The organism is Leadbetterella sp. DM7, from assembly GCF_040829825.2.
Taxonomy (GTDB): domain Bacteria; phylum Bacteroidota; class Bacteroidia; order Cytophagales; family Spirosomataceae; genus Leadbetterella.
Genome location: NZ_JBFOLH020000020.1, coordinates 1 through 57671, shown reverse-complemented (window position 1 = coordinate 57671; position 57671 = coordinate 1). Strand labels below are relative to the sequence as shown.

The window sequence follows — 57671 nt, the reverse complement described above, 5'->3', positions numbered from 1 at the left end:
GCAGCAAAACGCTGATAGGCCTCTTCTCCTACTTCTTCCGCTACAAACGCCTGGTCTTCCAGCTTTTCCTGGGATTGCTGACCGGGTCGCTCATCCAGCTGATCCTGCCCTTCCTTACCCAATCAGTGGTAGATACCGGTATCCAGACCCGTAACCTGAACTTCATTTACCTGGTGCTGGGCGGACAGCTTATGCTATTCGTGGGCCGGATGAGCGTAGATTTTATCCGGAGCTGGATCCTGCTGCACATCAGTACCCGTATCAACCTGTCTATTCTTTCTGATTTCCTGGGAAAACTGCTGCGCCTGCCCGTAGCCTACTTTGAGAGTAAGCAGACCGGCGATATCCTGCAGCGGGTAGGTGACCATAGCCGTATAGAGTCATTCCTGACCGGCACCTCATTAAACGTACTATTTTCACTCGTGAACCTGCTTATTTTTTCAGTGGTGCTGGCTTTTTACAATCTCACCATTTTCGGGGTATTCGTTGCGGCATCTGTACTCTATGCCGCCTGGATCACCGCTTTTCTGAAATACAGGAAAACCCTGGATCATAAACGCTTTGCATTGAATTCTAAAAACCAGAGTACATTGATCCAACTCGTACAGGCTGTTCCCGAGCTTAAGCTCAATAACGCTACCTTGCGCAAGCGCTGGGATTGGGAAAACCTCCAGGTAGCTGAATTTAAGCTGAATATACGCTCACTGGCCCTTCAGCAATACCAGCAGTCGGGCGCCCTGTTTATCAACGAAGGAAAGAATATTTTTATCACTTTCCTGGCAGCTACAGCCGTGGTAAACGGGCAGATGACCCTGGGGGCCATGCTGGCTGTGCAATACATCCTTGGCCAGCTGAACAGCCCCGTGGAGCAACTGGTAGGATTCATCCAGCGCCTCCAGGATGCCCGGCTGAGCCTGGAGCGTTTGAATGAAGTGCACGGCATAGACGACGAAGAGCCACCCGGCCGGCATTTCGTGCGCCGCCTGCCTGAAGACAAAGGTATCAAAATAGAAAACCTCAGCTTTACCTATCCCGGTGCGGGAAATGAACCGGTGCTAAGCAACGTAAGCCTCCATATCCCCCAAGGAAAAGTAACGGCCATAGTAGGCAGCAGCGGCAGTGGGAAAACCACCCTGATCAAATTATTGCTAAAGTTCATTGAGCCCGGAAAAGGGAATATAAGGGTAGGCAACCTGCAGTTTAGTAATATCGGTTACGACTATTGGCGCAGTCTCTGCGGTACAGTCATGCAGGAAGGTTTTATTTTTTCAGACACCATTGCCAATAATATCGGTATCAGTGATGAACGCCCGGATATTGATAAACTCCTCCATGCCGTGAGAGTAGCCAATATTCAGGACTTTATTGAGTCACTGCCTTTAAGCTACAACACCAAAATCGGTTCGGAAGGAAACGGCATTTCACAGGGCCAGAAGCAGCGGCTCCTGATTGCCCGGTCGGTATACAAAAACCCGGAATACCTCTTCTTTGATGAGGCCACCAATGCCCTGGATGCCGAGAACGAACGCATCATCATGGAAAACCTTTCGGAATTCTTTTCCGGGAAAACGGTGGTAGTAGTGGCTCACCGCCTCAGTACCGTGAAAAATGCCGACCAGATCATTGTATTGGAGAAAGGAAAAGTAGTGGAAACGGGCACCCACGAAGAGCTCAGCCGGACCAACGGCCGGTATTTTGAATTGGTAAAAAATCAGCTGGAACTTGGAAACTGACCGGAAAAATAATCGCAGGCCGGAGTTGGTGAACTCCACGGTAGATGAAGTACTGAATCGTCCGCCCGGATGGCTTCTGCAATGGGGCACCACCCTGTTTTTTGCGGTAATCTGCCTCGTATTGGCGGTATCCTGGTTTATTCAATACCCTGACCTTGTTTCGGCTCCACTGCGTGTGCTGCCCGCGCAGCTCCCCAAGAGTGTGGTAATCCGTTCGGAAGGAAGGCTGGAAAAACTATGGACAAAAGACGGTCAAAAAGTGAAAGCAGGAGATATCCTGGCTTACCTGGAGAGTACGGCTGATCACGAAGATGTGCTCAAACTGGAAAAAGCGATAAATGAATTAATGCAGAAAGACGAAGACATGGAAGCCATCTACCAGACATCCATACCTCTTTATTTTAACCTGGGCGATCTGCAGAAAAGTTACCAGGTCTTCCGCGAAGCTTATACCCGTTCAAAGTCAGTTCTCCGCTCCGGGACATTTTCCCGCAAAAAAGGAACCATAGCCGGTGAAATCAGCAGCCTGAAAAACCTGAGAAGCAATACCTACGAGCAACTCGACCTCCAGGAGAAAGACCTGAAAATGGCCCTGGAGGAGGCACAGAGCCAGCAGCGGCTGGCAGACAAGGGCTTCGTTCCGGCCCAGGAAGCCAAAAACGCCATGAGCCGGTACCTGAATAAAAAACAGGCTTATGAGCAGGCCCGCGCATCGCTGGAAAACAACACCATCAGCCAGAACCAAAAGCAGCAGGAACTGCTGGAAATGGATAAAACCATAGAAGAACATAATACCGCCCTTATCCAGGCCATCTACTCCCTCAAAAGTGATATACAGGCCTGGAAGCAACGGTACCTGGCCATAGCACCTATAGCCGGCACCGTACACTTCACTACTCTTCTGCAGGAAAACCAGCAGCTGAAGACAGGAGAAGAAATCATGGTGGTGGTTCCCGGAGCAGAAGGCTATTTCGGTGAAATGTGGGTGGGACAATACAATTTCGGGAAAATCAGGCCGGGACAGGAAGTGATCGTCAAGTTTGAAGGCTACCCCTTCCAGGAGTTCGGAACGGTAACCGGGCGGATACGGGAGATCAGTGAAATCCCGAAAGATACCTCTACGCTTATACAGGTAGACTTTCCTAACGGACTGCTGACCAATTCGGGTAAAAAACTTCCTTTCAAATACGGGATGAAAGCCACGGGCGATATCGTTACAGAAGACCTCCGCCTGATAGAGCGCTTCTTCTATGACCTGCGAAAAATATTAAAAAGATGAGGCTACTGATCATTTTCCTCCTGGCCTCTTTAGGGATTTACGGCCAGAAAAGCTATAGCCTGGAAGAATGCATCGCCCTGGCGCAGCAGCAACATCCCGATGTGCTGTTGCAGAACCTGAATATAGCCCGCGCAGAAAATACACTTCGCCAGTCGGTCAAAAGCCGTATTCCTGTCGTTTCAGGGTCGGTTTCCACCGGACTGAACGGTGGCAGAAGCATTGATCCTTTCTCCAACAGCTTCGTCCAGCGTACCATATCGTACAACTCATTCGGCATGTCTGCCGGCGGTTCCCTGTTCAATGGTTTTTCTCTCCATAACCAGGTTGAACGAAACCGCCGGAATAAAGAAGCCGAACAAATTCAGCTGGAAACCGTCAGGAAGGAAATCAAGATAGCTGTCATCGAGGCTTATGCAAACGTGGTGGTCAGCCGTAAGCTGATCCGTCTGCAGGAAGAAAGTGTGCAGGATCTCACAACTCAGGCAGAAGCAATCAAAGAACGGGTAAAAGAAGGGGTCATGGCCAGTTATAGTCTTACAGAAACCAGGGCTCAGCTGGCCACTGCCCGTTTCGAGCTGGTGAGCGCTGAAAATAATTACCGCCTGGCAAAATCTGCTCTTGCTCAGCTGATGATGATCAAAGAAGATTTTGAGGTGGATATTCCTGAAATACCCTCCTCTGTCCTGGTTCCGGAAACTCACGGGATACACCCGGCTTTGCAGGTATGGGACCTCAGGATCCGGGCTGCAGAATACGGGGTAGCCCTTGCCCGGGCTGAAAAATATCCCAGGTTATCCCTGAACCTGGGTTTAGGCACCTCTTATTCCAGCGCTGCTATCGGTGAATTCAGTTATGCAAAGCAGCTGAGCCATAATTTTAACCAGTTTGCAAGCCTGGGCTTATCTATACCCCTCTTCTCTAACGGTCTTATTAATGCCCGGATGGATGCAGCCCGGATGGAAGAAAAAATAAGCCGGAAACAAAGAGAAAAAACAGAGATCCAGCTCACCCAGCAGGCCGAAACCCTGAAGCTGGAAGTGGCCTCCCTGGAAGAAAAGCTGAAAAGCGCAACAGTAAACACACAGGCCCAGGCTCTTCTCTACGAAAGTGCCAAAGAGAAATTCAAAGAAGGGCTGGTCAACCAGCTTGAACTGAATACTTACCGGCTAAACCGGGAAAAATCACAGGTACAATTTATCCAGACCCAATACGAACTGTATTTCAGGAATGAAGTTTTGAAAGAATTCCTGGATTAGGTTTTAAGAGGCCGGCTGCCAATATTACAAACGGAATACTGAATTTAAAATCACTGATCATTGCCTTAATTTCGCTATTAGTTTGTAAGTTCAGGGCTGTTCCCGGTTTGTAAAAATGGTTCAAAAACTATGTCATGAAGGCCTCTCTACCCTGCTAAATTCAAAAAAAATTAAATACTAATTATCAATGGGTTGCATCTGTCATATTTCAACTACCCAAAGCACAAGTAACCAAAGGAAGTCAAAATCACTTAAAATCAACTATTTTTAAGATAGTCTCTCAAAACGTATTGCAGGATACCATTATTTTTGTAATACTCGATTTCGATGGCTGAGTCCATACGGGCTTTGACCTTAAATTCAGTAATTTTTCCGTCCGGATGTGTAGCTTTTACATTCAAGATCTTATGCGGCACCAAATGGTCTGCCAATCCGGTGATGTCAAAAGTTTCCGTTCCGTCCAGGCCGAGACTCTCTGCATTTTGTCCGTTCGTAAAGACCAGCGGAGCCACTCCCATTCCCACGAGATTGCTGCGGTGAATTCGCTCAAAGCTTTCTGCAATGACAGCTTTGATACCTAAAAGATACGCTCCTTTTGCTGCCCAGTCACGAGACGAACCCGAACCGTATTCTTTTCCTGCTATTACCAATAATGAAGTATTGTCTTTTTGGTATTCCATGGCGGTTTCATAAACCGTTTTAACCGCCCCGGTCGGAAAGTATTTACTAAAGCCCCCTTCTTTATCTACGATTTTGTTTTTAATGCGTACGTTGGCAAAAGTACCCCGCATCATTACCTCGTGATTACCCCGGCGCGACCCATACGAGTTAAAATCGGCTTTTTCAACTCCGTTCGATACCAGATATCGACCGGCGGCACTATCTTCTTTAAATGAGCCGGCAGGTGAAATATGATCTGTGGTTACAGAATCACCCAAATACAAAAGCACGCGGGCATTGGTTATATCCGAAACCGGATCCGGCGTAACGCTCAGATTTTCAAAAAACGGAGCTTCTTTGATATAAGTTGATTTGGTATTCCATTCAAAGTTCTCGTCTAAAGTAACCTCTAAATTTTGCCAATCTGTAGAACCGTCAAAAATAACATCATACACTTCCTGAAAATCACTTTGCTTCACACAATCGTTGATGGTTTGAGCAATTTCCTCTCTACTTGGCCAAATGTCTCTCAGGTATACCGGATTGCCGTTCGGATCATAGGACAGCGGATCATTTATCAAATCCACATCCACTCTTCCTACTAAGGCATACGCCACTACGAGCATCGGAGACATCAAAAAGTTCATTTTAACCTGCGGATGTACACGGGCTTCAAAATTTCGGTTTCCCGAAAGTACAGAGGCCACTACCAATTCGCCTTTATCAACGGCTTCAGCTATGTGCGGAGGCAGCGGACCGGAATTTCCGATACAGGACGTACATCCATAACCTACGGTATGAAAGCGCAGAGCCTCCAGGTCACTGCTTAAACCGGAACGGTTTAAATATTGGGTAACGACTTTAGAACCCGGAGCCAACGAGGTTTTGACCCACGATTTGGTTCTCAGGCCCTTTTCAATAGCGTTGCGGGCCAAAAGTCCGGCCCCCACCATTACAGCAGGGTTGGATGTATTCGTACAACTGGTAATGGCTGCAATAACGATGCTTCCGTCACTTAGCAAAAACTCCTGATTTTTATATTTGATACGCACCGACTGCATCGTGTCCTGTACCACTTCGAGTGAGGATGCTTTTTCCATCGGAACTTTCCCGAAGGTAAATTCCGTGCCCGAACCTCCCTCAGCCAGCCAGGCAGATTCCTTTCTCTGGGCAGGAAGGTAGTAGCTACGTTGGAATTCTTTGTCCAACAAATCGGTAAACTGACTTCCTAAATTTTTAACTAAAATTTTATCCTGAGGGCGCTTCGGACCCGATACAGTAGGTTCTAACGACGATAAATCAAACTCGACCACCGATGAATACACGATTTCTTCTTTTCCGGTCCGCCACAGCAGGTTTTCTTTACAATATTCCTCTACAATTTTGATTTCCTCAGCTGTACGGTTGGTGGCATGCATGTACTCCAGGGTACGGTTATCAACCGGGAAGTAAGTAACCGTACAACCGAACTCAGGCGACATATTGGCTATGGTTGCTCTGTCGGTTACGCTCAAAAGGTCTAATCCGTCACCAAAAACTTCAACAAATTTCCCCACTACACCTTTATCCCGTAGTACTTTCGTAATGGAAAGCACCATATCCGTGGCTGTACAGGTATCCGGAATTTTTCCGGATAATTTCAGTCCGATAACTTCCGGACAGGTAAAGAAAATCGGTTGCCCTAACATGGCAGCTTCGGCCTCGATACCCCCGGCTCCCCAACCTACCACTCCAATTCCATTGACCATGGGTGTATGTGAGTCGGTTCCGACCAAAGTATCCGGAAACAACCACCCGTCACGAGCAATAATCCCTTTAGCGAGATATTCCAGGTTTACCTGGTGGCAAATTCCCATTCCGGGAGGAACAACTGTAAAGTTTTTCAGTCCTTTTTGAGCCCATTTGAGCAATTCATAACGTTCTTTATTTCTTTCGTATTCCAATTCGACATTTTTCCCGTAGGAATAATCCGTTCCGTAATAATCTACCTGAACCGAGTGATCTATGACCAGATCCACAGGAATTGCAGGATTAATTTTTTGTCCGTCTTTTCCATGACGTACATATTCAGCCCGAAGTGATGCCATATCGACCACAGCCGGAACGCCGGTAAAATCCTGCATCAAAATCCGGGCAGGTTTAAACGGAATGTCTTTATCAACCGGTTCCGGAGACCAGTTGCTAAGGGTTTCTATGTGTTCGTCTGTAATGCTGAAACCGTTATAATTTCGCAATACGTTTTCCAGGAGGATTCGGATACTGAAAGGCAGGCGATCAATTGTTCCGTTTGGCATACCTTTCAATGAACAGTAGCTGTAGGTCTGCCCGTTGACACTTATCTTTTTTAAATATTTTGGGACTATCATACTCATAACTATTTGTTTCTGTATAGATTACAAGAACTTAAGAAACAAATTTAAACAGTTTCTGTGTACTTCCCAATATGTATTTGACTGTTTAGAATCAATGAAAATTAGGTCAGAACAACAATTTGCGGGAAAATAAAAAAGGACATGCCCTAAAATCGGGCTTTTCCTGTCAAGTGTGACCTTCTCTGTCCAAATTACGAGCTTATTCCTGATGGATTTAAGGCAGCTTGCAAGCCGGCTGTGTGATGCATCTGTACGGTTATCGTCTCACCTGCCTGGGCAGCACCCCGAATTTCTTTTTAAAGGCAGATGAAAAATGCCGGGAATTCTGGTATCCGACAGCATCGGATACTTCACCTACATTCATGTTATCATCAACAAGCAGTTTCCTGGCCTGCTCCATCTTGACATCGTGCCAGAAACCGAAAACCGTGGTGCCGAAAAGCTCCTTAAATCCTTTCTTTAATGCAAATTCATTGGTTCCGACACGATGAGCGAGATCAATCAGGGAATAAGATTTATTCATATTGCTTACAATGAATTCACGCACCGCATATATTTTGTCCACATCCGCTTTCTTCAGACTGGTGATGCTATTTTCTCCTGTGTTCATTTGCTCGAGCTGCAGTAACAGAAGCTCGATTACTTTTGCTTCAAGAAACATTCTTTTAAATATTCCTTTCCGGTTACACTGTAAGATCTCCCGGATAACCTGATACATCTGAAGACTGATCAGGTGATTGGTTTTAGATAAAACGCCGGAATCTCCATTCCTGATTATCTCTCTGAACCGGTTAAAAAAATGAGAATTATCCGGTAAGTATTTGGTAAAAAAACGGGGAGAAAGATTAATTTCAAGCAATTGGAAATCCTCAGAACTCCAGAGCATCTCGCCTTTCAGGCAGTTGGCATAAATGATATTGTGCTGGTTACCGGAGAAGTTAAACCCTTTTTTAAACTGATCAGTGATAGAAGAGCTGCTGCCTTTCAGCGAAAAATGCATTTCTATGGTTTCAAAATCACTTTCAAAATTCAGAATTACGCTGGCGGACAGGTTGGCATCTCCATAACCGATATGGATGCCTTCAAAATAAATTTCTTTATAACGGGCCTTCCCATACGGTAAATCAATGCAAACTGATCTTTCTTCTATACCTCCCTCCTGTACAGAAAAAATCTCCGGGTATTCTTTCTCCATGATCATATTGGAGATGTCGGTATCGTATAGCTTCAGTACCATGGTTTGATATCAAAAAATCCCTCTGGCGGACATTTATGCATACCTGTCCGGATAAAGGAACACCCTATTTTTGCTCAAATTTAATAATTATTTAGAATTATTATAAATAAACTTTAATGTCAATGAACCGGCAATTTATACTAAACGGAAAGCTTCCCAAAGTGATGAGGGAGATGTCCTGGCCCGCTGTGGTGGCCATGGTACTTTACGGGCCGAATAACTTCCTTGACGGCATTTTTGTAGGCCATCTGATCGATAATACTGCCCTGGCAGCCGTGGGAACTGCCTACCCCCTGGCCCGTATATATGGCATAAGAAGCATTTACATGGCCAATGCCGTGATAGACTGGATTATTTTGGGGATGGTCGTCTACGCGGTCTGGAGAAGCTCCCGTAAGCTCCTTGCCAGGAATGAAATAAGTCATGCGGACGTGTCATCCTGAACCACGCTACACCCTCTTCTCCTTTGCAGCCTTAATTTGCTTCATCAGATTGCAGCTGAAAACCAGGCCGGTATTCTTATCCGCCCTTTTACACCGCTTTATACTTCCTTGCACTCATCTGCAAAAACCGTCGTATAGCTTCCAATGACGGTGTCTGTCGCCTTGTTTTGCAAGCACGATTTCCCGAAAATACATTTGTGCTCCAAGTAAAAAAAAAATATACTATAGTATTATGGATCAGACAATTATCAACCCCATCATCAAAGACAGGGTAACCTTTATGCAAACAGCAGCGGCTACCCATGGCCGCATCACCACCCTGCAGGTCACCTTAATGCCCGGTGGCGGCACGCCCCCGCACTATCATAAAAATTTCTCAGAAACCTTTGTGGTTACCGAAGGTGAGTTAACCATCGGTTTAAAGCACAAAACCATTTCTCTTGCCGCCGGAGAGAAACTTACGGTAGAAGCAGGACAGGCGCATCGTTTTTCAAACGAGTCTTCTCTGCCCGTAGTTTTCACCACGGTCATTGTTCCCGGCTCGGAAGGGTTCGAATACGCCCTGCGTATTTTATACGGCCTGGCCGCCGATGGCAAAACCGACCGGAAAGGAATGCCCAGAAACCTGCTGGCACTGGCCGTAGTTTCCAAAATAAGTGATATGCACCCTGCAGGTACGGGCGCGCTCATGGCACCGTTGTTCGGATTGCTCAGCTTCATTGCCGGCATTTCAGGGTTCCATAAAAAACTGTTGGACCGGTATTGCAAAAATCAGTAGATTACAACATTTTGAATTTTACAGCCATGAGAAAATTATTTTTTTTAATAGTATTCATCGGAGTATTTTCCGTTAGCGCCAGTGCACAGCTTACCATTCATGTACACCTGTCACCTGACTTAAAAGGGCCCTGTACCGGTAACCTTTCGTGTACACTTTGAGTGATACTGTACAACATTTCGATAATAGTGCTTTTGAAAATGAAGCGGCCTTTTCGATACCGGTTAATCATTAGACCCCTGAAAAAACCATTACTTTATCAGAATCCGCCAACTTTTTAAACAAAAAAATTCACGAGCTGGCAGACGGGTATAACAGGATGGTTGCCATTTCAGAAACCAATATTTCTGAAAGAAAATTAGCGGTCGGCAATTGACGAATGCTTATAAGGCCAATACTGAAAAACAGGGTTAAAGTGATTACCGTACCGGGAGCCGATCATTTCTCGGTTAGAAATGCAGGTATGCGCAGGCAAATGCAAAGAGAAATAGATGCAATTATAAAAAGTGTTCAGTAATCTCTGTAGATTTGTTTCCCTACGGGATGACATTTTAACCTTATCTGCCGCCTGAAAATGAAAAAAATATTTGTAATAAACGGTAGTGCATCCAGGAATTCTTCCAACCAGAAACTAATTGAAAAATTTGCTGACATGACAAAAGATATTTTTAGTCTGACGGTTTTCAATGACTTAAAAACACTGCCTCATTTTGATCCTGAACTTGCCGTTAAGGATACGCCAAAAGTAATTTCAGAATTCAGGCATAACATTGACACGGCAGACGGGGTTGTGATCTGTACCCCTGAGTATGTTTTCAGTATTCCAAGCGGGCTTAAAAACGCTATGGAATGGTGCGTTTCAACAACCGTATTTGCAGGCAAGCTCACAGGTCTTATCACCGCCTCAGCGAATGGAGAGAAGGGACATGAAGAATTACAGCTAATCATGAAAACACTTATGGCAGAATTCACGCCTGACACCACGCTGCTCATTCAGGGCATTAAAGGAAAAATTAACGAACAAGGCGACATAACCGACAGCAAAACAAAATACAGCCTCGTTAAATTTATTGGCGCATTTAAGCAACTGATACATAGCGTTTGTAAAAACGCCATGATCTAATTGCCTATAATCAGTGATGCCGAAATACGGATGGTATGGTCAGACTTGGGTTGAAAATCTAATTGAAATTCCGACATCGCGTTACCCGGATTGTACCAATCCTGTATCTTTAACGGCCTGCTCTGGTTATTCTTTTTGAGCGTAGCCTTCACCATGTAACGGCCAATAGGAATATCCCGAAGCAAATAACGCTGATTCCATTTCCCGTCACCATAGTGCAAAGTCAGCACACGTCCTTCAGAGCCATCGATCAGCGGCCCTTTAGGTGTTAATACCAATTCCACATCCTCTATATCGTCATTAAAATAAATGTCACTGCTCAGTTCTATAGAAGCGCCATAATAGTCTTCTGCTTCCCACGGCATACGCCCTTCTATTTTCCATGTAAAATTGCGCACAGCACCCTCTTGCGTATAAGCATCCGTTTTGTCAGGGAACAGCTCCATATTGTAAATCCGCCCGTTATATGCTTTATCCACATAGGCAAATGTGATCCAGGACCCCCTCTCCACTTTCACTTTGTATGTACCATCCTCATTCGTCGAACCATTGATGTATGTGGCATAATATACTGTATTGTCCAGCAAAATTTTTGCTCCGCCAATCGGATTACCCCGCCCGTCAACTACTTTACCGGTAGCATAGCCTTCTACGCCATTAGGCTCATTAGTGCTTTCTTTAGAACATGCCGTAAAAGCTATGGCTATACTCAACGCCCATAACGTATTTTGAATTTCTTTTTTCATTTCTTTATTATTTTTATATTTTCAAACCAATCCCCATGACCTAATAAGGTTTCAAAAAACCTCAGTCCATCACCAGCTTCCACACCCCGTTTATTTTTTTCCAAACGGAATTATAAAGCCCTTTGGATATTTTATCCCTTCCCAGGCTGTCTTTTACGGTTAGGATATACCATCCGTAGGTATAGCCCAAATCCCCGCTGGCCGCCACATCTATTTTTTCGGCTTTCCAGGTGAGGGTCGATTTTTTGTCGTCAGGATATTTACGTATGTTTTCTTTGATAAAAGCCATTCCGCGTAACACCGTATCGCCGCTATTAAACAGGGCAATATCATCCGCAGCCACATCCAGCATGGCCGGATAAAACCCTTTTTGCGCAGAAGCATCAGAAAATGCCCGCTCAGCCGCGTTCAATTCCTGCTTTAAATTTTCGGTATTGCTGCTTTTAAAAGTCGGGCGGCAGCCGGTTGCCAGCAGGCACAGGCAGATGATTGAGATAGGTTTCATGATCTATTCCTGTTTAATTATGTTCAATACGTCCTCCTTACCCGGAAAGAGCCGATGACGTGCCGGGCGGTAACATCACATTTTTTTATATTATACAGCGTTCCCTCAAAAGTGCCCTGCACGATTCCCCCGCCACTTTCACCGAAGATTTCAAAAACCACAGCGCCTTCCCCAATTACCTTTTCATAAGTATCACACTCCGTATAATCACTATGATAACTTACCAAATTATCCGAACCGCTGAAGGTGGATGTTCTGGGGTCATCCCGCTTGCCAAAACTATATCTGCCCAGTTTTGTCCCGTTCGTATGAAAACCTATTTCACTTTCCACTGCTGTGGCTGTCATAATAGCACGACCGTCAAATACACTTAAGGCAAAAAACTTAGCCGAGTATTTTTTACCGCCTATGGTCCAGATTACATATTCTTCAGGCAAAATGGTCAGCGTTTTTCTTACAATAGACAACCCGCCGTTTCCCGGGCGGTCAGGGTGGGACTGGCTTATCACATTTTTTACGGTAACTTCTATGATCACCTCCATCTTACTGTCTGTGGCCGGTGCCGTATATTTAATTTTCGGGCTTTTCCCACCTGAAATAGTTCCCCCACCGGATACCACTTTCCACCCTACGATTTTATCGGTAGTCAGGGGTCTGCCGGTTAATACCAAATCTTCACCCTGTGCACTTTGCCGGTAAGCATCCATTGCATTCACTTCCAGTTCCACTTCTTCTTCCGATCCTATCTCATTTTTCGGAGAGTGAATTTCGATCTCTCTATACCAACTCCAGTCACTGAAATGGGTGGTAGTCGCTTTTAAGGTCTTGTTCTTTTTATCCAATGTACAGTCCATTACTTTGTGCCACCGCCCGTCGCTGCTTTGATAGCAGGGGTAGAGATAATCTTCGCTACTGCCGGCAATATCGGCTTCGGTATAACGAAAGGTAATCTCCACCGGTTTTTTCAGCGTAATACCTTCCGGCAATACCCTGAAAAGGCGGCCCGTGCTTACGGCTGCGTTCGGCGTTACCTCCTGTATGGAAAATTCGGTATTCGCGTCCACCGCTCCAGCGGGCACCCGTACGGAAATGTACTGATCGGGCATGGCAAGAGCGCCCCCCTCCGCGCCTATGGTAGCTTTCGTAGGGGTGCCCATCAGCTGGCCGGGCGGGGTTATTACAGGTTCGGAAGGTTTTCCGGGTATATCCGTATCGCTTTTTTCACAGGAGATACCCGAAGCCATAAGCCCTGCTAAAAGAAAACGTTTCAGGAAGCGTTTTTGAAAATTCATAATGATGCTTTGTTAATAGATGCCTATAATTTCAAACCTATCTCCAGGGCGTCCCAGTTACTTTTAAAAGAGGGCACCATTACCGGCGTATATTGATGATTGGGCGTGAAGGTTACCGTAGCTGTGCCCACCGCATTATCCGGCTTAAGCCCGAGATGCTCATATACATTGGCTTTGGTTCCTATAGCCCTCATTTTTAGCTTACGCCCGTCACTCATCCGGGCATTGAGGGTATATTTCCCTACCGGGATGTTATGCACATTAAATGTGTTCATATTGCCGATTTGTTTCGTGATCTTAAACGATTTCGTTTCTCCGTAAAGCCCGGTCCCCACGGGGATCAGCTCAATCTCAATAACCCCGTTTTCAGGCAGGTATTCCGGAATCGGGCGGTCTCCGGCATAATTAATATTGAAATTGAACGATAGCGCCCCGCCATAATAATTGCTTTCATTATTCGGTTGCTGCACCACCTCATCCGGGTTGGCCGGACCATACGATAGCAGCACAAAGTTTTTGACCACGCCGCTACCGGAGGGGAAATAGGCAGTGCCGCCCACAGGATACAGCGCCATCACCGCCGGGGTGTCATTATACGTTACCGTAACGGCTGTGCCAAAGAAATAAGCCGCGCCCGTGGGAATGGTAAACTCGTAATAGCCGTTCTCGTCAGTAAGCCCGCTTCCGCTGGAATAAAACCCTCCGGTGAGTGATGAGGAAACTCCAATATGTGCCCCTTTTAAAGGCTTGCCGTGTAAATCGGCCACATACCCCCTGGCTATGCCGCTTTTGGCAGATAAGGAAGGGAAAACCGGCATTCTCGGCAGGGTGTTTCCCATCACATTGACATAGTACTGATTGCCTGACAACGAAAAATCTGCCTGTCCCTCTACCACAGGCAGTGCCGGTTGCTCTCCCCATCCCTGCGCAGGCCCTTTGTCTGAATCTTTGGAGCACCCCATAAATAATAAGGCTGCTATAAATAAGCTACCGCGCGAAACCACCTTTCCGATATAGCCCTGCCATTTGCCGGTATAGCGGTGCTGTCTGTTTTCTGAGGAAATGGCCGCACCGGATTGCTGGCCGTACCCGCGGTCAACAAAAAAGCAGGAGGATACGAGGAAACTCCTTAACCGGAGCCAGAATGACGGATGATTATTCATAACTTCTGATTTGAATGGGTGATGCTTTGGGTTTTACCGTTTTCAGGTAAGCATAGATGGCCTGCAGGTCTTCCCTGCTCATACCTGCATACATGGTCCAGGGCATGGGCGAATTGAGTTCTTCTTTTGCCAAAGGTTCAGGACGATAAGCGCTATCGGTATACGCTTTGAACCGGTTTACAAAAAGCTCCGCCGTCCATGCGCCTATTCCTGTTTCCTGATCCATAGTAATATTGGGTGCACGGATGATACCACCACGCTGGCGAAACTCCATACCACCGCCAAACTCGCTGCCGGGCACTACCTGCCCTTTTTCCTGCATGCTATGGCAGTCCACACAGCCGGCGGCATTCACCAGGTAGGCGCCGTACCCGACCGCATCGCTCACGGGCGGCCTCGCCTGGTGGGCTGCCGGTGCAGGAGATAATCTGTTCAGCAGGCTGACCGGGAAATCCAGCTCAGGCGCGGGCACATCATTCTTTACAGGGGGTAATGTGCGCAGGTAGGCAATGATGCTGTACACATCTGCCTTGTCCATCTGCCCGAAGCGGTGATAGCCCATCACGGGGAACAACGCCCGTCCTTCCCTGCCAACGCCCGATGTTACGGCACGGTAAATTTCCCCATCTGTCCAGGAAGACAATTGATAAGGTGTAAGGTTGGTGGAATAGATAGTACCGGGAAAGCCGGCTTCTCTGCCAAACAGCTCTCCGCCGCCCCCTACCCTGCCGGGCGGGACAGGCCCGCTAAACAGGCTCCAGTCCCGCCGGCTGTGGCAGTCCATACACACCGCCACATGGTTGGCTAAATACTTTCCTCTTGTAATACTGGTGCTATCCCTGCTCACCCTGATCTCCGGCACATCGCCCACATCGGGCAATGCATAATAGACATAGAGGCCGCCGCCTAAGCCCAGCAGGATAATAATTCCGATGAGCAGGCCTGAAACTTTTAATACCTTCATGTGAGTATGCTATAAGTAGTATTTGAAAAAAGCTACGATGATTGTAAAAGCACTATGAGATAACCGCATTATTGTATTTTGTTCAATACGGTTGTGGTTGAACTGGAGGAACCGTCATAAAAGGTAATACTTTCTTCTTTCACCACGCCTATACCATGCGCCATCCATAAGGTTACGGTTTCCGTTCCGGAAGCTGTCGTAGCCGTCTGTCCGTTTATTTTGAGGATTTGCTCCTGCGAAATTTTATACACGAATTTAGTGCAGGAAAAGGTACCCGCCGGTACCGTAACAGATTCAATACCCTCCGCCTCTCCCGGATGATGTACAAGTTTTTGGGTAATCTCCAATATCCTGTCTCCTGAATCTTTTGCCTTAAACCGAATGTACTGCCCCATGGTTTCAGGCACTTCCCAGGTGAGCTTGCTGCCCTCCCGCAGGGCATTTTCCACCACCATAGATGCCGGAAAACCGTTCAGTCTGGCTTCTTCGACAATGATATCGGGACTTTTCTTCAATTCTTCTATAACCATATACCAGGCTTCCGGTGCATTAATCCTGGTGTAGGTTTTACCATTAGCTACATACAATTCATTATCCATCGTCATGCTCTCTCCTTCTAAATTGTTAATAGTATGCAGGTTATACAGTTTTAACCCTGAAGAATCCCTGCTCCCGTCTATCCATTTGGTGGCTGTGGCTATGTTTTTCCCATCCTCTGTAACGGTATATTCGTATTTCGCATTTGACGCGGGAATATAACTCTTCGACTCACCGCCCGGTCCCGGATTGTCTTTGTTTTCGTTTTCACAACTACTCATTGAAAGGCCCAAAATCAGCAGTATAAATAAGAAACTGCTACCTGAAATTTTTCTCTTCATTTTCATTTTTAAATTTTTATTTTTTCATTTCGTTATTATCAAGCTATAACTTTCATCAATTCACCCACCGGCACGCATGCGCATGGCCTGTCAGCCTGATTTTTTGAAATTAAGCTTCAGGGTAATGTCTATATCCGGCAGAATATAAAGCTCACCCGCGGGGTCGTTAAAGCTGTTCATACCCCATTGCAGGCGGTTCAGCCTAAAGGCGCCATCCGCTGAAATTTTATTGTTCTCCGTTTTTATTACCGCCGGTATCCGGATACTGTGGGTTTGGCCTATCATGGTAAAATCGCCGGTAATGAGGGTATTGGCAGAGGAGGCCGTGTTGCCGTACGCCTCTACTTTTGTAATATGAAATTCAGCATTGGGATGCACCGCCATATTAAAAAAATCGGGGCTTTTCAGGTGGCTCAGCAGTTGTTCCCGTATGGCGGGATCCGTAAGGTCAAAATTGCTGATGCTGGCAATAGGGATGGTGAAATCGCCACCTGTTATTTTTCCATCTGCGTTGGTTTGCAGGTTGCCGGATACTTGAAACGCGCCTGTATGGAAATGGTCGGGCGCGCTTCCTTTCCACTCCACGGCGGAGGTTTCTTCGTCTGCTTTAAAATCAGTGGGACCTGTGGCATCTTTGTCTGAACATGCCGTAAATACAGATAGTGCCATGAGGGCCGCATACATTTTTGTTTTCATTTTTATTTTCACTTTTGTTTTTGCTTTCATTTTTACGCATTACAGGGTTTATAGAAAATTTACTTTATACACATTGGAGATTCTATCCAGCAGAGCCTGCACTCTTTCCATCGTCAATGCAACAGGCGCTACGGTTTCAGGCTTTTCAGCAAGCGGCTCGCTGCATTCCATAAAATAATTCCACAGCGTCCCCGGCATAATCAGGTTCATAATCGTTGCCTTTTCAGTAAGTATTTTAAACGAGTGCGGCACATTACGGGGCGCAAACAGAATTTCACCGGGCTTCAGTGCTGTTACTTTATCCGCTACGGTTACGCTTATTTCTCCGTCCAGCACATAAAAAGCTTCATCTTCCCGCGTGTGGATATGCAGTGGCGGTTCAGCGCCTTTCGGCAGGGTAAGCTCAAGCAACGCCAGGCTGTTGCCGGTTTGTTGCGGGGTAATAAGGGTTTGAAAATATCCGCCCTGGTAACTCCTGTATGGCGATGTTATCCATGATTCCATAATTGATGATTTATTTAATGTTTACAAAGTGTCTTGCTGCCCATCGTTCTTTTTCACAGAAGACACCCGGCATTCTCTGATACGTAATGTACTCGCGATGACGGCGGCATCATCTGCATCAGCGGCTTTGGCGAGGCGGTTTAATCTTTCCATCATGGCCGGGTTTCTCTTTAAGCGGTAGCCGTTCATGACAATTTCAAGGAACGGGTTGTCCTGCTCATCGTACAAACGGACGATGGTATAAGGGTTGGCACGCGGGCCGGTTTCTGTAACCCAGTAAGGGTTACTTTTTTCTTTTAAAGGCGCCTGGGAGGCGGCTTCCCGGGCAATCGCGAACAGCAATAGCGTGCAGGCGATCATAAAACTACTTTTCATAATTTGTTTTTTTTGATTAAAAAAATGTGAACGAATCCTTCTTTTTCATAATTACAATGCAAGATTGGCGCTATTTCAGCAGCTGTACAAATAGCAGCGATGTATGCCCGCTTTCATCGTTATACGCGGGTTTTTATGGACGAACGCAGATGATAGACAGGAGTGTTATTGGAGATGCCGTTAACCGGCGGGTGATTGAGATTCCGATAGTCAGTGATAATTATACCTGCTTACGGAAGGTTCGGTACAATGGATTAACCTGTGCCACGCTTTTAACAGCTGCACGAAATAGATGTAACCGCTACGGATGTGGCAGCCGTTCACGGGTTACCCGCCTGATGGGTATATTGATAAACTGTGCTGAATAGGGAATAAAACAGGCCTCATTCGGAATGAGAAATACCTGCTTCGGGATTAAATTTTTCGGCACAAACCAGTTTGTAATTGCGCCCGATGGGGATTTTATTTCCCGCAATAAGAAGGTGATTGGGATGGTACCCTTCCATTTTATTGACAGGAATAATAAAAGAACGGTGAATCCGCATAAACTCCCCGGTGGGCAGCAGCTTTTCGGTTACGCTTATCTTTTGCTTTGTCTGGAATGTTTTATCCCCGGTGATGACCCTGATATAATCCTTTATACTTTCAATCCATAAAATATCTTTTGTATTCACCTTTATTAAACGCCGCTCTACGCGCAGATATAAGAAATGGTCGGGAGTCTGCTGAACCGGAGCTTCCGTGTCCTGCTCGCCTCTTTTACCGTCGCCGTTAAGAAAGTGCATTACTTTATCAATGGCCTGCAGAAAACGTTTCAGCGGGATGGGCTTTAGCAGGTAGTCTATGGCGTTAAGGTCAAAACCCTCAATAGCGTACTCCTGGTAAGCCGTGGTGAAAATAACCAGTGGCGGCGTTTTCAGGCTGCGCACCAGGTCGGTTCCCAGAAGGCGTGGCATTTTAATATCGAGGAATACGAGGTCAATCGTATTATGCTGAATGGTTTGAAAAGCTTCTAAGGCATTGCTGCAGGTGCCCACAATTTCTATTTCAGGAATATGCGTGGCATACTTCCTTATAATATCCATGGCATGGGGCTCATCATCTACTATCAGCGTGCGTATCTTCATCTCTTATTTCTTAGGGTTTGAAGATAATTGAACATTCAGCTCGGCAATGAAGCAGTCGCTTTCGTCAAAATACCGGAACGAGTGTTGGCCGGGGTATAGCAGCTCTAACCGTTTCCGTAAATTGAGCAACCCTATCTCCCCGTTAAGCTTCTGGCCAGGGTTCTTCACAAGCCGCTGTTCCGGTTTGCTGTTAGACACTTTGAAAGCCAGAGTATGGCCGGAAACATATAATTCAATATTAATCCACGGCGTATCGGTGGTTTCCGCGGCGCCATGCTTAAAAGCATTTTCAACAAGCGGAAGCATCAGCAGTGGCGCAATTTCCGCACTATCTGCATGCTCACTGATATTTACATTCAGCTCCAGCCGGTCCTCATACCGGAGCCTTTCCAGCTCAATATAATCTTTCAGCGCCTCAATGTCGCGTTTAAGCAATACCCGTTCTGCCGTGCACTCGTAAAGCACATACCTGAGCATGTTGGAAAGACCCAAAATAATATCCGGAGTCTGGGGCGCGTTATCCAAAGAAAGCGCATACAGGTTATTCAGCGAGTTGAAAAGAAAATGAGGATGCAGCTGCCCTTTTAAAAAGTTAAGCTCAGCCTGCAGCACCGCCTGTTTGCGCTCGTTCCATAAGATGAACAATTTCAGGGTCACGCAAATCCACACCACCGTGTTGGTACGTTCGACGGCATTGGCAAAATCCAGCGGCCGGTACAACTGCTTTATCCACGATTTGTTCATTTCGGGCCAATTCACCTTGATATGGTGGCTTGTGTAATAATTAAAAATGTAGGGATTGGATACAAAAATCTCATCCAGCCGGTAGAGCACTGCGATAAACGGTATCAGCAACAGCAGCAGTAAAAATGTTTTAACGTATTTATCGCGAAAGAAAAAACGCGGCAATACCCAATAGGTAATCAGGTAAAAATAGCACATGTGCACCGGAAGCAACAGCAGGATTACTTTAGCGCCCAGCTCATAGCTGCCATACGCCGTGCCGTAAATGACCGACAGCAGCCCAAAGGAAAGCAGCCAGTAGAACAACTGTTTCAGTATCGGGTATTGGGTTGTCAATGTATCACGATTATTTGTAATCATAAAATTAACACAGACCGGTAACATTTTCTATATTCGTAGATAAAGGAAGGGTTTCGGCGACGAATGCCGTATTGTTTGCTTAAGTATGGCCTTTAACCATCACTCAACTGAACCCCACCCATCCTGAATACTTAAAAATAATACGAGAGCGAACACCTCCCGGGCTTTGGAGTTCCTGGTGAGGCTATGGCTATAAACTGAGCAAACAACTGTGATACAGTTTAGGTTACACTCCGGCTAAACCCTGGTGTTACCTTTTTCTGCCATTAATGTACCGCAGTTACATCTACCTTTTTGATTCCTTTTAGTCGCAGATCAATATTTCTGTCGCGGGCCTTATTATCAAACTCACTGATTATCTCCAGAATATCATAGTCTATAAAGTTGCATTCACTACCATCAATAGTCAGCGCGCTGTGTTTCGGTATTTGATCCAGTGTTTTCCGCAACTTCACTTTATTAAGAAACGTAACATTGCTGTTAAGTTTGATTAAGTAAGTTTCCACTCCGTCCTGTCGGGCTTTCGTAATTTTATATTCTGCTTTGAAATTATTCTGAATGATAAAGTAAACAGAAACTAAAAGACCGATGCTTACACCTATAAGCAAGTCCGTTAAAAGAATTATAATGATGGTAATTGCAAATGGAATAAATTGTTTCCTGCCTGATTTCCAGACATTTTTATAAAGTTTCGGCCTTGTCAGGTTGTAACCCGTAATAAGAAGTATTGCTGCCAGTGAAGCATAAGGAATTTTATTGAGCAGGGCCGGAACCAATAAAACGGCAAGCAGTAAAAAAAGCCCGTGTGTGAAAGCGGCAAGCTTTGTTCTTCCTCCGGCGTCTGCATTAGCCGCCCCCCTTACTACTACCGCTGTCAGCGGAATTGCCCCTAAAAGCCCGCAAGTCATATTACCGATACCCTGCGCCACAAGTTCACGATTTATAGGGGTAATTCGGTTTCGTTTATCTAATTTATCTACCGCCTCTACGCATAGCAAAGTTTCCAGTGTAGCAAGCAGTCCGATGCTAAGCCCATCTTTCCAGATTTCTATATTCGAGAAAAGTTTTGAAAAATCAGGAAAAGAAATGTCAGCAAAGACATTGTCAGGTATACTGACTAGTTGAGTCTCCCTCAAAGAAAAGTCAGAAGCTATATAGCTGAAGAAATAGTTTGCTATAATACCGATGACGACTACCACCAAAGGCGCCGGGATTACTTTCAGTTTTTTTGCAAAAGGCTGACGAAGTAAAATAAAGACCAGTAAAGATATAGCTGTGATTAAAACCGCTCCTCTTGTTGTGTATTGCTTAAAGTTTTCAAAGTTACCTGAAAGACTTTCTGCAGAAAACAGTTTGGTAAAACCACTTGTCCAAAAGTCGGGTTGGCCGTATCCCACTGCAATTGGAATTTGTTTTGATATAAGAATAATTCCAATGGCAGCCAGCATTCCTTTGATAACGGACGAAGGAAAATAATTGGCAATTACACCCAGCTTGAGCAACCCCAGAATTAACTGAAATAGCCCTGCTACCATTACGGCAAGCAAAAAAATTTTAAAGTCGCCAAGTGAAATGATGGAAGCAGCTACCAAAGTTGTCAAACCGGCAGCGGGTCCGGAAACTCCCAGATGTGAACCACTGATAAGAGAAACTACCAGTCCACCGATAATCCCCGATAAAAGTCCTGAGTAGAGAGGTGCTCCTGAAGCCAATGCAATTCCTAAACAAAGCGGAAGCGCAACCAGGAAAACAGAAAGTCCGGCAGGTAAATCGTATTTGAGCCAGGTCAGCCTGTAATACCTAATCTTCCTTCTCATTTATACTGAATATTTTCGGACAAATGTAAGGTTTTTCCCGCCGATGTAATTGTCCGAAGTGGTAATACTATTTCTGCCGTCTCCTACAGAAACAGGATTCTAACCCTCCCAGCTGTTATCAAATAAAAGTATCAAAGGTTTATGTAGTTCATAAACCTTTGACACCGGATTACTATTTTGCAAAAGGAATAGCATAAAATAAGCTGACCTGGAGCAAACTGTTCTTAAAGTCAGGATTTATATTATGAGCATCAAAATTACCAACTTTGGAAATCCCTGCCATATAACGTGCACCTATCCCAAAACCTCCAGCAGATTGATACCCTAATCCCGCTCCTAATGATAAATCCAGGTTTTTAGAAAACTTATCAATCGTCTCGTCTTTGACATCTTCACCGGTTTTAAAAGAGACCTGGGGACCGGCTTCAAAATACAGTCCGCTGCCGGTTCTCAGCTTAAGCATGATAGGGACAGCCAGGTAAGAGACCTTATAATTTTCTTTTGAGCCCTGGTTATCAATTTTTGCACCCTGCGAAGAAAACAAAATTTCTGGCTGTACAAAGAATGTATTGCCTAATCCGAAACTCATGAGACCTCCCACGTGATAAGAAAACAGGGCGTCCGATTTAATGTTTCCTCCTGTGTAGTTAGACATATTCAGGCCTACTTTCGGGCCTATACTAAATGATGATTGTGCGCTTGCTGAAAGTACATTAGTCAGCAACAGGCCTAAAACGATTAATCTTTTCATAAATAATGAATTTAAAATAAATTGTGTTACACATTTACTCAAGCCACCCAAAGTTTCAAAACACATGAACAGCTTATTTCTGTCGACAAATCTACAGTTGAAATATATGAAAATAAAATATATGTAGACATTATTTTTCAAAATGTTGAAATTGTACAACAATAAACTTAATTCTTTAAAAGTGTAAAATATACACTTTTTGGGTAGTTCACCCAATAAAACCTGTCTTAAGGGTCCACTCTGCATCATCCATCCGGATCATCTTGACAGAGCCGGGTTAAAATACCCGAGATCCGCGCAGGCGCCTGTCATATGCAGTATAAAAGATGAAGCTAAACGATATTCATGTTTCCCAATGGTTTGCTTTTGTTCCGATCGGATTAACAGGTTGTGAAAGGAGAATAAAAAAAGCACTTACATTTTTGTAAGTGCCTGATTTTCAATGTGAACTTCCCTGTACAAATTTCGAACTTATTCTTGATGGATTTAAGGAGACTTGCAGACTTGGCAGGTTAATATTTTTTGGTTGTAATTGTACTTCTGTCGTGAACCCTGATTGTACAAATTTCGAACTTATTAAACTTCTAAAATACTGATAATAATAAAAACAATGTTGATAACTATATACTAAAGACATCACGCACCTCCAAATTCTGACTATTTTAAAGAACTTTAAAAGAAGATAGTATTAATTAACTTTAATGTAAATAGATAATTTTATCTCAAGGTATGAGATGGATTAGTATAATCCTCAAGTTATCGAGGTTATGCTAATAAATACTCAAAAAGATAGCTACCTGAAAACATAATATACTAAAGTATGACTAATTCGGCTAACTTAGCTGCAACACCTATCATTTGCTCGTCTGCTGTACTAAGCCCGCTTCGAGAACCGAGCAAGGGACTAACTTCTCGTAAATCGTCAAAAGTTGTGTTGTGTACAATTGGTACCAGTAAATCACGTGCCAGAAGTGCAGAAAGTTCTTTGTCTGCTATACCTTCTCCTTTCAGACGTTTCAATAGTGCTGGAGTTACTAGAACAACTCCGACTCTTGAGTTTGCTAACCCTTTATCAATTTCCCTAAGCAAAGTTGAACCAAGAGCAACGTCTTTCTCGCTGAACCAGACCGTAACTCCTTTTGACTCAAGTAGATCGTGTAGGTCCTTAGCTGCTTCCTTCCGATCATCCCATGCATGGCAGAGAAAAACATCTCTAAGGTCAGGAATTGAAGACCTCCTTTCTACATTTTCACGTACTGGGGTCAGTGTACGTACTTCAGCAGGTGTATAAAGAATGGGAGAACTTGCTGGAGACCATTTGGGTTTAGTATTTCTACTACTTCCACTGCTCGATCGTCCTGAGCCTCCCCCAGACGAAGAATAGGGATAGGAATAAGGATTCGAGTAGTATGATTCTGATCTGTAGCCACGAGAGTAGCTGCTGCCGCATGCTGGACACGCCGCTGCCGCACTTGATGAGCGATGTCCATTTACCGGAGCTGTGCATCTTGCCATAATATTTATTTTTTTATTTAAAGTACTTATTTCCTTTATCTCTTCTTATTTGATTGAGATAATACTGAGCCGGCGAGTGCTTTAGTCGACTCACTGAACTTATCACTTTGTAAAACCTTTGAGGCCTTATCTTCTAGAATGGCTCCGGTTTGGTGGCCTCTCTGTGCTTGAGAAAGTGCCGAACCTGCCAATTCTTTTGCGATTCTTGAAGAGCTTGGATTTGTTAAAATCTTAGACGCCTTTGAGGCAATACTTTTCGACGTTGTTTTGGTATTATGTGACATAAATATCTTTTTTAATGAAACAAAGGGGTTGCCGGAATTCGACAACCATCAAACTATTTACTAGGTGGTGTGACATGGTTTAGAACAATAATAACATCCGTTAATTTTCTTAAAAGGGTGCCTACTCTTAGCAGTAGTAACTGCAGAACTGCAAGAATAATGATAACTTAAATCATCATAATTCCGCTGCGGTTTAAAAATACAATCCTCTGAATGAACCTCATAATCACCATTTGACTGAGGTACTAGGTTTAAATAATATTTTTTCATAACTATTTCTTTTCGTCTCTTACTGATTTGAACTTACCTCCTGTTGTTTTGACATCCATAAACTTACCTGTTTCGGTGTCTCTTTTAACATACAATCCTGTTTTAGGATTTTCTACTTGTGAGCGATCCTTAATCGCTCCGTGGCGTCCTCCGCCTTTTGCTCCATTCGTAGCCATGATTACTAAAAAATTTAAATGATAAAAAACTAGGTAGTAAGGAGTCCGATGTAGTATTAAAAAACGCAAGAAAATGCTTGAATACTTTGTTGGTTCAACAACAAATTGTAGATTTACGGCGTTTTTAAACACAAAAACACACGGTAGCTTGAAACGAGATGGATTAGTCTCTTCTAGATTCTACTACCAAAAATCTGTAGAAAAATGCTCTTCAAAGTTTGCCGACCACGAGAGCATTTTTCCTTTTTATATCATCCCTTCTTTATAATTTTTCAGTTATAAAATAATAATTTTTCAATTCCTAGCAAGAAAAGGGCGTATCTCTGCTTAACACCTGAAAGCCCAAAACCTTTGCCAGCTATCCTTTTTATGACACATTGTCAGTTAGTAATTTATAGGCAAATTTATAATCTACCATAGATTTATTCTGTATATTGCTCAACCAGGCCTCTTCTTTATGATTTACACCTACGATTTGAGCAGCAGTATATGTTTTAAACCTTTCTGTCACTTGTTTTAGAGTGTCAGCCTCTTCCTCAGTAAAAGTGGCAGATATGACATGATTGCCTAAATTATAGGTTTCCTTATAGCCACCGTTATCTAATGTAAATCTTTCCCGTGTTATAAAGCCGGCTTCAGCCCCGTACTCCAGCAGACTTTCGTAACGGCTGGGCACAGTACCGTATTCTATGGCCCTATACTCCAATCCCAAAAAAGACACACTGTGTTTACTGAAATGCATAAAATCTACATAAAACAGTAGCTTATTCAGTGCCGTTTTAGTGGGGTTTAGTTTCGCGACAAGAAACTGTATCACACTAAAGGTCTTCTCTATATCCGGTTTTTTGTAGCCGTTATATCGGGTAAGCTTACTCTTAGCTCCCAATACATAGCAGGCTATAAGGTCATCAAATGTAAGCCTGCTTTGCTTTTCAATAAGTTGGTCTACTCGTTTTAGTACCTTTTCCTGTTCCTTTTCTTCCAGAGCTCCGCTTAATAAAACCAGCTTTCTAAACTCCCCAGGGTCATCCGCCAGTTGAATTAGCCGTGCATTGGACTGGCTAGGCACCTCACCCGCCTCGTACTGTCTGTAAATATTGGCACCAAAACCCAGTACATCGGCCATCTTACTGGCTGAAAGCTGGTATTTTTCCCGTATGTTTTTTATTTCTTCAGCAAAGGGCAGGTTATACTTTTCCCTGTACTGATTATACACCTGCTTCAAATTTATCTCATCCAGCTCATCAGTAGTAAACCGCTCCCCCATATCTTCGTAATAGTGATACAGCACGCTAAACGTGTCTTTTCTGAAAGACATTTGCTCCTCCCTAATTTTTACATCCAGCAGTTTATCACTGAACGGACTTACTATCTTCTTCATTTCCTTTCGGGTTTTAATGGGTATTTCATTGGGTACTCAGCCGCATGAAACGAGATGCAAATCACCCCTTTTCCAGCATAGCCTAAAGTAATCTTGATATATACCTCCTGCTGTTTCACATCCTTTCCAAACACCCACAGGTCATTGCCCATAAACTGCTGATCTGGTACAGGGCCTTCGCTATAGTCTTCCAGAGTAAGGTCGTTAATTATCTTCTTCCGCAGGGCAGGCGTTATCTCAAGCTCCAAAAGTGCCTGGGTGTTTTTAGCACGGTTATCCATAAAAACGATATCCCAGATTTTCATCTTGGTTTTAAAGTCTTCCAGAAATTTCCGAACTGTTATTTCATCCATTCACTAGTGCGCAGACTAACGATAACATTCACTTTAATAAAAAACTTTTAAAGTTAAATAAAAGTTTCATTTTTTCTTAAAAATCAACCATAAAGTATTTTATTGAATTTTCAAATAAACAAAATGGACACTGTGTCTCCACACAAGCGCGCGGCTATATATGTTTGTCATGCATATAGAGCGACAAGTATGATCAGAAAGATATGTTTAATCTTTTCGTTAAACAATGGAAAGGAAAATGAATTATCTTACGGAAACAGCTTACTATATGTCCGCGTCAGCACGGACGAACAAAAGAGAAGGGGGTATTCCTTACCAGAACAAGAAGAACGGTTACTGAAATATTGCAGGTACAACAATATCGGAGTCAAAGGCATTTACCGTGAAGACTACTCTGCCAAGAATTTCAATCAACCTGAATGGAAAAAACTATTTTTAGAAGTTAAAAACAAACCAAAGAAAGAAAAGAATATACTGTTAATCAAATGGGGCAGGTTTAGCCGGAATGTTGAATACGCCTATGAAATGATAATTATGCTTCGAAAATACAGAACGACAGCGATGGCGATAGACCAACCCATAGATTTTTCCGTACCGGAAAGTACGGTCATGCTGGCCGTATATCTGTCTGTACCGGAAGCAGAAAATAGTAGACGGGCGATGAACACGGCAAACGGTATCCGCCGTGCAAAACAGTTGGGCAGGTATCCGAGCAAAGCTCCCCTGGGTTTCATCAACCTTACAACTGTGGATGGCAAGAAAATCATTATCCCTAAGCAACCTGAGGCGGGTATTATAAGGTGGGGCTTTCTCCAACTCGTCAAGAATACCCATAGAATTGAGGATGTCCGAAAGATGGCAGACAGTAGAGGATTGAAATGCTCCCGTTCATATTTTTTTCGTCTTATACGCAATCCTGTTTACTGTGGTCTTATCCCTATCAAATCAGAATCAAGGGAACTCGATATGGCGAAGGGAATCCACGAGCGATTGATTTCAGAAGCACTGTTTTACGAGGTTCAGCGTATCATTACGACAAAGAGGAAAGTTACCGCTAAAACAGACAAATTGAAAGAAACGTTTTATCTAAGAGGAGTTTTAGTATGCCCTCTCTGTGATAGAAAGCTCGGTGGAAGCTTTTCCCAAGGTTCAACAAAAAAATACCCGTATTACCATTGTCAGAAAAGATGTAAGACAAGAATCAATGCACTCTTTTTGAATGAGTGTTATGAACGTAAACTTGGGCAACTAGTGCTTTCAAACGGAGCGATAGATTTATTCAACAGTATCTTAGAAGATTGGAATACAGGTACACAAAAGGCAGTGTATTTACAGCATCGAAATCAGGTCGTTAGAAAACTGATTGAACAGGAATCCACTCCTTTCCCAGGCCCGAAAGTTATTTGTGGCAGATGTACTAAAATCCGATGATTATGCTGCGTTAAAAAGGGAATGTCATGTCAATTCCAAATCTCTGAAAAGAGAGTTGAATGACATCAATGTCAAATTAACAGATATTGATAAACAAAATCAGTTGGAGAGCAGATCTTTTGTCCATATTCTTAAAAGGTTCCCAAATCTAGACACTGCAGATAAAAAGCATCTTGCCAACCTTATCCCTCCGCTTATGGTTGATTTCTAGACTGGAGATATGTCTTTGGGGTTAAATGGCGGATTATCTAAAATATTATCAATTAAACGACAAGTGAAAAAATAATAAATATGAATTTCACGGATAAAAAGGTTTCAGTTAGGCGTGCAATTGCGATATTAGCAAAAAATGGTATTGAAGTCGAAGATGATGAAGCAACCGTTATAGTGGACTTTCTTTATCTTATGGCAAAAAATCATAAAAAAGCCGGGGAAGAAAAAGCCTCAAAACCCCAAGGAGAAATCGAACTATAGAAAAAACAGGTTAACGACATTTTTGAGCAGGTTTTTTAAGAAATATCACACATTGGCTTAAAAACTTCAGTCACGAAAATCGAACCATAGATGACCCGACTATAACAGTTTGGGTAAGAGACTTTTATTGGCACAAAAAAAGGAGACAGCTACTGTATAGTGTCTCCTTAAGCCTATTGAACGTTTCTCGAACCAATTTCTTGATGACTTGATCGTATTAGCTAATCTTTATGACAAATTAATTTTAAAACAAGACATTGACTTATCACATTTTTCAGATATTCATAATCCAAAAAATCGAAAAGAAAGAGCAAAATGACCTAAAGAAGTAAAATTTTAGGGCTAACATCAAAAATTTGCAACTTCAATTTATTTGTAGTAGCATTACAAACTTTAAAGTCTATCCCATTTTTCCATTTCTCTTTCTTTAACATTATCCACAATCTTTGCATAAACCTGAGTGGTTTTGAGGCTAGTATGCCCAAGTAGTTTGCTCACAACCTCAATAGGGATACCTAACGTTATTGAAGCGGTGGCAAAAGTATGTCTGGCGACATGACAAGTGAGTTTTTTTGGAATACCGTATGTCTGACCAATTTTTTTTAGTATTCTGTTGGTCACCTTATTACAATATATGCGAAATACAGGCTCAGTACCGAATGGTATTTTTTGTGGTAAAAGTTGTATTGCTTTTTGTGTTAAGGGAATGACAACAAGGTATCCGGTCTTGTGCATATTGATCTTGATTTTATTACCGTCGATTGAACCCGCCTGGAGTGTCTTTAAATCTGAGTAACGTAATCCAGTATAACATGAAAACAGGAAATATTGTAGAATTTCTTTTTCTATCGACTTTGTGACTTTACCCGAAAAATATGCCTCTGACAATTTATTAAGCTCTTCTAAACTCAAAAAGTCACGCTTACCGTCTACTTTTTTAATGGTTATGAATTTGAAAGGATTATTTTTCATATATCCATAACGGAGCGAAATATTTACAAATGTACGCAGTGATCTAAGACTTTTACTCGCTGTATTTTCATTGTTTCCTAACGTCGTCAACATATAAAGATGATAATCATTAATGAACTGTTCCGTTAAATCAGTAAATAGTATTTCCTTTTTAAATTTAAGTAGCTTGGTAATTTGTGATTTATAACTCCACCAAGATTCAATTCTCAACCTGGCTTTATTTTCATTCAGGTAATTTAGTATGTAATCGGTAAAACTACCATCCGTCTGGTGCGTAGAAAGTATTTTGTCTTTGAATTGCCGAAGTGTAAGTGGTGTTTCGTCATGAACGAAGTTGTTGATTAATAGTTTTAGTACTTTTTTATCGTAAGCATCGAGAATAGCATTATGTCGTTCATGGAGCTTGTTACTTTTTTTTACCCGCTGGCGGATTGCTGACCAATCCCTATTAGTAAGTGTTATAGAAGTAGCGATTTCTATTTTTTTCCCACTTTGGAAAGCTCTCAAATAAATTGGATAAAGCCCTTTTTTGTTGGCTTCCGGCTTTTGCACAAATGCATATGTAATTTTCTTATTCATGTTTATGAAGTATTTGTGAAGCGAAATATAGAAAATACTTCATTTAATCACTATTTGTTGTTTTATTATTAATTATGGATCAGCTTATTACAAGCTAATTCCCTGGTGATGGGAAATCCATTTCCTCTGAAGGCGAACTCCAACAAGAGCTTTCAAGGTAGTATCATATTAGGGAAGGGCTTTGTTTTAACGACCGAGGAAGCCCAAAGGCTTTTAAATAAAGATCCCAGGAATAAAGATGTGCTATTTCCATACTTAAACGGCGATGATCTGAACAATGATCCGGAGCAGAAACCTTCCCGGTGGGTCATCAATTTCTTCGATTGGAGTGAAGAAAAGGCAAGGACATATCATGATTGCTTTAAAATACTTGAAGAGCGTGTGAAACCAGAAAGACAACGTTGGAAATTAGATAAAAATGGCAATGAAATAGTAGGAACCTATGCGTTAAGAAGACCTTTGCCTCAAAAATGGTGGATTTACGGGGAAAAACGTCCGGCTCTTTATAATACCATATCAAAGTTAGACCAGGTCATGGTGATGAATAGATATACCAAGTACTTGGCAATAGACTTCCAACCTCAAAATGTTGTTTTCTCTGATTCAATCATTGCTTTCGCATTAGACTCTTTTCATCATTTTTCGATATTTTCTTCTTCTATTCACGAAATATGGGCATGGAAAAATAGTTCTACTATGGGTTCTTCTACATTGAGATATTCTCCAACTAATGCATTTGAAACTTTTCCATTGCAAATCCATTTAGATGAAGAAAGTAAGGATATTGGAATTGAATTAAATAAACTCCGTAAATCAGTAATGACAAAATTCTGTATTGGGTTTACCGAACTGTATAACTTATTTCATGAAATTGGATACAATAAAGACGATGAACTAAAAGATGCGATACTAAAGCTCAGATATATTCATTGTATGCTAGATAGAGCCATACTTAAACAATATGAGTGGGAGGATATTGAGTTAAACCATGACTTCTATGAAATGGAATATTTGCCTGAAAATGATCGTATTCGATATACCATCCATCCTTATGCTAGAAAGGAAATACTCAATCGTCTTTTGCAGTTAAATCACAAGTTACACAAAACTGAAATAGAATTACAGCCAATTTCTATGAATAAGCTTAAAGTAAACAAATCTACTCAAGTCATTGACCTGTTCTCAAAAGAATAAGAACATTAAAACAGCGTATTTGATGGATTATTTTTAAACTTGCTTTGTTTAGAATGATTCTCTATCTTGGTTTTATCAGACATTTCAATAGTATGCAATTGGTGATTTAATTTTAGTAGCCGGTTTAATATTTCTTTACGTGCCTCAGGGTGAATAGTAAAGCGAATTCTGTCGTTTTCCGGGAGGTATTCCAATTCATAAAAATCATGTCTCAGTTGAATATCTGACCATCCATAAGCTGCCAAAACAACTGAATCTAACTTACGTCTAGTTACTCGTAATTCCTCTATCAATCTTACAGTTTCATTAAAAGCTATTGATGGGATATTCTGTAAGTGATTTTTCCACAAAAGACTACCTTTTCCATGCCGTTGCTCAAGCCGCTTTTTGTCAAAATCATCTCCCTCACGAATTGTCATCAAACCGTTATTGTGAAGTTGATTATACATTTTAGTTAATCCAATCCCTGATTTTTCCATTAGTGCTTTCCGCTTGGTATAATATTCTTTCCCAAGTAGATCTAAGTTATTTGAAATATCTTCATTTGGGAAAGGGTATGTTTCAAAACAATCCGTTGTTGAGTAATTTAACGTCCCTGACCCTAGTGTGGAAGAATTCTTCCAGCACCATATGTTATGTAAAGAACTAGAAAGAACAGCAAATTTATGAAAATCACTAAAGACAATCACTCCTAGTTTATGCATATATACAATGTTCGTTGGCGCAAAATCAAAAGGTGAATATTTGCTAACTAATGGAACAACCATGACCTGGTCTAACTTTGATATGGTCTCGTATAATTCATTTCTTGCCCTTAAGAAGCGCCACCATTTTTCTCTACCAACTTTATCGTTTTGTGCTAGCCTTTCAGGCTTTACGAATTGCTCTACAATTGCAAAACAATCAGGGTAAGTTCTGGCTTTTTCCTCCGGCCAGTCAAAAAAGTTAATAACCCAACGTGAAGGTTTTTGTTCCGGATCATTGTTCAAATCATCGCCGTTTAAGTATGGAAATAGCACATCTTTATTCCTGGGATCTTTATTTATAAGCCTTTGGGCCTCCTCGGTCGTTAAAACAAAGCCCTTCCCTAATACGATACTACCCTGAAAGCTCTTGTTGGAGTTCGCCTTCAGAGGAAATGGATTTCCCATCACCTCGGAATCATCCAAATAAGGTGTAATTCTATCGACCTTTTTAGCATCCAGAATGATGTCCTTATTCCATGGACCTTTATGGATAGTCACCAAGGCTACTTCTACTGCTGCTTTCCCTGGCCAGCGCATCGACTTGACCGCATGGTTGATGATACCGCCATTTGAACAAATGACATCTAATCCTCCTTCACGCGCCGAACCTTGTGCTATGGTGTTTGTCGAAATCAAGGACTGAAATCCTCCCGGTTTCAAAAGAGTAAATATTTTCCTAAAGAAATAGGTTACCAAATCAACTGCTCCGATCGGTTTGTAGGCATATTTAATATATTCAAGAAAACTTGGCCCGTATGCTCCGCTTAGTTTTTGTCCACCTAAAAAGGGTGGATTCCCCAATATACAATCAAAGCCCCCTTCATGAAAAACTTCAGGAAACTCAATAAACCAATGGAAAAATCTTTGCGTAAAAGCCACGGAAGCAGCTTTGGCGACTTTTCTATCCTGCCATCCTTTATACCCACTTAATATAAGCCGAAAGTCAGCATCTGTCATCAGGTAGTCTTTGGTATCTGCTATTTTAGGAATGAAAAACTGGGCTTCCTGTGTATCTGCCATGGCCTTTAGAAACGTAGGACCCTTGCCATCCATAAATTTTTTATAAGCCTTCACTTTGCGTTCTATTTCTTCGGGCGTGGTTTCGGGAAGTTGATTAAAAGCCTGGTATTCAGTCATCGTTTCCTGAACAGAAGTATCCACTCCTTGCTCTAATGTTAATTGCTGACCTGCACCTGTAGTTCTTGCTTTTCTTTCTTTTACATTTTTATCACGAAATGCCTTGGATATCTCTTTATCATCGTCTGCCAGCGTTTTAAACGCTTCATCAGCTATCCCGTTTTCCAACTCATTTCGCTGGCCAAGCCCTACAATGGCATCTCCACATTTGATGTGGTGATCCAGAAAGTTCAGCGGCTTGCCCGGGTTATGACTTTCCAGCCATAATGCTACCTTACAGAGTTCTACAGCCAGCGGGTTTTTATCTACACCGTATATACAATGGCTGATTACTCTTTTCAATGCGTTGCGGAAGGCGTTGGGATTGGGTTGCTGTTCACCGGTTTCAACCCTTGCTACTTCCTGGGCGATCCTCCGGGCAGCACTCAGCAAAATATGTCCACTGCCGCAGGCTACATCGCATACTTTCAGGTTCAGGAGTTTTTCTGTCGTTTCACCTGCAGATGCCTTACCTCTGTAGAAGGGTGTTACCCGTTCTTCAATCAGGTATTCCAGGGAATGTTGAATAAGCGGTTTCACTAAATCTTCAGGGGTATAATGCGAGCCGGAAGTACTCCGTTCACCTCCCTTTTCGTACGTGAAATGGTATTCTTGTCCATCACCGGTAGTAATTACAGGAGCCAATTCCAACAATCCCTCGTAAATGGATCCGAGCTCCTCAACATCCAAAGAACGGAAGTTGATAAGCACCCTGTTCTTTTTTATATCTTCAAATTCGTTCAGGTTACGGATGCATTCCAGCAATACGCGATTATTGACCAAGGATTGGCTGATATGTTGTATTGCGGTATGCTGAAATAATTCGCTGCCCAACGGATGGATGCCCAACCTGATGCCCTTACTGCCGGGTTCAAAAAAGCCAAAGGTTTGCATCAAACCTTGCCATAGGTCGGTGTACTGTTGCTCAAATATGTAGCGGCTTTCCGATAATTTTCTTAAGCGGGCCAGGCTGTAAAAACGGTAATAAATTTCTTTATTACGTCTTTGCTCATCGGATTCATTGCCGGTATCAAAAATCAGACCCCGCTCTTCGGTTACCATCAGGAAAAGCAAACGGTAAATAAGCCGTAGCAATTGGTGATTTAGTTCGTAAGCAGATAATTCGCCACGGCGATAGGCTTCCCGCAGGTCTTCGTTTTCGGGTTGATTGAGCAATCCGTTCCCAAGAGCCACTAAGGATTCTTTTACCGCAAGGCTCAGCCCGTTACGGATTCGGTTGCCCGCATCAATACTGTTCTGATAATATTTTTCGAGCAGGCATTGGTCTGCTTCCGATTTGCTGTGGGGGAAACGGCTTGCATGAAGCAGGCGAAACAGTAACGTAAACTCGCTGTATTTGTCTTCATCCAGCATCCGTTTCAGGTCAAACTCCAAGTAGGTGAGCTTAATAAGGCGGCCACTGTCACGGATGAGGCGGAGATGCAGGCCATTGGTCGCAATACCAAACAAATGCTCGGTTACATTCAGGTATTCCTGCACCGTAGCATGTGGGGATAGCCGACTGGTGCCCCCGCTCGTTTTAATGTCCAGTGTGTTTTTATCTGGTTTATCCGGTTCCATAAATCCTACGATATGAATCGGTAAGTCATCTCGGTTACTGGCCGTGTGGCTTATATGGTATCCCTGATTATTTTCGCCGGTCAGGTTGCTTTTTTGCCGGGTGTGATGAAAACCCAAAGAATCCAAAAATTGTTCCATCCACCTGCGGCTCAACGCAGTACCATAAGGATCGCTTGCGGGCAGGTTTTGGCTTTTTTCGCTAAAGTGCTTCCAGTCTAATTTAATGCGGCTCCAGGCATACTCTATCTCACTACGGATATTGGCGCCGGGTTCAAAACCAAAATCAGTCACCGTTTGCCCTTGTGCTTCACCTGATTCTACCTTTTGTAGGATTTCTTCCGAAATCAGATTGCCCTGTATATTGATGGTAGTATATTTCATTGTTTTCTAGTTTAATTGGGGCAATAAGATGTATATGCCTAGCACATCCATCGGTAAAACGGGCTCTACTACCTTGTATTTGTTACCACTTACCAGTTTTTTAAATCGCGTATGACTTTCTACTAAATGATTTGCTCTTTCTAATGCCACTTTATCGGTTTGTTCACGGAATCTATTTTCATCATGAACCCAATCCATTTCTTCGTTCAACCAATACGTTTTTTCACCCTCTTCAACATTTTGGGAGGGTGTAGTATGCATAAGTAGGTTGAATGCGGTTTCTTTATCGATGAATTTCTTTTGGGTTACTTCGCCTTCATAGCCCCACAACCACATTTCTTCGGCTACTATCTGCTTGTTATTGGGTTGCTCTGCAATAACGTTGCGAACGCGAAATTGAAACAGAACAGTTTTGTGTTTGACGTCAGCAGTGCGAATTACGGCTGATCGGGCTGCACAATTACTTTTCCCCTTCAATGCATTGTTGATCATATATTGTGCTAAATGCTCCGTAAACGGGTGGTTCCGGCCAATGTATTTGTATCCTGCCGGGGTCGGAGATTTGAACGATATTAGCATATCGTTCTTGTCCATCAGGAGATTTTGCAGCCGTGGCGGAATGTTGGTTGCATAAACTTTATAGCCATTCTTTTTGGCTTCAACCTGTATCCCTGTAAAGCGTAATGAGTCTACAACAAATTGTTCTACAACTTTCACGTCGCCAATGGCGTCATCTACTTCTTTCAAATCGGCTTCTATTTCATGCGCTTTTATGGAATTCTGGGCAAAAATACTTCGGGATGCTTTTTCTCTTTGTTCGGCTTCTTCAAAAGCTTTTGCTACCCGGTTTTTCTCAGCTTCAATTTCTTCAGCTTCAAAAAGTGTAAGCTGATGCGTAACCTGCTTTACGGAAACAGACGGTTTCAGTAGGATGGCATTGGTTACGGATTCCATTACCGAAGCACTATTCTCCGGAAAAGGAACAGAAATGCCAATAGAACGCCTTATTTCTCGAGCTTTACGAAGTAAAACTTCCAGTACCACACCGTCAATGGGGTTATTGCTTCCGTATAAGAGGGCCACTTCCACAATATCGGACTGTTGTCCAAACCGGTCAATTCGACCTTCCCGCTGTTCCAATCGGTTGGGATTCCAGGGCAAGTCGTAATGTAACAGCGCATTGAACCCTTCCTGCAGGTTGATGCCCTCGCTCAGGCAATCGGTGGCAATGAGCAACCGTCTTTCCGATTTGTTCATCTGCTCAATTTTCTCCCTGCGGAGTTCGTCGTTTAGTTCACTGGTGATCACTTCGATGTGCACGCTCTTGAAGTTTCTGCCTTTGAGGTTGTCTTTGAAAATTTCACCCAGATAGTTGGCCGTTTGAATGTAACGACAGAAAATAATGGGGTTGTATCCGCTTTCAATATAGGTTTTAACCTGTAGCAGGGCCTCCCTGGCTTTTTGATCTTGTTCTATACCATAGAGCGATTCCATTCTTTTGGCATAAGCCAACAGGCGTCTGGATTCCGAATCTTTAACAGGAGCGGCTTTGCCCAGGACTGATAAAGGCAGATTATCGTCTGTGGAATAATCATTGTCCAATACCATTTCGCTCGCCGCATTATGCTCGTCAAGTCCGTCTTCCTCACCGGTGATACGCTTTTTCTCTGCTTTTTTTGTCAGCATGGAAATACCCGCTGCCGGACTGCTCATCACCCCTCTTAACAATGCCAACGCATCCCAATAATTGTAGCGTTGCTTCCTTCCATCATCCCTGTTCTGAGTCGCCATTTCACGGGCATAAGCCAAAATATCATTGAACACTTCGGCATAAGCTTTCCCGATTTCGTAATCTTTGTCGATGGAATTTCTTTCGGGAAATTTGGTTTCTTCATCTAGCCATTTCACTACATCGCCACGGCGTCTTTGAATGAAATGTTTGGCCATCTCTTTTCTTTCCTGTTCGGAGGAAGTAATTACGTCAATTTTCTCAAACTCGGGTTTCAGTAATCCCAACAGGGATTGAAACTCTGCTTGTTTGCCGCTATGTGGGGTTGCCGTGAGCAATACCAGGTGTTGGTTTATTTTTTTGGAAATATCATGCAGTAAATGATAACGCTGCTGTTGTGAATTGTTGGCTCCCGCAGGTTTAGCACACGTATGCGCTTCGTCTACCATAATCAATTCCGGGCAGTGGTCAATAAAAACCTGGCGCTTATTGCCTGACTTAATGTAGTCAATCGAAATAATTTGAAAAAGGAATGCCCTGAAAATGTTTTCATGGGTTCTGATTTGTCGTTCTAAAGCGGTCGCAGTTCCCGAACGGATGATGACTGCCTCAATTCCGAATTTGTTCTTCATCTCATCCTGCCACTGGTCGCATAAATGGGGCAGACATACAACGGCAAAGCGTTTGATTTCTTTTCGTTCGTAAAGTTCCTTAGCAATTAATAAGGCTTCGATGGTTTTACCTACGCCCACATCGTCGGCTATGAGCAACCGGGTAGTCTCTTGCTTCAAAGCCATAATCAACGGCACCATCTGGTAGGAGCGAGGTCTGAAAGAGAGCTTGCCCAAACAACGAAAAGGCCCGGAAGCATTTCTAAAAGAAAGCCGTGCAGCATTGTAAAGCAACTTCGCAGATGTAAAATCTCCGAGATCTTTTTCGGATGGCTTGATGAAATTATACGTTTGTGGTTTTTCGGATGGTCCCGCTACCGGCAGGAATATACCGGTTATTTCTTCATCTGACCCTCCCAAGGGTTTTAACAGCAGCAAGTCGGTATCATCAGATGGCAATACCACCCACGGTCTGTCTCGAAGGGTGACTAAACTACCCGGTTTATAGTCGAAGTTTGTCATTAGTCTTTGCATGTTACGTTTTCCGTTAAAAATTCAGCCAGATTCCTTTTGTCTCTCTGTCCATTAGCCACTTCAAGTAGGATCGGCCAGAGGTAGTCGTCCGGGATGGTCAGATCACAACCATTCAGTTTCAAAAAAGCAAACAGGGCCAAAAAGCCTGTTCTTTTGTTACCATCTGAAAATCCCTGGCATTCGGAAATGTGGTAATAGTAAGCGGCAGCCATGTGAAACTTATTCTCATGCAGGTATTGACCCCCGAAACTTGCTTGTGGCTGATTGATGGCAGATTCTATAAGCCCCCTGTCTCTTATTCCATCCGAACCGCCAAATGCTTTTACAGCAAGCTTGTTAAGTTTCACAATTCTATCAAAATCAAGGAATGTATAGTCTGCCATCATTCTCCCAATTTTTTAAGTGTCAGGCTATACCTCGATTTTGCTTCCTCAAATAGTTGGTCAATAATATCTTCTGACGCTTGCGATTTGGCAGGCCTGACCACTTTAAAGATATCCGGGCGTCTGGCTATAAATTCCTCTAAAGAATCCTTGTAGTACCATGACAGAATCTGGTATCCGACATTCTTCAAAGCAGCTCTTTTTTCACTATCGCCTTTTTGGGTATCGGTATTATCATGCGGCATCCCATCGCAGAAAATGAAAACATTAGGTTTGTAGTAAAAGTCAGGTCGTACAAACATATTATCCACTTTGGGTTGTGCTTCGTCCGGGAGTTTTAGCCCTTTTTGGTAAAGAAATTTCAGGAATTTGTCTTCCGTGCTGCTATTGGGATCTCTGGATGCCTGGAGGAACTGGTATTGCTGGTCATAGCTGCTAAATGCTTTGTTAGCTAAAATTTCAACTGAAGATTTTTTTAGGTTTCGTAACGCATCCCTAATCAGGTTTCGGTCAATTTGTTGATGGTAATACTGATTGTAATAACTCAGTAAGTCATCATAGGTTGCAGGAAGTAATTCTCCTTCTTCCTCCATACCGTTTACGTAAAAGCAGAGCTCATAGGCTTCTGCCATAATAGCTTTGTAAAATGAAGGATTATCGACGATTTGGGATAGCACCCCCAAACTGCCCTCCGCCGCTTCATACAGCAAAATATTAGGTGCTTCTTCTTCGCCCATAATCGTTGCCCCTATCTCGTTGGATTCTACCTGGAAATAATTTTCAATGGCACGTTTGATGGCAAACATCAAGGTGATTACGCCATTGCTTCCGCCACCGAGGCCGAGTGCTTTTACCGGCTGAATATATAAGGCATTTGCAGTATCAGAGGTAAATAATTTTACATCCTTTATGTCCTGTGCTTCACCGCTGGCTATTTTTTCATCTTTTTGCTTTTTACTTTGCCAATAGCCGGTGTTGAGGTTAATGGTAAATCCATATTCGCTGGAAGATCGCCATTTCAAATTGAGTTTGAAGATACGGCAGGCAGGCATATAGTGGATATGCAGCAATTTTTCATCGGATACACTGACAATACCTTCGACGGTATTTTCAAAACCGCCATCCACGGCAAAATAGGTTTGAATATCATACCCTTTTTTACTCCGTTCCTCTTCCTGGCAGGTAATCCGTTGCAGCTCATAAGCCCTGGTTTCAGCCATTTCGATCAATGTGGTGTGTACATGCTTGGCGGTATCCAGTTGCAACGTTTCATTGATGATGGGATCAACTTCATATCCGTATTGTGTGTCGTAAAGGAAATAGCCTGTTTTGGGAGAGATTTTCCCTTTCTCCAACTTCAGCTCCGCTTCAGTCAGTATCATGCGGTCTATCCGATATTTTGCACCATCATGATAAATAACGTTTCTTGGACCAAATTCATTCAGTGCTATAAATCGAGGTCTTGATATGAATTCACCGCCACCGTCTTCACTTTCCATAAAGGAGCGAACGGGCAAACGGGTGAAATTATACCCGGGCAAAAAGCCCTCAGCAGCTAAATAGCGGTAAGGATAGAATTCAGATTGGTCTCTATTTTTACCTGAGGATTTCCTGGGATCATTGGTTTCATTCAACAATAAATCCCGCTGCCTTTCTGCCTGTCTTAAACTTTTGTATGCTTCTCTTTTTTTCTCATGGTTGTCAGCATATATTCTATTCTCAATAATAGAGGTTGCAGCCTTTATTTGGTTTTGGGCAGCTTTATAGAGTTTTCGCCAGCGATTGAGTGATCGGTCAAATGACAATTGGAAGTCGTCAATATTCTGTTTTATCCAGTCGTCCGTAAACCAGGTAGGTTTTCTTCGAGCCAATTCATCTTTGAAGTATGCGTCTTCAATTACCTTTTTGTAATTATTGAGAATGATTGCCTTTTCATCTTCGCTAATCTTTAAGGTGTCAATGATTTCCTGTTTCAGGGGAAGAGTGTTCAGGTCAGTTTTATCTACTAACTCTCCCAGCGAATTATTGAGCGCACTCAGGGAGCGCCTGGTGAAAATAGATGCATTCAGATGGCTCAGCAAAAGTTCCTGATTGATCAAATCAATTCTTGGAGCGGTTACCGTACCGGAAACCATCTGTGTGGAATGCTTAAAATAATGGCGATCATGAGCGCTGAAATTTGAGCAATATACCAAGACGAGTGCAGCCTGCCCGCTTCTGCCGGCCCGGCCGCTTCGTTGTGCATAGTTTGCGGGCGAAGGAGGTACATTTCGCATATGTACAATGGAAAGGTCGGATATGTCAATACCCAATTCCATGGTTGGGGAGCAAAACAAGGCACTGATCTTTCCGTCTCTGAATTCTTCTTCCCGTTGCTTTCTTTTCTCACTGTTGATCTGACCGGTATGTTCGCTGCCTTCTATGGATTTGATGTTATGGAAATTGGTTTGATAAAAGTGTTTAAAGTACTCGTTTGGTCGCTGCTTTAATGGTTTATAGGAGCGATTTTTTATTAAATCAGGGGTTAACGTCTGACCATCTCCTTTATGCCATAAAATGTTGTCAACTTTAAGTTTGAATATTTTTACCTGTTCACCGCTTGTAGACCGAGCAATGTCACTTTTTAACCATCCTCCGCTGTTTTCTAGGAACTCAAACAGGTTATACACAAACTCGTTATAGGCTTTCTTGCCGATATACTGTTCTTTCAGTCCGTATTTCTTGAATTGACTTTTTATATATCGGCCAAATACACTCTGGATACCTGCACTTTCTGAATAAATATTTCTGCTGTTGCTGGCTAGACTTTCTACCCGGATGAAATTGGGAATTTCAAGTTTTTCATTTTCATCCAATGTCCATGGGACTTTAAGTTTTTCTTTGATTTTCTTGGAGCTGGTGGAAATAGCACCCGGTTCGAGCATCGAAAAACTGAGTGCATAAGACTTACGAAAAAAGTCAAAAACCTGATGCAAGAAATCTTTTCTTTCATCGGGCGACATAGCCATTAATAAATCGTTGGACTGCCAAAGGGATTCGTCCCGAACAGATTCAGCTAAGTGCTTGTATTCGATGGTCAACAATGCACATTGTTCGAGGTTGGGCAGGACTACGCGCCAGCTTCTTCTTAAATCATGCAGAAGACGGTACATGATAAAATCCTTAAACGCATCTTCGTTTTCTTTCCTGGGTCCGGGAAAAGTGGCCGGCTGTTTAGCGAACTGGTTCTGAGAGATATTTAAGCAATCAAATACCCTGTCCGCAATATTGGTATAATCAAGCGTAGTATGTATTTCGAGGGCTTTTGCAATCGCAGCTCTCAACTGACCTACCTTTACAAAATCATTGAAATGCCCTGCCTGTAGCGATGCATCCTGCCTGTTATCAGTAAAGCTGAGCAGCTTCTGTTTCTTAGGCGCTTCACCAAATTCCTGAAGCTGGGTAATGGTTTCAAAAGATAAAACGGTGGTGGCAGTGCTTCGGCCTTCCCCTCCCAATTTCATTACTTTTGTCCATTCGGCCGTTTGTGCATCATAGATAGTGCCCGAAGTCGGATCGAGCATCAGCGGTGAGGGCAGGAACCAACCTTCAAAGTCCATCGGATCTGTAAACGAAAAGTCACCTTTCTTATTGAAATAGATTTTTCTTGGTAATCGTGCTTCACGCTCTGATTTCAACTTTCGTGTTCCGTCTTTTCTTTCTGGGCTAAACCAGGTTTCGGGCAAGTCAGGTTTATCTCTTTCCCTGTCCCATATAGGTTCTTCATCTTCCTCGTGTTGAATAAAAATGTATCCTTCTTCTATATTTGCCTCATCTTCTTCATCTACAATGTCATAAAACTCTCTTGGCTGTATCAGGGAATTATTAAAGCTTAGTTTTACACAAGTGAACTCGTGCCCTGAATTTCGACTAAACACCAGCGGATATAATTTATTTTCCTTGCTGTCGGCATACAATCCGGCATCTAAATATAACTCACGAGTTTGCTGATTACCGAGAGTGGAGTAAACAGAGCCCGTTTGTGCGATGAACTGGTGAATTCGATAGGGTAAGTAATTTTTGTCTTTGCCCGGCTTCGTATTAAGCATGTTTGCCCATTCCAGCAGTTCTTCTATGTGTTTGGTGGCAGTTTGGTTGTCGACACCGGAAAGGTTTGCTAACTGGGCTGCAATCTTCGATAGTTCCGTCGGTTTCCTACGAATTAAGGTTCCTTCTCTATTTTCTAATGCAATTTGTTCTTCAATCCAGTTTGCTGTGGGATGCTTCTCAAAGTCGTCCGCATTACCATCGATAGCTATCCCTTTTTCAATAGCTTGCCTTAAATCTGCGTGGGATGGTGATTTTCCAATTCCGATACTTCGCACAAGATATTCATTGACTACCTGATTGGAATGGATGTCTGTTCCAAAAATAGTTGAGGCTACTTCTGCCACTTTCTCTTTTTGTTCCAATAACGTAGTGGCATCACCGGACACCATAGTAGCAGAAGTCCCTATACAGGTTATTGGATTGCTTGCCGCTGATTTGATTCTGCGAATGAGTATGGAAACATCGGATCCTTGTCTGCCTCTGTACGTGTGCAGTTCGTCAAAAACCAGGTATTTGATATTTTCAAGAAAGTTCTGTCTTATTTCAACATCTCTGCCGCTTCTTGTCATCATTAATTCCAGCATCACGTAATTGGTAAGCAGGATATGAGGCGGGTTTAAGCGAAGTTGTTCCTTTTGCTCTTCGGTCTCCTGACCGGTATATTGGTCAAATGTGATTGGAAATGTTTTATTGTATTTTTCTTCGTAGGTACTTTTGAATTTTTCAATTTCCTTATATTGGGAATTGATTAAGGCATTCATTGGATACACTATGACTGCTTGAATTTTATTCTTGGATGCTTCACCTTGGTTTAATACATAATTAAAGATTGTAGCCATATAGGTAAGCGACTTACCAGAACCTGTTCCGGAGGTTACCACGAATTCGCTCCCGGTTGAACCCAATAATATGGCTTCTTCCTGATGCTTATATAAATTGAATCCAGAAAAAATTCTATTCAATTCAGGATGAAGATATCCCTCACTTACTAAATCGGATAATAGCCTTCCTTTTTCAAAAGTTGGATTGAATTGAACCAACGGTTCTGGCCATAGTTTTTTGTTGCTGATTTCCTCATCAACAAACTCACGAATGAAGGGATCTTTTATATTCAGAAAACTCTGGATATAACTCTTATAGTTATTGATTAGCTTTTTATGAAAGTTTAATATATCCATATTTTCTTACTTAGTTTGTTTTAACCTTTGTTCAGTCAACTTCAGCACATTATACGCTTCTTTCTCTTCACTCAATATGTCAAGTAGTTTGTCAGATAACCATAATGTCAATAGTTCATTTTGATTTGTTTCTAATACTTCTGCTAGCTTTCCAACTTGCTGTCTACTTGCTTTTTTCTCATTACGCTCCATCTTACTTAAGAATGAAGTATCGACTTCTAATTCAGCTGCAACTTGTCGTAACAACAACTCTTTCTTTTCTCTTAAGGATCGCACTGTTTCACCAAATGACCTCATGTTGCCTGTTATAGACTTGTCTATTTTGGTCAAATTTAGCCTATATTTTCTAGATTTGAACTGTATTAGTTAGATATTTCTGAGGGTGTTATGATGGGTAAAAATAGCTAAGATAAGGAGTAGGGTTGCGATAGCGTTGTATACCTAAAAAACTATCAGGTCTGAAAACTTTCAAGAAATGTTCATCTTAAAAATCAAACACATATTATTCCTATGAAAACAGCTTATTTATACATCCGTGTCAGTACGGACGAGCAAAAAAGAAAGGGATACTCCTTACCAGGGCACGAGGACCGACTATTGAAATATTGTGAATATCACAACTTTGAAGTAAAAGGTACCTATCGTGAAGATTTTTCAGCCAAGACCTTCAACCGGCCTGAATGGAAAAAGTTAATAACAGCGATTAAGGATAAGTCACCAAAGGAAGACAAGTATATACTATTTATAAAATGGGATCGATTCAGCCGGAATATTGAATACGCCTATGAAATGATCGGGATACTTCGAAAATATAAGACGACAGCAATGGCTATTGACCAGTCCATAGATTTATTCCGGAAAGTACGGTTCTGCTTGCTGTTTACTTATCCGTACCAGACGCGGAAAATAGCAGAAGGGCTTTAAACACGACGAATGGAATGCATCGGACAAAACAGATGGGCAGATATCCGAGCAAAGCCCCCTTAGGCTTTATCAACCTGACAACAGTGGATGGCAAAAAAATCATAGTACCTAAACAACCGGAAGCAGATATTACAAGATGGGCTTTTCTTCAGCTTGCCAAGAATATCCATACGATAGAGGAGGTGCGTAAAATGGCTGATGGGAAGGGCTTGAAATGTTCACGTTCCTACTTTTTTAGACTCATACGCAATCCTGCTTATTGTGGTCTTATACCAATAAAATCTGAGGTAGCAGAACAATATATGGTTAAGGGGATTCACGAACCATTGATTTCCGAAGCACTGTTTTATGAAGTGCGGCGCATTATCACTACAAAGAGGCAAGTGACCGCTAAAACAGACGATTTAAAGACAACGTTTTTTTTTAAGGGGATTTTGGTGTGTCCTCTTTGCCACAACAAACTCACTGCAAGTTTTTCCAGCGGCTCAACAAAGAAATATCCATATTATCATTGTCAAGGAAGATGTAAGACACGGGTAAATGCACGCTTTCTGAATGAATGCTATGAGCGTAAACCTCAGCAACTGGTGCTTTCAAGCGGAGTAATGGATTTATTCAAGAGTATTTTAGAAGATTGGAATACAGGCACACAAAAAGCAGAGTATTTACAACATCGCAATCTGGTCGTTAGAAAACAGATTGAACTGGAATCAAATCTTTCCAGGGGGCGGCAGCTATTTGTGGCAGATGTACTAAAGGCCGATGACAATAACGAGTTGAAAAGAGAATACCTGGTCAATTCCAAATGTCTGCAAAGAGAGTTGAACGATATCAATATTAAATTAGAGAAAATCGACAAACAAAATCAGTTGGCAATCAGCTCGTCTGCAAACATCTTTGAAAGCTTCTCAAGCTTGGATATTGCGGATAAAAAGCATCTGATCAACCTGATTCCACCTGTTAAAGTAGACTTCCAAACTGGAGATATTTTGGGATTGAATAATGCCCTGGCAAAAATATTATTGACGAAATGAAAAAGTTATAAAATGAACTTCATTGATAAAAAAGGTTTCGGTAAAGAAATCAATTGCGATATTAGCCAAAAATGGTATTCAGGTTAACGACGAAGAGGCTGCTGTCATACTGGACTTCCTGTATCTTATGGCAAAAAATCATAAAAAAGACAGAGAAGAAGAGACATCGAAACCCGAAGGAGAAGTCGAACTTTAGAGAAAATAGAGTAAAGGTGTCTTTAGACTGGTTTTTTAGAGAATATTACACAAGAACCTAAAGATATTGGTTGTAAAAATCGAACTACAATTGACCTGATTATAACAGTCTGGTTCACAGGTTTTTATTGGCACAAAAAAGGAGACAGCTACTGTATAGTGTCTCCTTAAGTGAACTTCCCTATACAAATTTCGAACTTGTTCCTTATGGATTTAAGACGACTTGCCAGCTTGGCGGGCTAAAAATTTACTTGAAACCACCTTTTCATCACGAACCCTTCTTGTACGAATTTCGAACTTTTGAAACTTGTAAAATACTGATAATAAAATAAAAATAACTTCTTTCTTCAAAAAACAGGATGCATTTAAAATGGCACCTATAATTGAGCAACAAGGTACTCTAACCGAACACCATGCAGGCTTGAAGAGATTTAGGTTATAGCCAAGGTAAAATAACTATGACACAGTTCACCTTACACTATCTGTTTTATGTTAATAAACTGGTTGTACTCATATTTCCTGTGGTTTTTCAAGTTTCATAATGAGGGGTCAACGTCTCCGGAATATGCAAAAGGCTTCGGGATTAGCTTTTCTATCCACGTTGTTTTTCCTACACCTTGTTTGCCACTAAATACAATTACGGTCTGATTGATTGCTTTATCATTGGTTACACACGCCACCATTGCGACAAACCATTTTTTAAAACATACCTGCCATAAATCCTGCCTTGTGGTGGTTATGGTATTGGCAAGCTCTGTGATGTAGTCCGTTTCATCTTCATTAGATAACAGGTTATCAAAATAGTCTTTGAATGGGTCGAATTGTTCGCAGTAATCGGAACGTAACAAATTGCGTAGTGTATTGATGTTGCACTTTACTTTTGCTTTCATTATCTCACGTAGGATTGAGTTTTCAACGAAATCCGTTACAGGTTTCCAAAGCGTAGCTTTGGTAGCCTTGTACTCCAATTTTCCCGAAACTACGTTATAGCGAAAGCTATAACGATAGTTTAAAAAGTTCTCTAACCTATCAATGAAGCTCGGCTTTTCTTCTTCTTCGTCTGTATCTTCTTCAGATAATTTATTGCTCTTGGATTGCTCGGAAATTTCGCCATTTGGCGAAATGGATAAAGTGCTTTTGTTGTGTTCGTGGGTGTTGTTGTAAGCACTGTTTACCGTTGTTGCTAATTCCTTTGCATCATAATTATAATCAGAAAGAATATAGCCCATTGCCGTAGGCAATGGCACTCCTTTACGGTTAAGGTTGCAAGCCAATAAATGCACAAAGTTGTTTCTATTACCATTTACATAGCTTTCTTTTTTCTCGGTAAATCTTACGCAATGCTCATATGTTGCCAAATAATCGCTTGTGAAATTTTGAACAGGTAAACCATTGCTTGCAATGGTTGTATGTTCCTGTGCTACTTCTTTTGATTGCTCTATGTAAGGCGTTAAATCTTCCGTAGAAATTACAGGATAAACCGTTGCATTTTCATTCAGATACAAATCGGTGTCGTAAGACACAAAGCAAAGGCGTGTAACGTCTTTGCCTGATTTGTCAATAGGCAAGCCTAAAAATTCTTCATAGAATTTTTGCAGTGTTATAAATGCTTCTTTGTGGTTTTCCTGTGCTGAATTTACACGAACAAAGATTTTTAAACCGTTTCCCGATGGACTTATAAAAGCCGAATAGGTGTAGGGGGTTTCCTGTGCCAACGCTTTAGCATTGGTAAGCTGTTCTTTGGAAAGTTTATCAATATCCAATACCACAATTTGAGTATATGCAGTAACAAACTCTAACTTTCTACCGCCTTTAAAGGAAGCCGAAGGCGTGAAAGCGGGCAAAGATTTCTTTGCCCTTTCGTATGCTTCCATTTTGCTCTCTGCAAGCGACTTTCTTAAATAAGTTATCACGTTGATATACTTACCTGTTTTGATGTCGTTCAATACTTCAATTACTTTGCTGTTCTGCACTACTTCATTGAAGTTTTTAAAAATACTTACTACCATAATCAAACGTTTTTAATTGTTCTGAAACTCTTACCTGCATTACTTTTTAGCAAATGCTTTGTTGTAATGTTCCTGCAACAGTTTTTCAACGTCTGACAGCTTGTAATAAATTTTGTTGCCTACCTGTGAGAATGAAATACGCCCCTCATCACGCCACGTTTGGGCTGTACGTTTTGAGATTTTCATCAGTTGTAAAAACTCCTGATTGTCTAAAAACGTGTCCTTTTTGGGTTCGTTCTTTGCATTAAGACGTGTTGTGATTTCGTCCAACCTTGCTACCAATTCTGTGTATTGGTCTTTGCTTAAAATAATTGCTTCCATTTTCAAATAATTTTATGATTATGGAAGCAAAGGACAGCAACATAAAAAAGTCTATTTGTCCGTACTTGGTCTTTCGGGACAAAGTTTATTTACAGCATTTTATCAATGTCTATTCTTTTGTGGGGTTTGGGGCGTTTATCTGACTTTGACGGTGTAAGCATTGTTTTGACTGTTTCGGGACTTGATTCCCTGCCGTCCTTATCTGTGAATGAATTTACAATGACTGCAACAATATCGTTTATGTTTCCGTCAATGATTGGTTTTCCGTCTGTAAATAATTCCCTGTGCAGTTGGTAAAATATATCTACTAACTGATTGATGTTGCAATTTATTTTGAGCTTGTTGAATGGCATACCGTTTTTATTCTTGTTCATTTGCTCAACAGAAAATTCGTTTGTTAGACGGTTTAAATGCTGTATCTGGTCTATTTCCTTTTGACATTGTAGGGAATAATCGGGTAGCTTGGGATTTATGAAGTCTATACTTGCCTGTTCGTAATCAAATTTTTCTTTGGTAAGGAACATTATTTTTTGTGTATAGTCTTGTAATTCGTCCACTCTGTTTTTGGTTTCTTTAAATGAAAAGTATCTTACCTCACATTCGGCATTTACATATTGCATCGGCAAGTTTGCAACGGTATGTTTGTAGCCTGTCAATTCTATTTCCTTTCGCTTGCTTTCAATAATGGTATAGCATTTTATCATTCGTCCCTGATTGGCTGAACTGTTGAATATTTCTTCATTATCGGATATTAGCTTTTCAAATTTATTAAGCCATTTTATAGGGTCGGCAACAAATACGCAATGGTGTGAAAAGAAATCGGGCAACTTTGCATAAGGTAATTTGAGAATTTTGTGTATCAATGTTTGGCAATAGCTGTCATTATCATTTACATCTTCTGCCAATATATCAAACAAAGCATTTTCGGACTGCTCTTTGGGAATAGTCGTAAGTTCGGGAAATTGAACGGTTTGCTTTATTTGATATTTTAATGGCATAGGCATTTATCTGATAGAATTTTTATTTCATATGAAGCACTTATCCGCCATTACACAAAACCGATGTTAATAGCCGTTTTTCTTTCGTCAAAATTGTTTTAGTTTCTTCTTTTGTCCTGCAAGTTCGGCAATTTCATCTATGCGTTTTTGTCGGGTTTCGGTTCGTTTAGCAAGCACAATCCATTGCAACATTTTTTGCGTGTCCTGTTTCTGATGTACTTGCCATTTTTTTTATTTGTTTTTATTAATACTGTTTAACCAATTTGAAGTATAATCGGCTACTTCCTGCCAATTTTCTTGTCCGCAGATGTAGTGTGTTCGGTTGGGAAATTCTTTAAAATCTCTTTTGCTGTTTGGGTCTTTGTATGCGTTAAAGTTTTTTCGGTTTAAAGAAGCGGGAATAATGTTGTCTTTTTCACCCGCTATAAAAAGTAAAGGATTATGCGGTTTCTTGAAATCAATTTTACCTTCATTTTTTGTACTGCTTCTCGGTATGTTTCTGCTTTCGGGAACTACAAAATTGTTGTATTCAATTTGTGTTTGTTCTAATGTCATTGTGTTGCAAAAAGCATAATGAAACCATTTTCCGCTTGGAACACAAACCGAATTTGCTTTTAACGGATTTATTGTCGGTAAATTTGCTTTTAAGAAACTCCATTTGAAACTAAAAATTCCTTTTGGCGGTGCAGCGTCAATACAAATTCCCGCAACTCCTTTATTCAATTCAATGAGTTTTTGAACTGCAAGACCGCCCATTGAATGACCTATGAGAATTGGTTTTTCGGGTAAATTGTCAATGAATACCGAAAGGCTGTCTATCACTTGTCCGAAAGTTAAATTGCCCAATGCAGGGTTAATGTTATTCCGCAAGTCGGCAGGATTTCCTTCGTGAAAAGGATATGCGGGGGCATAACATTTATAGCCTTGTGCTTCAAAATATTTTATCCAATTGTCCCAACTTGTGGGGTTCATAAAAAGTCCGTGAATAAAGACTATTGTACTGCTTATTATTTTAGTTTCCATTTGATAGTTATCCGTACTATTTTTTGTTTGCCTGTAACATTTTTACCACTGCCTTGCCAACCGCTTTAGCCGAAGCGGGATTTTGCCCTGTAATAAAATTATGTTCTGTTTCAATTCTTGATGTGAACGGAATTAAATTTTTTCGATAAATCGCTCCTGCGTTTTTCAAATCGGTTTCCAACAAAAAGGGTAAATGCTCAATCGCTTCTGCTAATTTGTCTTCAAAATTTGAGAAGCCTGTTATCTTTTTATTTTTTACAATACGGTTTCCCGATTGGTCTTTCGTATCAATAAAACCTGCTACACCGTGACAAACACCTGAAAGAATTTTGTCTGACGAATAAAAATCGGTGAGTTTATTTTGTAGTGCTTCCGACTGACGAAAATCGAACATTGCACCGTGTCCACCTGCAAGATAAATGGCTTGGTAATCTGCCACGTTAATTTTACTTATAGCCAATGAGTTTTCTAAGGCTTGTTTTAAACGTGGAATACGCATAAACATTGCATTTGATTTATCTTTCAGTTGCTTGTCAAGCGAGTGCCGTACAATATCTAAAGGGATTTTTCCACCCGAAGGGCTTGCTATGTCCACTTCATAGCCTGCCTGCATTACTATATCAACAAAGTGAGTTAGTTCCGAAAGCCACAAGCCTGTTGGTTTTCCTTTGCCTATTGCGTTATTGCTGTTTGTAGCAACTGCCAATATTTTTTTCTTTCTCATCAAGTTTAAGATTTATTGATTGTTTCGTTCATACATTTACCTAAAACCATTATCGAAATTCCCAATGCCATAATATCTTTCAGAATGAAAAAATCGGTTATTGGTATTCCATCTATTGTTTTACAAACATTAGGTGTTGTAAACAAGAAGCTGATTGTGGCTAAAAATGTCAGTATTGATAAAATGCCACCGAGTATTCCCGCTTTTTTCCAAACGAAATGTAAAAGAAGAGAAATAGCGGTTATAATTTCGACTGTTCCAATTAGATTGGAAACACCTTGCAGTGATAAGAAATTATAAAGCCAACTCATCATAAAACTATTGCTGACTAAGGGTTCAATCAATTTTGCTTCTGTTGGGGTAAATTTAAAAGTACCAATCCAAATTAGTATAACAGAAACACCGAATACACTTATTTGATACCCAATTTTTTGTAAGTCTATATTTTTCATTTTTCCTTATATTTTTTACCGATTTGTTCAACTTTATTCAACCAAACTTTTCTTTGTTCGGGTGTTGAGGGTTTAATTTGCCCGATGTAAGTGGTTTTTGTAGTTTTTAAACCGCAAAAATCAAGCACCATTTTTCGCATTACTTTTACACCGCCCTCGCCAAAAAAGTATTTAAACACAAAAACAGGGTAATCCAATGTGCAAATAATTTCAGTAGTTTTTCCTTTCAACAATTTGTCCCACTTGCTACTGTTGTTGTGATATTTAAAAGCAAATCCCGGAACAAAAACACGGTCAATAAATCCTTTGAGAATGGCGGGCATCATTCCCCACCAAAGCGGATAAATCCAAACTATATGGTCTGCATTTTTTATTTTTTCCTGTGCTTTTATCAGGCCGGCTTCCATTGTTACGCCTGTGCTGTAACCTTTGCTTAAATTGAGGTTAAATTCCAACTCTGCAACATTTATTTCGTCAATGTTGTATTTGCCTTTTGCCAATACTCCGTTTTTATAGGCTTTGTGTAAAGCATAATTAAAACTCTCGGTGTTGGGGTGTCCGTTTATTATTAAAATATTTTTCATCTGTCTGTTATTCTCGTACATAATTAAATATTGTTGGTGCTTTGTCTAATTTTCCTTTTATGTAAAAAACAGCCGTTTCTTCCATTTTTGAGAATGGTGTTACTTTTCCGTTTTTATCTTCTTTGTACAGTTCAACAATTTCAAGCAATAAGCCTTCTTCGTATTTATATTGCTGTGTAATTTTCATTCTGTTGAATGGTGTGTATTTACTGATGTTGTAATAAGGATTGTCGGTGTCCAACTGAATGATTAAAGTTTGATTTCTAAATTCAATATCGGAAGTACCTTTTCCGCTACCCAACGAACTGTTTAATGTAGAACTCAAGTTATCGTCATTCATAGCGTAGTTAAGCTGAAAGTACATTGTCTGACTTCTTTGCCCGCCTCTAAAATCATAATCGGGGTGATTGCGGTGCAATGTTTTGGTTGATTTCCAAACATTGTCGTACCTTTTTTGAACTACATTAAAAACGTAATCGTAAGTTTCATCTCTCTTGTATTCTCCGTCAATATAGCGATATGCCTCACTTTTACCATTCCAAATAATGGTGTAAGTGTCTTCAAAATCTGACTTTGACGTGGTTGGAACGATTGCCGTTTTTTTAACTGAACTGCAAGCACTCATCAATGCAATGGTACTTAATACAAAAAATGTTTTTTTCATCTTCTTTTTTAATTGTGATTTTTAACGCTGCAAAATTCAGCAAGAAGATTGAGATGAAAATTAACAAATGTTACAATCGTTACTGATGAGCAATTTTTTTTCGTAATCGGCTCAAACTTTCACGTTCAAGCCCTAAATAAGAAGCGATGTGATAAAGTGGTATTCTGTCGAAAATGTGTGATTGATTTTTAAGCAAGTCAAGGTAACGTTGCTCTCCGTCTAAGAATAAAAAACTTTCTACTCGTTGGGTTGTCAGTTTGTAGGATTGTTCAGAAATTATTCTGCCAAATCGTTCCCAATTATGCGATTGATTGTAGGCGTTTTGCAGAGCCGATAAATTGAATGTTACAATTTCAGTATCTTCTAACGCTTGAATAAAATATTTACTTGGTTTCTGTTGCAAAAAACTGTCGTAGTCAGTTACAAACTCATTTTCAAATGTGAAATGTGTATTGATTTCCTTTCCGTCTGCAAGATAATACGTTCTGAAACAGCCTTTGTTTACAAACCCGATTTCCTGACAAATTTTTCCTTCGCCTAAAAAATAATCTTTCGCTTTGCAGTTTTTTGTTTTCAGATAAGGCTCAAATAATGAACAATCCTTTTCAGTAAGGAAAGAAACATTTTTTAGGTAATCTTTGAATATTTTAAAATTGCTCATTGTTTGTTTGTTGTTCTGTATCGCTATTTTCAAAAATTTCGTGTAATTTCTGTTGCAGTAATTTCTTGTCGGGCAGTTGTGTTTGATACTCGGAAACCAATGCAGGGGAAAGGGAACGGCTTAACGCATATTCTACCACTTCGTTTTCTTTGTCTTTGCAAAGTAAAACACCAATGCTTGGGTTTTCGTGTTTCTTCTTTGCATTACGGTCTAACGCTTCTAAATAGAAATTGAGTTGCCCCAAATGTTCGGGCTGAAATTCATCAGCTTTTAGTTCAAAGGCTACCAAGCATTGCAAATCACGATGATAAAACAGCAAATCAATGTAGAAATCCCTATTGCCTACCTGTACTTTATATTCTTCATCAATAAAAATAAAATCCCTGCCCAATTCAAGGATAAAGTTTTTCATCTGTTTGATTAAGCCCTTTTGTAAATCGCTTTCGCTGTGTGGTTCGGGCAGGTTTAAGAACTCAAAAACATAACTATCTTTGAAAGGATTGGTTATATCGGTATTTAATTCTCTCGGCAATGATGAGATTTTTGCATTGCCCAACATAACCCGCTCAAAAAGACTTGCGGAAATTTGACGGTCAAGCTCTCGTTTGGTGTATTTTTCTTTGATAGCCATACGCAAATAAAACTCTCGTTCTTCTTCGGTTTTACAGCGTGAAAAGATTGTAAGATGATGTGTCCAACTCAATTCTGCTAAAAGCGTATTTTTTATGTCTTGCGGTTGAAATTGAAATTGTCGCACCGTTGGTGATACAATTTCATCTGATTGATTTTCATTGTTTTGTATTTGTCGCACCATTGGTGCGACAAATTTGGTTTGGGTATAAGTTTCATAAAACTGTACCATTCTGTAAAGCCCTGCACGGCTAAACCCTTTTAATTCGGGATTGTTTCGCTGAATGAACAACGCCAATTCATCAACCGCTTTATCGCCCCAATCGGCAACGGATAATTTTTGTTTGATGTATGCCCCAACATTCCAATAAAGGTTTATCAGTTCGGTATTGACAGCACGAACGGCATTGTTTCGGGCTTGCTGTATTAGATTTATGATGTCGGAAAAACGGTTGTCCATATTAAAAATTCTATGCTACAAAGTTAGAAATAAATATACCTGTGCCGTTTTAATTGATGTATTTATCTACTGCGTTATCCAACTCCTCACTAACGATTTTTGCATAAACCTGTGTTTGCTGTATGGTAGCGTGGTCAAGTAATTTGCTAACGTGTTCTATACGCATACCATTATTTAACGCATTTGTAGCGAATGTATGACGGCTTAAATGAAAATGAAGATTAAACGGCAAATTTATTTCCTTACCCATTTTACGCAAATGAATATCGCCTAAATGAACTTTGTTTGCTATCCTTTCAGTTTTGTATTTGGCATCGGTAAAAATCCTTTGGGGGTTTTCTAATACAGGAAATATAAAGGCTTCGGGGTCTATTGTTTTCGGTTTGTATTTGTTGAGTATGGCAATGGATTTAGCACCTAATCTGAAAGCGTGTTGTTTCTGTGTTTTCTGAATAACTTTTGTAATCTTTTGGGTTTCTTCATCGTAGCATTTCCACTGCAATAGCATTACATCACTGATACGCAACCCACCGCCAAACACACTGAATAAAAACATATCCCTGTGAACTATGGTTTTTGGTCGTTGGCTCAAATCCAAGTTTTCTAATTCTTCAATCTGCTTTTTGTTGAGGAATAACCGTTGCACATTATTTTTCTGTACGTCCACTTTATAGAATGGCGAAGCAACCAACGGTATCAATTCTTCTTCCATTGCATCATTATAAAAGAAACTCAATACCCGAATTGATGTAAATACAGTAGTGTTGCTGTTCTTTAATTTCTTTTTGCAGTAGGTGGCATAATCGGTTAAAATCCCTACGTTAATATCAGAGAAATAAAAATCCCGATAACCCAAAAACTTTTCAAACTTCTTTATATAGCCCTCGTAAATAACCGTAGTACGATAGGAAACCAACCCTTTGAGTTTTTCTAAACGGTTATCGCAATACTCAAAGAAATTCGGGTCTGCTTTTCCCTTAATGGCTTCTTTGAGCTTTCGGGCTGAAACTGATTTTTTGGTTCTTTCGTGGTCTGCTACCTGTGCTTCTGCATCGGCTACCTTTTGAGATAAAAAGGCGTTCATTCTTGCACTGTTGAGGTAGTTTTTTTTGAGCTTCTGTTTTCCCTCGTCCCATTCTGTGGGTTTTGCCTTAACGCCTGTTGCCACAAATTTAGCTTTGCGGTCTTTAATCAACCTTATGTAAATAGGGGCTTTTCCTGTTGCATCTGCCTGTTGTGTACGCAGAACTAATTTAATTGAAGCCATAATTTTGCACTAAAAAGGATTAAACACTATCTTTGTAAACGAAAGCAAACCGATGAAACCCTTTATAAATCAGCCTTTTCAAAGCGGTGCAATCTAATACAAAGGTACAACTTTTAGTACAACAAAATAAGTATTTCCTTGCTTTTTCTTGCTTCAATCTGCATTACTAAAATTCATAACTACTTAATTTACAGTATATTTAAGTGCAAAAGGGATTTTAAGATTTTATATTGCGTATAACTATAATGTAAATGCAAAAAGAATATACATTGCCGGCATGTCAAACGGTGGAATGATGGCGTATAGGCTGGCTGCCGAAATGCCGGATAAAATTGCAGCAGTGGGTATTGTAAGTGGTACTATGTTTTACGAAAAAAATCCAAATCAAGTGGGAGAAGTTCCCATTTTGCACATTCACTCTCTGATGGATACAAAAGTTCCGTTTAACGGCGGTATCGGAATCGGTGGTGTTGATTTTCCTCCGGCTGAAGAAGGTATAAACTATTGGTTACAAAGGAACGATTGTAATACTGAAACAATAACTGAAAACTATGCAAACTATGAAAAATGCTCTTGGAAAAATTCACGCGGAACAACAATGGTAACGCTGTATCTTACCCACGATGGCGGACACTCGTGGCCTGGTTCAACTAAGCAAAGGGCAATTGGTGATGCACCATCCACGGCACTAAATGCCAATGATGTGATTTGGAATTTTTTCCAACAGTACTCTTTGCCTTAAATTTGAAGTGGATGTTTTATGATGAATTTGCAGCAACAAAAAACAAGAATACTGCTATTAAGTGCGTTGGGGATTTCACTTCTATTGGCGTTGCCCCGGTTTATCGTATTGTTGTATGTGAAAAATAGTGGAGGCGGTAATGAATATGCTATTGGAGCCAATGGATTGGACTTTATTTTAAAATTTGTTTACACCTACTGCATAGCTCTTATATTTCTATGGATTAACACCTTACGCTTCAGGGTTGCTTTCCAAAACGTTAAGCTTGATTTTAATAAATTCTATCAACGGCTTTTAATAAATATCCTTCTATCCTACGGCTTACATTATATCATTTTGTGTTTGAACCTGCATATTCCAAGTGTGGCAGCAAATGCAAAATTTTACAATTTTATTTTTAATATCACTTTCACCCTTGAAGTTTTACTCTGCATTCTTGTTGCGGAAATATATATGCTGATAATTAAAAATCAGGAAATACGCTTACGAAACGAATCATTACAAAAATTGAATGCAGAGGCTACTTACGAAACATTAAAAAATCAAATTAACCCACATTTTCTTTTTAATTCTCTCAACACGATTCAGTCAATGATTGCCGTAAATCCGGAAGGTGCAAGAGTATTTGTGAATAATATGTCCACTGTCTATCGTCATATTTTGGGTAGTTTTAAAAAGCCGCTTATCACCTTGCAAGAAGAAATGGAAGTATTGGCAGCATATATTAAAATGATGAATGAACGCCACACAGGCAGTTTGCAAGTAGATATCAACAATGATAATCACTATGCACATTTTCTTTTACCGCCAATGTCTTTGCAATTATTAGTAGAAAATGCAATAAAACACAATATCGTTTCAAACAAACAGCCTTTGCAAATAACTATAGAGGTAACAAATAATCAGGTGTGTGTAAACAATCGAATGCAGAATAAAAAGAAAAAAGAGCCATCTACCGGCACAGGGTTGTACAACCTTAACCAGCGGTATTTGTTTCTTTGTAATAAAGAAATTAGTATCAATGCCATTTAGTTAAGGAAAAAAGCATTGAAGCATATTAGGTTATAATGTATAAAATGCTTAAATTTAATACATAATAGAAAGGGGGTTATTTAACCCCCGAAATCGAAATGAGTTAATAAA

General features: G+C 41.3%; 52 protein-coding genes (1 of these 52 running past the window's edge). 14 read left to right on the top strand and 38 right to left on the bottom strand.

Annotated elements, in window-relative coordinates:
- The 3 genes in view from AB2U10_RS17550 to AB2U10_RS17540 are tightly spaced (each overlapping or abutting the next) and all read left to right on the top strand, a layout consistent with a single transcriptional unit that may run on beyond the window.
- On the top strand, positions 1-1733 hold the 3' portion of the coding sequence (locus AB2U10_RS17550; RefSeq protein WP_367916300.1) for a peptidase domain-containing ABC transporter. The gene continues 502 nt to the left of window position 1, outside the view; 1733 of the gene's 2235 nt are visible here — the last part of the coding sequence; the start codon falls outside the window, past its left edge; it ends in the stop codon at positions 1731-1733.
- Complete coding sequence (locus AB2U10_RS17545) at positions 1723-3012, top strand: HlyD family secretion protein (protein WP_367916299.1); 1290 nt, start codon at positions 1723-1725, stop codon at positions 3010-3012. The genes AB2U10_RS17550 and AB2U10_RS17545 overlap by 11 nt, the downstream gene beginning before the upstream one ends.
- On the top strand, positions 3009-4268 hold the full coding sequence (locus AB2U10_RS17540) for a TolC family protein (protein ID WP_367916298.1): 1260 nt from the start codon (positions 3009-3011) through the stop codon (positions 4266-4268). The genes AB2U10_RS17545 and AB2U10_RS17540 overlap by 4 nt, the downstream gene beginning before the upstream one ends.
- Before the next feature lie 257 nt (positions 4269-4525).
- On the opposite strand, the gene acnA is transcribed toward AB2U10_RS17540, so the two are convergent.
- Positions 4526-7300, bottom strand: coding sequence for an aconitate hydratase AcnA (gene acnA, locus AB2U10_RS17535; protein WP_367916297.1), 2775 nt, complete (start codon positions 7298-7300; stop codon positions 4526-4528).
- Positions 7301-7556: 256 nt separating this feature from the next.
- The gene (locus AB2U10_RS17530; RefSeq protein ID WP_367916296.1) at positions 7557-8537 is read right to left on the bottom strand and encodes a helix-turn-helix transcriptional regulator; all 981 of its coding nucleotides are present in this window, start codon (positions 8535-8537) and stop codon (positions 7557-7559) included.
- Positions 8538-8659: 122 nt separating this feature from the next.
- On the opposite strand from AB2U10_RS17530, the gene AB2U10_RS17525 reads away from it, so the two are divergent.
- The 3 genes from AB2U10_RS17525 to AB2U10_RS17515 all read left to right on the top strand — a co-directional run bounded on the left by AB2U10_RS17525 (position 8660) and on the right by AB2U10_RS17515 (position 10881).
- A complete protein-coding gene (locus AB2U10_RS17525; RefSeq protein ID WP_367916295.1) occupies positions 8660-8980 on the top strand; it encodes a hypothetical protein in 321 nt (106 codons plus the stop codon).
- A gap of 232 nt (positions 8981-9212) precedes the next feature.
- Positions 9213-9758, top strand: coding sequence for a cupin domain-containing protein (locus AB2U10_RS17520; protein WP_367916294.1), 546 nt, complete (start codon positions 9213-9215; stop codon positions 9756-9758).
- 574 nt (positions 9759-10332) lie between these two features.
- Positions 10333-10881: an NADPH-dependent FMN reductase gene (locus AB2U10_RS17515; protein WP_367916293.1), complete on the top strand. Its 549-nt coding sequence runs from the start codon at positions 10333-10335 to the stop codon at positions 10879-10881.
- On the opposite strand, the gene AB2U10_RS17510 is transcribed toward AB2U10_RS17515, so the two are convergent.
- The 18 genes from AB2U10_RS17510 to AB2U10_RS17425 all read right to left on the bottom strand — a co-directional run bounded on the left by AB2U10_RS17510 (position 10878) and on the right by AB2U10_RS17425 (position 26734).
- Positions 10878-11627 (bottom strand): carboxypeptidase-like regulatory domain-containing protein, encoded by a 750-nt coding sequence (locus AB2U10_RS17510; RefSeq protein ID WP_367916292.1) that lies wholly within the window; start codon positions 11625-11627, stop codon positions 10878-10880. The two genes, AB2U10_RS17515 and AB2U10_RS17510, sit on opposite strands and share 4 nt — an antisense overlap.
- A gap of 61 nt (positions 11628-11688) precedes the next feature.
- On the bottom strand, positions 11689-12132 hold the full coding sequence (locus tag AB2U10_RS17505) for a YybH family protein (RefSeq protein ID WP_367916291.1): 444 nt from the start codon (positions 12130-12132) through the stop codon (positions 11689-11691).
- Positions 12133-12155: 23 nt separating this feature from the next.
- The gene (locus AB2U10_RS17500) at positions 12156-13424 is read right to left on the bottom strand and encodes a hypothetical protein (protein WP_367916290.1); all 1269 of its coding nucleotides are present in this window, start codon (positions 13422-13424) and stop codon (positions 12156-12158) included.
- Between the two features lie 23 nt (positions 13425-13447).
- Positions 13448-14587 (bottom strand): peptidase associated/transthyretin-like domain-containing protein, encoded by a 1140-nt coding sequence (locus AB2U10_RS17495; protein WP_367916289.1) that lies wholly within the window; start codon positions 14585-14587, stop codon positions 13448-13450.
- On the bottom strand, positions 14580-15551 hold the full coding sequence (locus AB2U10_RS17490) for a c-type cytochrome (protein ID WP_367916288.1): 972 nt from the start codon (positions 15549-15551) through the stop codon (positions 14580-14582). The genes AB2U10_RS17495 and AB2U10_RS17490 overlap by 8 nt, the downstream gene beginning before the upstream one ends.
- A 68-nt stretch (positions 15552-15619) precedes the next feature.
- Positions 15620-16369 (bottom strand): TapB family protein, encoded by a 750-nt coding sequence (locus AB2U10_RS17485; RefSeq protein ID WP_493820736.1) that lies wholly within the window; start codon positions 16367-16369, stop codon positions 15620-15622.
- 150 nt (positions 16370-16519) lie between these two features.
- Positions 16520-17125: a YceI family protein gene (locus tag AB2U10_RS17480; RefSeq protein ID WP_493820735.1), complete on the bottom strand. Its 606-nt coding sequence runs from the start codon at positions 17123-17125 to the stop codon at positions 16520-16522.
- A 48-nt stretch (positions 17126-17173) separates the two neighbouring features.
- The gene (locus AB2U10_RS17475; protein ID WP_367916285.1) at positions 17174-17629 is read right to left on the bottom strand and encodes a cupin domain-containing protein; all 456 of its coding nucleotides are present in this window, start codon (positions 17627-17629) and stop codon (positions 17174-17176) included.
- 21 nt (positions 17630-17650) lie between these two features.
- Complete coding sequence (locus AB2U10_RS17470) at positions 17651-18004, bottom strand: hypothetical protein (protein ID WP_367916284.1); 354 nt, start codon at positions 18002-18004, stop codon at positions 17651-17653.
- Between the two features lie 383 nt (positions 18005-18387).
- Positions 18388-19131 carry a LytR/AlgR family response regulator transcription factor gene (locus AB2U10_RS17465; protein ID WP_367916283.1) on the bottom strand — a complete coding sequence of 248 codons (744 nt, stop codon included), beginning with the start codon at positions 19129-19131 and terminating at the stop codon, positions 18388-18390.
- A gap of 3 nt (positions 19132-19134) precedes the next feature.
- The gene (locus AB2U10_RS17460; RefSeq protein WP_367916282.1) at positions 19135-20235 is read right to left on the bottom strand and encodes a sensor histidine kinase; all 1101 of its coding nucleotides are present in this window, start codon (positions 20233-20235) and stop codon (positions 19135-19137) included.
- Positions 20236-20501: 266 nt separating this feature from the next.
- A complete protein-coding gene (locus AB2U10_RS17455) occupies positions 20502-22052 on the bottom strand; it encodes a SulP family inorganic anion transporter (RefSeq protein ID WP_367916281.1) in 1551 nt (516 codons plus the stop codon).
- Positions 22053-22224: 172 nt separating this feature from the next.
- Positions 22225-22803 (bottom strand): porin family protein, encoded by a 579-nt coding sequence (locus AB2U10_RS17450; protein ID WP_367916280.1) that lies wholly within the window; start codon positions 22801-22803, stop codon positions 22225-22227.
- 813 nt (positions 22804-23616) lie between these two features.
- Entirely contained in the window at positions 23617-24318 is a 702-nt protein-coding gene (locus AB2U10_RS17445; protein WP_367916279.1) for a toll/interleukin-1 receptor domain-containing protein, read from the bottom strand.
- A 35-nt stretch (positions 24319-24353) separates the two neighbouring features.
- Positions 24354-24602 carry a hypothetical protein gene (locus tag AB2U10_RS17440; protein ID WP_367916278.1) on the bottom strand — a complete coding sequence of 83 codons (249 nt, stop codon included), beginning with the start codon at positions 24600-24602 and terminating at the stop codon, positions 24354-24356.
- Between the two features lie 272 nt (positions 24603-24874).
- Positions 24875-25048, bottom strand: coding sequence for a hypothetical protein (locus tag AB2U10_RS17435; RefSeq protein WP_367916277.1), 174 nt, complete (start codon positions 25046-25048; stop codon positions 24875-24877).
- Between the two features lie 367 nt (positions 25049-25415).
- Positions 25416-26429 (bottom strand): type II toxin-antitoxin system antitoxin SocA domain-containing protein, encoded by a 1014-nt coding sequence (locus AB2U10_RS17430; protein ID WP_367916276.1) that lies wholly within the window; start codon positions 26427-26429, stop codon positions 25416-25418.
- Positions 26426-26734, bottom strand: coding sequence for a hypothetical protein (locus tag AB2U10_RS17425; protein WP_493820732.1), 309 nt, complete (start codon positions 26732-26734; stop codon positions 26426-26428). Before AB2U10_RS17425 ends, AB2U10_RS17430 begins: the two co-directional genes overlap by 4 nt.
- A 237-nt stretch (positions 26735-26971) precedes the next feature.
- Here AB2U10_RS17425 and AB2U10_RS17420 point away from each other — a divergent pair, with 237 nt between their 5' ends.
- Together AB2U10_RS17420 and AB2U10_RS17415 are read left to right on the top strand one after the other, a co-directional pair.
- The gene (locus AB2U10_RS17420) at positions 26972-28213 is read left to right on the top strand and encodes a recombinase family protein (protein WP_367916274.1); all 1242 of its coding nucleotides are present in this window, start codon (positions 26972-26974) and stop codon (positions 28211-28213) included.
- Between the two features lie 291 nt (positions 28214-28504).
- Positions 28505-28687 carry a hypothetical protein gene (locus tag AB2U10_RS17415; protein WP_367916273.1) on the top strand — a complete coding sequence of 61 codons (183 nt, stop codon included), beginning with the start codon at positions 28505-28507 and terminating at the stop codon, positions 28685-28687.
- Positions 28688-29080: 393 nt separating this feature from the next.
- On the opposite strand, the gene AB2U10_RS17410 is transcribed toward AB2U10_RS17415, so the two are convergent.
- Positions 29081-30238 carry a tyrosine-type recombinase/integrase gene (locus AB2U10_RS17410; protein ID WP_367916272.1) on the bottom strand — a complete coding sequence of 386 codons (1158 nt, stop codon included), beginning with the start codon at positions 30236-30238 and terminating at the stop codon, positions 29081-29083.
- 108 nt (positions 30239-30346) lie between these two features.
- Here AB2U10_RS17410 and AB2U10_RS17405 point away from each other — a divergent pair, with 108 nt between their 5' ends.
- Positions 30347-31432, top strand: a complete 1086-nt coding sequence (locus AB2U10_RS17405; protein ID WP_367916271.1) for a type IIL restriction-modification enzyme MmeI — start codon at positions 30347-30349, stop codon at positions 31430-31432.
- A 5-nt stretch (positions 31433-31437) separates the two neighbouring features.
- Here AB2U10_RS17405 and AB2U10_RS17400 read toward each other — a convergent pair whose 3' ends face one another.
- From AB2U10_RS17400 to AB2U10_RS17380, 5 genes are read right to left on the bottom strand one after another with little or no spacing between them, the layout of a single operon-like run.
- Complete coding sequence (locus AB2U10_RS17400; protein WP_367916270.1) at positions 31438-35316, bottom strand: Eco57I restriction-modification methylase domain-containing protein; 3879 nt, start codon at positions 35314-35316, stop codon at positions 31438-31440.
- A gap of 6 nt (positions 35317-35322) precedes the next feature.
- Entirely contained in the window at positions 35323-38178 is a 2856-nt protein-coding gene (locus AB2U10_RS17395; RefSeq protein ID WP_367916269.1) for a DUF8741 domain-containing protein, read from the bottom strand.
- Positions 38178-38576: a type II toxin-antitoxin system death-on-curing family toxin gene (locus AB2U10_RS17390; protein ID WP_367916268.1), complete on the bottom strand. Its 399-nt coding sequence runs from the start codon at positions 38574-38576 to the stop codon at positions 38178-38180. The genes AB2U10_RS17395 and AB2U10_RS17390 overlap by 1 nt, the downstream gene beginning before the upstream one ends.
- Complete coding sequence (locus AB2U10_RS17385) at positions 38573-43840, bottom strand: DEAD/DEAH box helicase (protein ID WP_367916267.1); 5268 nt, start codon at positions 43838-43840, stop codon at positions 38573-38575. The genes AB2U10_RS17390 and AB2U10_RS17385 overlap by 4 nt, the downstream gene beginning before the upstream one ends.
- A 6-nt stretch (positions 43841-43846) precedes the next feature.
- The gene (locus AB2U10_RS17380) at positions 43847-44170 is read right to left on the bottom strand and encodes a helix-turn-helix domain-containing protein (RefSeq protein ID WP_367916266.1); all 324 of its coding nucleotides are present in this window, start codon (positions 44168-44170) and stop codon (positions 43847-43849) included.
- Between the two features lie 180 nt (positions 44171-44350).
- Between AB2U10_RS17380 and AB2U10_RS17375 the strand changes: the two genes are divergently transcribed.
- Genes AB2U10_RS17375 through AB2U10_RS17365 form a run of 3 tightly spaced genes read left to right on the top strand, consistent with a single transcriptional unit; the run spans position 44351 to position 45994 of the window.
- Positions 44351-44764, top strand: coding sequence for a recombinase family protein (locus AB2U10_RS17375; protein ID WP_367916265.1), 414 nt, complete (start codon positions 44351-44353; stop codon positions 44762-44764).
- Positions 44765-44778: 14 nt separating this feature from the next.
- Positions 44779-45798: a recombinase family protein gene (locus AB2U10_RS17370; protein ID WP_367916264.1), complete on the top strand. Its 1020-nt coding sequence runs from the start codon at positions 44779-44781 to the stop codon at positions 45796-45798.
- Between the two features lie 22 nt (positions 45799-45820).
- Positions 45821-45994, top strand: coding sequence for a hypothetical protein (locus AB2U10_RS17365; protein ID WP_367916263.1), 174 nt, complete (start codon positions 45821-45823; stop codon positions 45992-45994).
- 535 nt (positions 45995-46529) lie between these two features.
- Here AB2U10_RS17365 and AB2U10_RS17360 read toward each other — a convergent pair.
- The 12 genes from AB2U10_RS17360 to AB2U10_RS17305 form a co-directional block, all read right to left on the bottom strand.
- Positions 46530-48002: a BT4734/BF3469 family protein gene (locus AB2U10_RS17360; RefSeq protein ID WP_367916262.1), complete on the bottom strand. Its 1473-nt coding sequence runs from the start codon at positions 48000-48002 to the stop codon at positions 46530-46532.
- 39 nt (positions 48003-48041) lie between these two features.
- Positions 48042-48323, bottom strand: a complete 282-nt coding sequence (locus AB2U10_RS17355) for a helix-turn-helix domain-containing protein (protein WP_367916261.1) — start codon at positions 48321-48323, stop codon at positions 48042-48044.
- A gap of 89 nt (positions 48324-48412) precedes the next feature.
- Complete coding sequence (locus AB2U10_RS17350; RefSeq protein WP_367916260.1) at positions 48413-49327, bottom strand: hypothetical protein; 915 nt, start codon at positions 49325-49327, stop codon at positions 48413-48415.
- A gap of 81 nt (positions 49328-49408) precedes the next feature.
- Positions 49409-49513 (bottom strand): YdeI/OmpD-associated family protein, encoded by a 105-nt coding sequence (locus AB2U10_RS17345; protein WP_367916259.1) that lies wholly within the window; start codon positions 49511-49513, stop codon positions 49409-49411.
- A gap of 39 nt (positions 49514-49552) precedes the next feature.
- Complete coding sequence (locus tag AB2U10_RS17340; protein ID WP_367916258.1) at positions 49553-50344, bottom strand: alpha/beta hydrolase; 792 nt, start codon at positions 50342-50344, stop codon at positions 49553-49555.
- Between the two features lie 16 nt (positions 50345-50360).
- The gene (locus AB2U10_RS17335) at positions 50361-51068 is read right to left on the bottom strand and encodes a type 1 glutamine amidotransferase domain-containing protein (protein WP_367916257.1); all 708 of its coding nucleotides are present in this window, start codon (positions 51066-51068) and stop codon (positions 50361-50363) included.
- A 5-nt stretch (positions 51069-51073) separates the two neighbouring features.
- Positions 51074-51520, bottom strand: coding sequence for a DUF417 family protein (locus AB2U10_RS17330; protein WP_367916256.1), 447 nt, complete (start codon positions 51518-51520; stop codon positions 51074-51076).
- A complete protein-coding gene (locus AB2U10_RS17325; RefSeq protein WP_367916255.1) occupies positions 51517-52104 on the bottom strand; it encodes an NAD(P)H-dependent oxidoreductase in 588 nt (195 codons plus the stop codon). Before AB2U10_RS17325 ends, AB2U10_RS17330 begins: the two co-directional genes overlap by 4 nt.
- Positions 52105-52111: 7 nt before the next feature.
- Positions 52112-52768, bottom strand: coding sequence for a hypothetical protein (locus AB2U10_RS17320; RefSeq protein WP_367916254.1), 657 nt, complete (start codon positions 52766-52768; stop codon positions 52112-52114).
- Positions 52769-52847: 79 nt separating this feature from the next.
- A complete protein-coding gene (locus AB2U10_RS17315; RefSeq protein WP_367916253.1) occupies positions 52848-53429 on the bottom strand; it encodes a Crp/Fnr family transcriptional regulator in 582 nt (193 codons plus the stop codon).
- Positions 53416-54519 carry a PDDEXK nuclease domain-containing protein gene (locus AB2U10_RS17310; RefSeq protein ID WP_367916252.1) on the bottom strand — a complete coding sequence of 368 codons (1104 nt, stop codon included), beginning with the start codon at positions 54517-54519 and terminating at the stop codon, positions 53416-53418. Before AB2U10_RS17310 ends, AB2U10_RS17315 begins: the two co-directional genes overlap by 14 nt.
- 49 nt (positions 54520-54568) lie before the next feature.
- The gene (locus AB2U10_RS17305) at positions 54569-55786 is read right to left on the bottom strand and encodes a tyrosine-type recombinase/integrase (protein WP_367916251.1); all 1218 of its coding nucleotides are present in this window, start codon (positions 55784-55786) and stop codon (positions 54569-54571) included.
- Between the two features lie 214 nt (positions 55787-56000).
- Between AB2U10_RS17305 and AB2U10_RS17300 the strand changes: the two genes are divergently transcribed.
- Together AB2U10_RS17300 and AB2U10_RS17295 are read left to right on the top strand one after the other, a co-directional pair.
- Positions 56001-56528, top strand: a complete 528-nt coding sequence (locus AB2U10_RS17300; protein ID WP_367916310.1) for a CE1 family esterase — start codon at positions 56001-56003, stop codon at positions 56526-56528.
- A gap of 18 nt (positions 56529-56546) precedes the next feature.
- The gene (locus AB2U10_RS17295; RefSeq protein ID WP_367916250.1) at positions 56547-57560 is read left to right on the top strand and encodes a sensor histidine kinase; all 1014 of its coding nucleotides are present in this window, start codon (positions 56547-56549) and stop codon (positions 57558-57560) included.
- Positions 57561-57671 lie beyond the last annotated feature (111 nt).

Coding starts and splice junctions, on each gene's coding strand:
- AB2U10_RS17540 (WP_367916298.1), top strand. CDS start 3,009: ATGAGGCTACTGATCATTTTCCTCCTGGCCTCTTTAGGGATTTACGGC.
- acnA (WP_367916297.1), bottom strand. CDS start 7,300: ATGAGTATGATAGTCCCAAAATATTTAAAAAAGATAAGTGTCAACGGG.
- AB2U10_RS17530 (WP_367916296.1), bottom strand. CDS start 8,537: ATGGTACTGAAGCTATACGATACCGACATCTCCAATATGATCATGGAG.
- AB2U10_RS17525 (WP_367916295.1), top strand. CDS start 8,660: ATGAACCGGCAATTTATACTAAACGGAAAGCTTCCCAAAGTGATGAGG.
- AB2U10_RS17520 (WP_367916294.1), top strand. CDS start 9,213: ATGGATCAGACAATTATCAACCCCATCATCAAAGACAGGGTAACCTTT.
- AB2U10_RS17515 (WP_367916293.1), top strand. CDS start 10,333: ATGAAAAAAATATTTGTAATAAACGGTAGTGCATCCAGGAATTCTTCC.
- AB2U10_RS17510 (WP_367916292.1), bottom strand. CDS start 11,627: ATGAAAAAAGAAATTCAAAATACGTTATGGGCGTTGAGTATAGCCATA.
- AB2U10_RS17505 (WP_367916291.1), bottom strand. CDS start 12,132: ATGAAACCTATCTCAATCATCTGCCTGTGCCTGCTGGCAACCGGCTGC.
- AB2U10_RS17500 (WP_367916290.1), bottom strand. CDS start 13,424: ATGAATTTTCAAAAACGCTTCCTGAAACGTTTTCTTTTAGCAGGGCTT.
- AB2U10_RS17495 (WP_367916289.1), bottom strand. CDS start 14,587: ATGAATAATCATCCGTCATTCTGGCTCCGGTTAAGGAGTTTCCTCGTA.
- AB2U10_RS17490 (WP_367916288.1), bottom strand. CDS start 15,551: ATGAAGGTATTAAAAGTTTCAGGCCTGCTCATCGGAATTATTATCCTG.
- AB2U10_RS17485 (WP_493820736.1), bottom strand. CDS start 16,369: ATGAGTAGTTGTGAAAACGAAAACAAAGACAATCCGGGACCGGGCGGT.
- AB2U10_RS17480 (WP_493820735.1), bottom strand. CDS start 17,125: ATGAAAACAAAAATGTATGCGGCCCTCATGGCACTATCTGTATTTACG.
- AB2U10_RS17475 (WP_367916285.1), bottom strand. CDS start 17,629: ATGGAATCATGGATAACATCGCCATACAGGAGTTACCAGGGCGGATAT.
- AB2U10_RS17470 (WP_367916284.1), bottom strand. CDS start 18,004: ATGAAAAGTAGTTTTATGATCGCCTGCACGCTATTGCTGTTCGCGATT.
- AB2U10_RS17465 (WP_367916283.1), bottom strand. CDS start 19,131: ATGAAGATACGCACGCTGATAGTAGATGATGAGCCCCATGCCATGGAT.
- AB2U10_RS17460 (WP_367916282.1), bottom strand. CDS start 20,235: ATGATTACAAATAATCGTGATACATTGACAACCCAATACCCGATACTG.
- AB2U10_RS17455 (WP_367916281.1), bottom strand. CDS start 22,052: ATGAGAAGGAAGATTAGGTATTACAGGCTGACCTGGCTCAAATACGAT.
- AB2U10_RS17450 (WP_367916280.1), bottom strand. CDS start 22,803: ATGAAAAGATTAATCGTTTTAGGCCTGTTGCTGACTAATGTACTTTCA.
- AB2U10_RS17445 (WP_367916279.1), bottom strand. CDS start 24,318: ATGGCAAGATGCACAGCTCCGGTAAATGGACATCGCTCATCAAGTGCG.
- AB2U10_RS17440 (WP_367916278.1), bottom strand. CDS start 24,602: ATGTCACATAATACCAAAACAACGTCGAAAAGTATTGCCTCAAAGGCG.
- AB2U10_RS17435 (WP_367916277.1), bottom strand. CDS start 25,048: ATGGCTACGAATGGAGCAAAAGGCGGAGGACGCCACGGAGCGATTAAG.
- AB2U10_RS17430 (WP_367916276.1), bottom strand. CDS start 26,429: ATGAAGAAGATAGTAAGTCCGTTCAGTGATAAACTGCTGGATGTAAAA.
- AB2U10_RS17425 (WP_493820732.1), bottom strand. CDS start 26,734: ATGAAAATCTGGGATATCGTTTTTATGGATAACCGTGCTAAAAACACC.
- AB2U10_RS17420 (WP_367916274.1), top strand. CDS start 26,972: ATGATCAGAAAGATATGTTTAATCTTTTCGTTAAACAATGGAAAGGAA.
- AB2U10_RS17415 (WP_367916273.1), top strand. CDS start 28,505: ATGAATTTCACGGATAAAAAGGTTTCAGTTAGGCGTGCAATTGCGATA.
- AB2U10_RS17410 (WP_367916272.1), bottom strand. CDS start 30,238: ATGAATAAGAAAATTACATATGCATTTGTGCAAAAGCCGGAAGCCAAC.
- AB2U10_RS17405 (WP_367916271.1), top strand. CDS start 30,347: ATGGGAAATCCATTTCCTCTGAAGGCGAACTCCAACAAGAGCTTTCAA.
- AB2U10_RS17400 (WP_367916270.1), bottom strand. CDS start 35,316: ATGAAATATACTACCATCAATATACAGGGCAATCTGATTTCGGAAGAA.
- AB2U10_RS17395 (WP_367916269.1), bottom strand. CDS start 38,178: ATGACAAACTTCGACTATAAACCGGGTAGTTTAGTCACCCTTCGAGAC.
- AB2U10_RS17390 (WP_367916268.1), bottom strand. CDS start 38,576: ATGATGGCAGACTATACATTCCTTGATTTTGATAGAATTGTGAAACTT.
- AB2U10_RS17385 (WP_367916267.1), bottom strand. CDS start 43,840: ATGGATATATTAAACTTTCATAAAAAGCTAATCAATAACTATAAGAGT.
- AB2U10_RS17375 (WP_367916265.1), top strand. CDS start 44,351: ATGAAAACAGCTTATTTATACATCCGTGTCAGTACGGACGAGCAAAAA.
- AB2U10_RS17370 (WP_367916264.1), top strand. CDS start 44,779: ATGCATCGGACAAAACAGATGGGCAGATATCCGAGCAAAGCCCCCTTA.
- AB2U10_RS17360 (WP_367916262.1), bottom strand. CDS start 48,002: ATGGTAGTAAGTATTTTTAAAAACTTCAATGAAGTAGTGCAGAACAGC.
- AB2U10_RS17355 (WP_367916261.1), bottom strand. CDS start 48,323: ATGGAAGCAATTATTTTAAGCAAAGACCAATACACAGAATTGGTAGCA.
- AB2U10_RS17350 (WP_367916260.1), bottom strand. CDS start 49,327: ATGCCTATGCCATTAAAATATCAAATAAAGCAAACCGTTCAATTTCCC.
- AB2U10_RS17345 (WP_367916259.1), bottom strand. CDS start 49,513: ATGTTGCAATGGATTGTGCTTGCTAAACGAACCGAAACCCGACAAAAA.
- AB2U10_RS17340 (WP_367916258.1), bottom strand. CDS start 50,344: ATGGAAACTAAAATAATAAGCAGTACAATAGTCTTTATTCACGGACTT.
- AB2U10_RS17335 (WP_367916257.1), bottom strand. CDS start 51,068: ATGAGAAAGAAAAAAATATTGGCAGTTGCTACAAACAGCAATAACGCA.
- AB2U10_RS17330 (WP_367916256.1), bottom strand. CDS start 51,520: ATGAAAAATATAGACTTACAAAAAATTGGGTATCAAATAAGTGTATTC.
- AB2U10_RS17325 (WP_367916255.1), bottom strand. CDS start 52,104: ATGAAAAATATTTTAATAATAAACGGACACCCCAACACCGAGAGTTTT.
- AB2U10_RS17320 (WP_367916254.1), bottom strand. CDS start 52,768: ATGAAAAAAACATTTTTTGTATTAAGTACCATTGCATTGATGAGTGCT.
- AB2U10_RS17315 (WP_367916253.1), bottom strand. CDS start 53,429: ATGAGCAATTTTAAAATATTCAAAGATTACCTAAAAAATGTTTCTTTC.
- AB2U10_RS17310 (WP_367916252.1), bottom strand. CDS start 54,519: ATGGACAACCGTTTTTCCGACATCATAAATCTAATACAGCAAGCCCGA.
- AB2U10_RS17305 (WP_367916251.1), bottom strand. CDS start 55,786: ATGGCTTCAATTAAATTAGTTCTGCGTACACAACAGGCAGATGCAACA.
- AB2U10_RS17295 (WP_367916250.1), top strand. CDS start 56,547: ATGATGAATTTGCAGCAACAAAAAACAAGAATACTGCTATTAAGTGCG.